The sequence below is a fragment of the Rhodoferax sp. genome (genome assembly GCF_028689295.1).
GTDB lineage: Bacteria > Pseudomonadota > Gammaproteobacteria > Burkholderiales > Burkholderiaceae_C > Rhodoferax.
Window position 1 is genome coordinate 110,992 of the sequence record NZ_JAQTWL010000006.1, and the last position, 55,349, is coordinate 166,340.

Here is a 55,349-nt window from a genome sequence, read left to right on the forward strand (position 1 = left end):
CTCACCAAAATGCCGGGACGATCCTTGCCAGTGATCGCCAGCGCATTCACCGGGTGGGCCTCCGAGTACGCCTGCAGTGCAGTTTGCTTGTCGATCAGCTTGCCATAAGCGCGCCGGGCGTTGGCGGGCAGCAGGATGAAACGACTTGGGTCGGTTACAAAGTTGGCCACATTTTGCTCGCGCGGCGCGGCCAGCCTGACCCTGGCGCGGCTGTGAGCCAGGCGGGTGACCAAGCGCAGCAGCACGGGCACCTGCAGGGCTTCAGACAACTCGAACGCCTCACGGGTAAAGTCGTAACACTGCTGCTGGTCTGCCGGTTCCAGGCAGGGCACCATGGCAAAGTCGGCAAAGTAGCGCGAATCCTGCTCGTTTTGCGAGCTGTGCATGCCAGGATCGTCAGCCACCACCACCACCAGGCCGCCGTGCGCGCCTGACACCGCCACGTTCATGAACGGATCGGCAGCCACATTGAGCCCGACGTGTTTCATCGACACCAGCACACGCCGCCCGGCATAGGACACACCCACCGCTTCTTCAAGCGCTACTTTTTCGTTGGTGGACCACATGCCGCGCACGCTCAAGCTGTGCTTTTTGGCGTGCTCCTCAATGGTCTGGTAGATCTCGGTGGAAGGGGTTCCGGGGTAGGCAAAGGCCGCGCTGATGCCGGCATCGATGGCCCCGCGCGCCACCGCCTCGACGCCCAGCAAAATGACTTCAGACATAACTTCTCCTGTGGGACATCGGGCCGCTTATTGCACCAGCGACCAGTCGCCGTTCTTGATTTCAAGCAGGTTAAAGGCAGACAGATCAAGGCCCATGTGGTCGGTGGCCGACATGTTGACCACGCCGCCGGTCCCAATGAAGCCCTTGGTGGCCTCGATGGCGTCACGGACCTTGGCTTTGTCAGTGCCACCAGCGCGCTGGATGGCATCCACGGCCATCATCAGACCGTCATAAGCGTGGCCACCAAAAGTGGACACATCGGTTTTCCACTTTTCGTTGAATGCTTTTTTGTAGCCTGTGACCACCGGTTTTTGTGGGTCTTTGGCAGCCAATTTATCAGCAATCAACAGCGATGCGGCGGGCAGGCGGACACCTTCGGCGGCAACGCCGGCGAGTTTGATGAATTCTTCAGAAGCGACACCGTGCGACTGGTACAGCGGCAGCGTCATGCCAAGCTGCTTGTAGTTTTTTGTGACAATGGCTGGCCCCTGGCCCAGGCCAAAAACAAATACCGCCTGCACGCCGGCGGTGTTGCGGATTTTGGTCAATTGCGGGCTGGTGTCGGTGTCTTTGGGGCCGTAGGTTTCACTGGCCACCAGGGTAATGCCGTACTTTGCAGCCACGGCTTCGGTTTCCTTTTTGCCGGATTGGCCAAATCCGCTGGTCTCTGACAACAGGGCGACCTTGGTCAGGCCACGTTTCTTGAGGTCATCAAACACCTTTTCGGCCGCCATGCGGTCGGTATGCGGCGTCTTGAACACCCACTTTTTGACAGGCTCGATGATCACCACGGCACCGGCCAGCGAGATAAAGGGAATGTTGGCTTTTTCGACCAGCGACACCATCGACATGGTGGCACCGGTGGTGGTGCCACCCACAATCAGATCCACCTTGTCGTCGTCGATCAGGCGCTTGGCAAAGCCGTTGGCTTTGCCGGCGTCACTGCCGTCATCGTAGTGAATCAACTGCAATGGGCGGCCCAGAACGCCGCCTTTCTTGTTAATGTCTTCGACGTACATCTGCAGGGTCTTGATCTCCGGATCGCCCAGAAAGGCGGCCGGGCCGGTGATCGACAGGACCGAGCCAATCTTGATGGGCTCAGCGGCAAAAGAAGTCAGCGTGCCAAGCGCCAAAGCGGCACCAGCGAGCAGTTTTTTCATCGGGAATTTCATGGTTGCGTCTCCTTAGTAGTTAAAAAAATCAGTTCCATCTTCAAATCAGTTTGGGTCGCTCATCAAACAGGCGCCGCGCCTTGCCCGCCAGGGTGCGCGGTATCGAATCGAATTTCAGCACCGTGATCCGGGTGGATATGCCAATGTTGGTCTTGATGTGATGCTGCAACTCCTTGCCAATGGCAAGCTGCTCGGACGCTGTGAGTTTGTCCGATACGTCGCGCTGCAACTCGCAGCGCACTTCCACCTGGTCCAGGTGCCCGTCGCGGCTGAGCACAATCTGGTAATTGCCTGAGAGCCGCTTGTCGCGCATGATCTGCTCTTCAATTTGCGTCGGGAATACATTGACCCCGCGAATGATCAGCATGTCATCAGAGCGCCCGGTCAAGCGGTCGATGCGCCTGAAGCTGCGCGACGTGGGGGGCAGCAAGCGGGTCAGGTCGCGCGTGCGGTAGCGAATCACCGGCATGGCTTGTTTGGTCAGCGAGGTAAACACCAGCTCGCCCGGCTCGCCCTCGGGAACCACTTCACCGGTTTCCGGGTTGATGATTTCCGGGTAAAAGTGGTCTTCCCAGATGACCGGGCCGTCTTTTGACTCGATGCACTCGCAGGCCACACCCGGGCCGATCACTTCGGTCAGACCGTAAATGTCGATGGCATCGAGGCCGAGCTTTTTCTCGATCTCGGCGCGCATGCCCTCACCCCAAGGCTCGGCGCCAAAAAAGCCAAGGCGCAGGGAAATGTCCTGGGGCGCAATGCCAAGACGCTCAAACTCTTCGGCCAGCACCAGCGAATAGGACGGCGTGGCCATCAGGATGTCGGGTTTGAAATCCTGAATCAGCTGCACCTGCTTCTCGGTCTGCCCGCCCGACATGGGCACCACCATGCAGCCCATTTTTTCAGCGCCATAGTGGGCACCCAGCCCGCCGGTAAACAAACCGTAGCCATAGGCAATATGGCAAATGTCACCTGCGCGGCCGCCGCCGGCACGCATTGATCGCACCATCAGTTGCGCCCAGGTGTCAATGTCTTGCTGGGTGTAGCCGACCACAATGGGCTTGCCCGTGGTGCCGGAAGACGCATGCACCCGCACCACCTGGTTGCGCGGCACGGCAAACAGGCCAAACGGATAGTTGTCTCGCAAATCGAGTTTGGTTGTGAACGGAAATCTGGCCAGATCGGCCAGTGTTTTCAGGTCGTCCGGGTGCACGCCCTTGGCATCGCATTTGGCTTTGAAATGCGCCACATGGTCATAGGTGTGTCTGAGCGACCATTGGAGACGCTGCAGCTGCAATGCTGAAATTTCGTCGCGACTGGCGATCTCGATCGGATCAATATCGCTGGACATTGGCTGCTTGTCTGTCATATTGCGCTTTCCGCCTTATTGTGATGGGACCTGCGCGGCCTGCTCCAACTCAGCCATCACTTCCCCGTTGATACGGTAACTCTTGCCTCGAAACAAGGCCACGATTTTGCCACCACGCACCCGCACGGTCACGTCATAGACCCCGGTGCGACCAGATCTTGATCGCTCCACAGCCTCGGCTTCAAGCATATCGCCTTCTTTGGCGGGTGCCAAAAAGTCGATGTGGCACGCCGATGCCACGGTGTTGTGGTTGTAGCTGTTGCAGGCATAGGCAAAGGCCGTGTCAGCCAGCGTAAACATCAGGCCGCCATGGCAAATGTGATGGCCATTGACCATGTCTGCGCGCACCGGCATCGACACCAGCGCACTGCCTGCCGAGATGCTCTGCAGCGTCATGCCCAACGCCTGCACGGTCTGGTCGCGCTGCCACATGGCGGCAGCCACCGCTTCGGCAAGCTTCTGCGCATGGGGGTGTTGTTGTTTCATTAGATTTCTCGCTGTCAATCACATGCCCAGATAGGCCGCTCGCACCTGGTCATTGCGCACCAGCTCGTTGCCGCTACCGGTCAGGATCACACAGCCGGTCTCGAGCACATAGCCACGGTCGGAAATGTCAAGGGCGGCCAGGGCGTTTTGTTCAACCAGCAGAATCGTGATGCCCTGGCTTTTCAGCGTCTTGATCACAGCGAACACCTCTTGCACCAGCAGCGGAGCCAGGCCCATCGATGGTTCGTCGAGCAGCAGCAGGCGCGGGCGGCCCATCAAGGCACGGCCGATGGCCAGCATTTGCTGTTGCCCGCCCGACAAGGTGCCCGCCGGTTGGTGGCGTTTTTCCTTGAGGATCGGGAACATGGTGAATATCTTTTCCATGTCGCCCGCCACCTGGTGTCGGGGTTGCGTATAGGCGCCCAGACGCAGGTTGTCCTCGATCGACAAGGGGCCAAACACCTGGCGCCCTTCGGGGCTTTGGCAAATGCCGCGACGCATTCGCTTGTCCGGGCGCAGCCTGCTGATGTCTTCACCATCAAAAAAAATGCTGCCGGCACTCATGGGCTGTACACCCGAGAGCGTTCGCAATAAAGTGGTTTTACCAGCCCCGTTGGCGCCCACCAGCGCCACGGTTTCGCCGCGGCGCACTTCGATGCTGATGCCTTTGAGCGCCTTGATGCGGCCGTAGCAGGATTCCAGGCCCTGCACCCGAAGCAAAACTTCGGCCTGTGCCGGGCTTGCGCCGCCTGGCAAATGGCCTACACTTTTGCCGCCCAGTCCGAGAGATTCGGGTGCCACGCTGACGATGCGGTGGTACAGCTCACGAAACCCGGCCTGCGCGGCATCGCCAAATAGCGGGTGAACGGGATCATGAAAGGCGCGGTTGATTTCAACCCAATCCTCTTTCAGCAGGGTCTTGTGCGCCAGTGGCAGCAACTGTTTTTCTTCAGTCAGAATGTGCGACTTCAAATCGGCCGTGAAGTGGCGCAGTTGTGTGGCCAGTGCTGGCCCTGACATCTCCCCTGCCGCCACCGCTGCCATGGCGGCTCGCAAGGCCCGATGCCTGCTGCCGCTGTCCCGGTGATCCTGCTCCAGACGATCGAGCGTGGTGGCAACTTCAGGGCTGCGCAAGCGCAGATAGTGAAACAAAAAGCCATCTTCTTTCGGATAGTGCAAGCGCTCCTCGAACTGCACGATGTAGTCCAGCGCCGCGCTCAAAAAATTTGGGTCGAGCGCGACACCGGCTTCAAGTTCAACAGCCAATTGGTCCACCGTGGTGGCCATGCGCCACAGGCTGTTGTGGTCTTCGCTGATGATGCGCAGTGCGTCCATGGTGCTTGTCGTTCAGGCGTGCGCACCCAGATAGGCGGCAATCACGTCCGGGTTGTTGCGCACCTCGATGCAACTGCCCTCGGCCAGCTTTTTGCCATAGTCCAGCACCAATATGCGGTCTGATAGATTCATCACCATCTTCATGTCATGCTCCACCAGCACTACCGTGATACCCGAATCGGCCACCCTGCGCACCAGAGCATCCACGTCCTGGGTTTCCCTGGTATTGAGCCCGGCGGCGGGTTCGTCGAGAAAAATCAGGCGCGGCTTCATGGCCAGGGCGCGGGCAATTTCCAGGCGCTTGAGTGCGCCATAGGGCATGCTGTCGGCACGGGCTTGCAAGTAGTCCTGCAGGCCAACAAAGCGCATCAGTTCTGTCGCCTCTTGCCGCAGTTCATGGTCGCGCGTCCGGATGGATGGCCAGCGCAAGGCTGCCTTGAACAAATTGCGATCGAGCCGCAGATGCGCACCCACCATCACGTTCTCGATGGCGCTCATGTTCATGCAGATTTGCAGGTTTTGAAAGGTCCGGGCCACACCGCGCTGCGCCAGTTCGTTGGGCGTTTTTCCGCCGATGGATTCACCGTCGAGTTTGATCGTGCCGCTGGTCGGGGTGTAGATGCCGGTGATCAGGTTAAACAAGGTGGTTTTGCCTGCGCCATTGGGGCCAATGACGGCATAAACGATGCCTGCGTCAATGGCGAAACTCACATTTTGTACCGCCTTGACACCGCCAAAATGAATCGATAGCTGGTTCACTTCAAGCAGCGCCATGCCTATTCACCCCTCACGAACTTGGCCGCCAGGGTCGGCACCAAGCCTTTGGGCAGAAAGATCATGCACAGCATCAGGATGGTGCCAAACGCCACCGTTTCCCAACCCTCAAAAGACGTGAGTGTCTGCGGCAGGGCGGTCAGCAAAACGGCGCCCACCACCGAGCCATAGACTGACGCCATACCGCCAATCACCACCATGGTGACCAGTTCAAGGGAGTGAAAAAAATCTGCCAGATTAGGTGTCACAAAACCCACGTAATGGGCGGTGACGCTGCCCATGATGCTGGCAATCACAGCCGAGACCACAAAAATGGCGACTTTGTAGCGCACCACATCGACCCCAACCACCTGCGAGGCCACTTCAGAGCCATGCAAGGCCCGCAAGGCACGTCCAAACGGCGAATCGATCAGGTTCAGCGAAGCCCAGATGGCCAGCGACAACAACAAGGCAGTCAGCCAATACCAGAGCTTGTCGCCTGACAATTCATAACCCAGCAGCGCCATGGCTGGCACCGGCATACCGTCAGGGCCACCGGTCAGGCCCGCCTCATTGCGCACCACAATATTGATGATGATGCCCAATCCCAGCGTGGCCATGGCCAGGTAATGTCCCCTGAGCTTGAAAATGGGCCGCGCCAGCACGGCGGCCAGCAGCCCTGCGCCCACTGCGCCTGCCACCATGGCCAGCAGCGGATGCCAGCCAAAGTGCGTCGGCAACACTGCAGAAGCATAAGCGCCAATGCCCAAAAACCCTGCGTGCCCCAAACTGATCTGCCCGGCAAAACCGATCAGAAGATTCAGGCTCAGCACAATCACCGCGTTGATCGCCATGCGAATTGCCAGGTCCATGTAGAAACTGTTGGGCAGCACAAAAGGCAACACCAGCAGAACCGCCATGATGAGGTACAGACCGATAAAAGCTGGGTTGCGCATAGTCAGACCCGGTCGGTCAATTTGCCGCCAAACAAGCCACGTGGTTTGAAAAACAGCATCAACAAAATCAACACAAACGGAATCGCATCCTTGTAGGATGACGAGATGTAGCCAGCGCCCATGGCTTCCAGAATACCCACCAGCAATCCGCCCAGTACGGCGCCCAGTCCATTGCCCAAACCACCCACCACGGCTGCCACAAAACCCTTGAGCCCCAGCATCACACCCACATCGTACGAGGTCAGCGTGATCGGTGCGACCAGAATGCCACCCAAGGCTCCGAGCGCAGCAGAAAGCGCAAAGCTCATGAAGAGAACCCAGTTGGTGTTGATGCCCACCAACTCGGCTGCAAGGCGGTTATGCGATGTGGCCAGCATCGCCTTGCCATGCAGGGTTCGATTGAAAAAATACCATAAGCCAAGCACGACCAGCGCTGTCACCCCCAGCACCCAAAGGCTTTGCGGCATCAGCGTGGCACCCAGAATCTGCAGCGGTTCATCACCCGAAAACGCCGGCAGGCTGTGTGTCGCCTTGCCCAACCAGACCTGGATCAACCCCCGGATCACCAGGGAGGCGCCAATCGTGATGATGATCAGCGTCACCGACTCTGCGCCCTTGACGGGTTCAATCGCCAACTTTTCAAGCACCACGCCCACCAGGGCAGGCAATACTATCGCCAATAGCAAGGCGAATGGCAGTGGCAGTCCGGACTGGGAAAAATACACCGCCAACATGCCGCCCAGCATGATGAATTCTCCCTGAGCAAAGTTAATGACATTGCTGGCGTTGTAGATCAGCGTGAAACCCAATGCGGCCAGAGCATAAGTCGCCCCAACCGTGATGCCGGAGAACAGGAACTGTAGAAACTGGGCCAGCATGAGACGCCCAGCTATCCGGGAAATAATGAATGATTGATTGATTCCACGCTAAAACTTTGGCTTTAAGCGCTCGCATGATAAGCGTTTTAAGCTACAAATTCAGTACTGAAATCGGGGTTGTTTGATCTGGGTCATTCAAAACTGCCCATGGAACTTTCCCGGTTCAGCGCGCGTCTGGCAACTCGATCTTGACTTCCAGCACTTCCAGATTGTCCTGTCGCTCCAGGTTGACTTTGATATCGTCAGGATTGATCTTGATGTACTTGCTGATGACCGCAATCAATTCGCGTTGCAGGTCAGGCAGGTAATCCGGGGTGGCAGGACTGCGGCCATTGCGCTCATGCGCCAGGATGATCTGCAGGCGTTCCTTGGCAAGGCTGGCGGTTTTCTTTTTCTCGCCCAGAAAAAATGAGAAAAAAGACATGACGTCATTTCCCCCCGAACAGACGTTTCAACAAGCTTTGTTTGGGCGGCTCGGTAAAGCGCATGGGCTTGTCTTCACCCAGAAAACGGTCGATCACATCCTTGTAGGCTTCAGAGACGTCGCTGCCTTCCATGTGCACCGCCGGCACCCCCTGGTTGGAGGCCTGGAGCACCGCTTCGCTTTCGGGGATCACGCCAATGAGCTTGATGCGCAAAATGTCCTTGATGTCCTGCAAGGAGAGCATTTGACCTTGGTTCACCCGCGACGGGTTGTAGCGGGTGATCAGTAAATGCTCCTTGATGGGCTCCAGCCCTTCCATGGCGCGTTTAGTCTTGCTCGACAGCATGCCCAGAATGCGGTCAGAGTCGCGCACCGAGGAAACCTCGGGGTTGGTCACCACCAGGGCCTCGTCGGCAAAGTGCATGGCCATCAGTGCACCGGTCTCGATCCCGGCGGGCGAGTCACAGACGATGAACTCAAAATCCATGGCGGCCAGGTCAGCCAACACCTTTTCAACGCCAACCTGGGTCAGGGCATCTTTGTCGCGCGTTTGCGAGGCTGCCAGCACATAAAGGTTGTCGCACTGTTTGTCCTTGATAAGCGCCTGGTTCAGGTTGGCTTCGCCATGGATCACATTGATCAGGTCATACACCACGCGGCGTTCGCAGCCCATGATCAAGTCCAGGTTGCGCAGGCCAACATCGAAGTCGATGACGGCGGTCTTGTGGCCGCGCATGGCCAAGCCGGTCGAAAAACTGGCGCTGGTGGTGGTTTTACCCACCCCACCCTTGCCGGAAGTCACCACAATTATTTTTGCCATGTTGATGGGGTCTTTCAAAGAGAAAATTTAAGGGTTCAAGGCTTCGAAGATCAGCTTGTCCTGGCCGTCGAGACTCAGGCGCACCTGTGCCGGCCTGCCGTGGATATCTTTTGGGAGTGGATTTTCGCTGGTACGGTACACACCCGCAATGGAAATCAGTTCTGGCTCCAGACAGAGTGAAAAGATTCGCGCCTGGGTGTTGCCACTGGCGCCGGCCATGGCTTTGCCACGCAAGGGCGCATAGACGTGAATGTTGCCGTCTGCCACCACTTCTGCACCCATATTGACCATCGCCAACACCACCAGATCAGCGCCCCGCGCGTATATTTTCTGGCCAGAACGCAAAGGCTTGTCAATCACCAGGGTCGCAGGGCCAGGTACCTCGCGCACCACTTCCCGAACCACTTCGCGCACGGTTTCTGGGCCGGGCTTATCTGAGGTCTTTTTTGGATTGGCAGTCTTGCTGCGCGGCATTTCAGCTGGAGCTTCGATCAAACCGCAAGCCATGGCTGCAGTCGCTGTTGACGGCATGGCATTGCGAAAGGCAATCGGCTTGAGACAACAGTGATGCAAGGTTGACAGCAATGCCGGCAGCGACTGATCGATCCCCTGGAATTCACAATTCAAAAAGTCTATTACCAAAGCATCATCATCAAAAAAGTCCGGGCTCTGACTCGCCGGCCCAAACTGCGCGTAAAGGTCTTCAATGATATGTGCCAGGTCAGGTGTTTTGAGCAGCAATGCCACCAATGGCAACTGAGCGCTTTTGATTTCAAAGGTATGTGCCACGTGACATGAATAAAAAATGAAAAAAGCTAATGGTCTGAAATAAAGTTGATTGATGCTGCATAGTGGCAACGGGTAAATGTTACTTGATCAAGCTGCCAAAAACCATCGATGGATCAATTTTATTGACTCTATGCACAGGATTTTTACATTGATGCTGGAACTCTTGAAAACGGTTTGATTTTTGTCAGCTGTCATTAATTATCTTTATTCTTTTAAAGTAGTGGTAGTAGATAAGGACTTGCCAATGTCGTGGATAAGTCACTTTTGTTAATATAAATCAATGATTTGAACTATCTTCGTTAATGTGCACCGCCGCGCTTTTTATCTGTACCAGATTCTTGGGTAAGTATCCTGAAATTATATTTCTGTGGATAACTTGCTATTTAAAGTTTTATTATCCACAAACTTATACACTGATTGATGAGTAAAAAAAAGCCCGGAATTAACCGGGCTATATGGCTATGAGCCTTCTATCAGGGTTTGCCGGAAGCGCTCATTTTGAACTTGGCATCGGCAATTTCCGCCTTGATGGGGTCAATATCAGGAGAATTGACCGGCAAAACCGTCAAGGCAGTCTGCCAGTGACCAATCGCCTTGGCATAGTTGCCGCTCTGAAAAGCCGCTTGCCCCGCCATCATCAGCGCCATCGGGTGTTTGGGATCAATCGTCAGGGCTTTGTTGACCAGTTCAGCTGGCTTGCCTTGCAGATTCTTGGCGCGCATGGCCAAGGTGTCGGCGTATTGGGTCAATAAATCAGGGTCAGAGTCCAGCAGTGTGCCAGTCTTGGCATAGGCGTTGGCAGCTTCATCCAGACGCCCCTGCACCTTGTATGCCCGTGCCAGCCGTGCCCAGCCAGCCAGGTCATCCGGATTGTCTTTCAAGCGGGCAGCCAGCCGATCGACCATCTGGTTGATCATCTCTGGCGTCATGCCTGCAGCGGCATTTTCAGGTACCGGTGGCAACACGTTGCTCGCGCCCGCAGGCATTCCGGCTTTGCCACGGGCGTCGGCGATGTTGGCTTGAATTTGTTGTGTATCCGGCGAATCGGGCGGCAACAGGCCAAGCAATTTTTCCCAGCGCGTCACGGCATTGGGGAAATCGCCGCTTTGATAGGCGGCCACCCCCGCTATCATCAAGCCCATGGGATGTTCCGGGTTCAGCCGCAGCGCTTCCTCGACGATTTGCTGAGGCTTGCCGACGAAGGTGTTGCCCGCCATGATGCCCAGCAATTCGGCGTAATCGACCAGCATGTCCGGATTGGTCTTGATAAAGTCACCCGCTCGTTCAAACGCCTGTTTGGATTCTTCGAAACGCCCCACAACCTTATAAGAGCGCGCCATCATGGCCCAGCCTTGCGGATTGTCGGGATTGGCTTTCAGTTTGGCCGCCAGCGTGTCGATCATTTGCGTGACTTGCTGATCTTCCGCGTTGACGCTGGCCACCGGTGGGTTGATGGCTGCTGGTGCGCCCAATTGCAGGTAAATGCCCAATGCCAGCACCGGCAGACTCACGCCAATTGCCGCCGCCATGCGTGGTGGGGTCCAAAATCCAGGGGTTTGATCACCTGCTGCTGCTTCAAAGCTCTCGGTGTCGTCAAGCAGGCGAAGTTGCAACTCCTCGCGGGTGGTCTCGAAGTCCTGCTGGCTGATGACGCCGCGTGCCAAATCACCTTCAAGGGTCTGCAGTTGGTCGCGGTGGATGGCAGCGTTGAGTTTTTCGCTGGACGTACCGCTACCCTTTGGTTTGACAAGCAGCGGGCGAATCACCCAAGCTACAACCAGCAGCGTCAACAGCGCTGAAATACCTATAAAGACGTTCATTTGGAAGAATCAGTTTCTTGAAGAAGGGCTTGCGCTTTGGCGCGCTGGGCGGCGTTTAGCACCGGGGTGTCTTTTTGACTTTGATTGCGCCTGATGGCAGTCACCAGTAACCAGATGGCACCGATCAACAGCAGCAATGGCCCGAACCAGAGCAGCCAGGTCGTGGGTTTGACGGGCGGACGGTACAGCACGAAGTCACCATAACGGTTGACCAGATACTCCTTGATTTCGGCATCCGACTTGCCGGATTTGATCAGGGTTCGCACCTCACGGCGCAGATCGTTGGCAAGATCGGCGCGGGAGCCGGCCAGTGATTCGTTCTGGCAAACCAGGCAGCGCAACTCTTCGGCAATGGTAATCAGGCGCTGTTCCACCACCGGGTCTTCAGCCAATGGTGCCGCCTCTTCGGCGTGCGCACCGATGGCGCATTGCAGCGCCATAAAAAGAACGATCAGGAATTTCATGATTGCAGTTCCTTGATCAGCGGCACCAGTTTGTCGCGCAAGGCTTCTTCGGTGAACGGGCCAATCTGTTTGTAGCGGATGATGCCTGCCTTGTCGATCAGGAAGCTCTCTGGCACGCCATAGACACCGAAATCAATCCCGATACGCGCGTCCGCATCCACGATGGTGTGGGTGTACGGGTTGCCGAAGCGGGCCAGCCATTGCAGGCCATCAGCTTCCTTGTCTTTGTAGTCCAAGCCGACGATGACCAGCGGATTGGTTTTGACAAATTCAACCAGCAACGGGTGCTCCTGCCGACAGGCCACGCACCAGGAGGCCCAGGTGTTGAGCAGCCACACTTGGCCCAGCATGTCTTTGTTGGAGAATGTTTCTCCCGGCTTGCCAAGTACCGGCGCGGTGAATGCTGGTGCGGGTTTACCAATCAGGGGCGACGGAATTTCATGCGGGTCGCGCGTCAGTCCGATGGCCAAAAAGATCAGCAAGACAACAAAGATGCCTAACGGTATCAAACCCTTTTTCATGCGGCAGCGCCCTTCATGTCTGTCATATTCAATTTGGCAGCCACTTTTTTGCGGTAGCGTTTGTCCAAGGCCGCCATGGCGCCGCCGATGGCCATGAACAAGCAACCAAACCAGATCCAGGCGATGAATGGCTTGTAATAGACGCGCATGGCCCAGGCCGGCTTGCCCTCGCCTTCGAGCTTTTCTCCCAGTGACACATACACGTCACGCGTGAAAGTGGTGTCGATGGCGGCTTCGGTCATCGGCATGGTGGACGAAAAATAGGCGCGCTTTTCAGGGTAAAGCGTGCGCAGGACCTTGCCATCTTTGATCAATTCCACGTTGCCGCGATCGGCCTTGTAATTGGGGCCAGGTACTTCATTGATGCCCGTCAGCCGGAAGGTGTAACCGCCTACTTCGACGGTGTCGCCAATGGTCATGCGTACGTCCTTTTCGGTTTCGTAACCTTTGACCATGGTGATGCCGACCACGCACACCGCAATACCGATGTGCGCCACATGCATGCCCCAATAAGAAACAGGAGTGGACTTCCAGTTGACCGTGTCTTTGAGCTGGCGGTAAATCTGCACGGCCGAGGCCAGCACGATCCAGATCGCCAAGGTCAGGCCCATGGCGACCAGGGCCGACCATTCGCCAGCCAGCAGAGGCGCGGTACAACCCAGCAGCACTGAAACGATCGCAATGGGACGCAGTTTTCTGGTCAGATCAGCCACTGTGTCATTTTTCCAGCGGGCATAACTGCCAATCACCATGAACAGCAGCACCGGTGTCATGATGGGTGCAAAGACGGCGTTGAAGTAGGGCGGGCCCACCGACAGTTTGCCCAAATTCAGCGCATCAATGATCAGGGGGTAAAGCGTGCCCAGCAGAACCGCCGCCGCTGCTGTGGTTAGCAGCACGTTGTTGATCAGCAAAAAGGTTTCGCGTGAAATAAGCGAAAACGATCCACCGGAACGCACTTTGCCGGCACGGGCGGCAAACAAGATCAGCGAGCTGCCTACAACCACGGCCAGAAACAACAAAATGAAGACGCCGCGCTTGGGGTCGGTGGCAAAAGCATGGACCGACGTCAACACCCCCGAGCGCACCAGGAAGGTGCCGAGCAGGCTGAGCGAGAACGCAATCAGCGACAGCATGATGGTCCAACTTCTGAACAGGCCACGTTTTTCAGTGACCGCCAGCGAGTGCATCAGCGCGGTGCCGACCAGCCAGGGCAGGAAAGAAGCGTTTTCCACCGGATCCCAGAACCACCAGCCGCCCCAGCCCAATTCGTAGTAGGCCCACCAGGATCCCATGGCAATGCCGATGGTCAGGCAAATCCAGGCGGCTGTGGCCCAAGGGCGTGTCCAGCGTGCCCATGCCGCATCAAGCCGGCCGTTGAGCAGGGCTGCGATCGAGAAAGCAAACGGAATCGACATACCGACATAGCCCATGTAGAGCATCGGCGGGTGAAACACCAGGCCGGGATCTTGCAGCAGCGGGTTCAGGTCACGGCCGTCAACCGGGATTTCGACCAGGCGTGAAAAAGGGCTTGACGTGATCAGCATGAAAAGCAGAAAACCAACGGCGATCAGCGCCAGCACCCCCAGCACACGCGACACCATGGCATCGGGCAACTGGCGCGAAAAGAGCGATACCGCCATCATCCAGGTGCACAGCATCAGCAACCACAGCAAGAGCGAGCCTTCATGGCCGCCCCACACCGCGGCGATGCGGTAAATGTCCGGCAACTGGGTGTTGGAGTGCTGGGCCACGTACAGCACGGAGAAGTCATTGGTGTAAAAAGAGTAGGTCAGACACAGAAACGAAAAGCCAACCAATAGCCATAGCACCTGGGCACCAGGGCGCGCCAGCGCCATCCAGTCGGCTCTCCCCTGCTGACCGCCTGCCAGGCTGAGGGTACCGAATGCTGCAGCAACCAGCAAGGCAAGAATCAGTGCGAAATGTCCAAGTTCTGGAATCATGTTGGGTCTCGGTGCGTTAAAGGACGGGTGACTTGCTGGTGAAATGGAGCAGCATGAAGCGTTATTTCAGGGATTTGCCGGCTTTTTCGATTTCAGCCTGGTCCAGCGCATGCTGGGCTTCGGGTGGCATGTAGTTTTCATCATGTTTGGCCAGCACCTCGGAGGCGGTGAATTTTCCGTCAGCGTTGAGTTGACCTTGGGCGACAACGCCCTTGCCTTCGCGAAACAGATCCGGCAGGATGCCGGTGTAGGTTACGGGCACTTCCTTGATCGTGTCAGTGACGACGAAAGACACAGTCAGGTTGCTGCGCTGCACCGAGCCTTCTTTAACCATGCCGCCGATGCGAAAGGCGCGGTTGTGAGGCGCCTCACCGGCACCCACCTGGCTGGGGGTGAAGAAAAAGACCAGATTGCTTTGAAAGGCATTCAGGACAAAGTATGAGGCGATGCCGATGGCGGCCAGTGCGCCCACAATCATGGCGGTGCGTTTGTGACGAGGTTTCATGGTCATTGTGCGGTTGAATCGTTTTGAGAGTCGTTATCGTTCAAAAGGTTTCGCAAGATTTCGCGCCGGTGAGCGCGCACCTGCCAGATTTCGGCAATCACCACCAGGGCTGAAATGCCAAAACTGCCCCATACATAGAAGGCGTAACCTCCCATGTCCAGAAATTCTCCAACGCTATGCCACTGCATGTTTCACCCACTCCGTATGACGTTCCCGATCCAGAATAATGCTGCGCACCCGCACCAGCGCAATGGCGATGGTGTACATCCAAAAAGCAAAAACCATGATCAGCATCCCGGCCAGCATGGGCGTGGCCATGCTGGCCCCTTTCATGGACACCGACGCGCCTTGATGCAGGGTGTTCCACCATTTCACCGAAAAATAAATGATAGGCACATTGACCGCCCCCACCAGCGCCAGGATGGCGCAGGCCTTGTCGGCCCGGCGCGGATCGTCGATGGAGGCTTGCAGGGCCAGAAAGCCCAGATACAAAAACAGCAGGATCAATTCAGAGGTCAGCCGCGCATCCCAGACCCACCAGGCGCCCCACATCGGCTTGCCCCACAGCGCGCCGGTGACCAGCGACAAAAAAGCGAATAACGCGCCGGTTGGCGCCAGTGCCGAGGCCATCATGCCCGACAGGCGGGTGTTGAAGGCCAAGCCGAAGCCAGCCCAGCCCGCCATCACCAGGTAGATGAACATGGACATTTGCGAGGCCGGCACATGGACAAAAATAATGCGATACCCCTGACCCTGCTGGGCATCGACGGGCGCCACAAAAAACGAAATCCACAAGCCGACCAGCGTCAGCAGCGCGGCCAGAGTGGCAAACCAAGGCCACATTTTTCCGGCCAAATAATAAAAGTTCTGCGGAGAAGAGAACTTGAACCAATGAATCACACGTGTTTTCATTCCAGGGAAATCCTCAAAGCGGCTGCCGTAGCCAGGGGAGAGAAAAAGAGCGAGAGTACCAACAGGGCCGCCATCAGTGACAAATGGCCACCAATGCCCATGCCGGCTGCATCAGCTTCAACCGCACCCGCACCAAAAATAAGAACCGGAATATACAGCGGCAAGATCAATAGCGACAGCAAAACCCCTGCACCCCGTACGCCCAAGGTCAAGGCGGCGCCAATACTGCCAATCAGGCTCAGGGTGGGCGTGCCCAGCAGCAGCGACAGCATCAAGATACCCAGAGCCCGGGTGTCCAGGCCAAACTGCAATCCCAACACCGGCGCCATCAGCACCAGGGGCAGCCCCGCCAACAAGAAATGGGCCAGCGCTTTGGCCAGCACCAGCAAGGCCAGCGGGGTGGTGGACAGCGCCATCTGTTCCAGCGAGCCGTCGGCGTAGTCGGTGGCGAACATGCGCTGTAGCGACAGCATCGCGGCCAGCAGCGCGCTGACCCACAAGACGCCCGGCGCCATGCGCAACAGCAAGGCAGTTTCCGGTCCGACGCCGAGCGGAAACAGGCTGGCAATCACCACAAAAAACACCAGCGGCGTCAGCACCTCGCCCTTTTGGCGAAACCCCAAGGCAATTTCGCGCCTGAGCACGGCCAGCAGCACCCGGCCCAATCCAACAGGTTTGACGAGCGTACTCATTGCGCCTGCAACTCCAGCATTTGTGGCGGCAGGTTGCCAATGTTCACACGCTGGTGGCTGGTCAGCACCGCCAGTCCACCAGTTGCCAGGTGATCGGCAATCAGATCGGCCAGCAGGTTGATGCCGCCTTCGTCCATGGCCACATAAGGCTCATCCAGCACCCACAGCCTGGCCGGGCTCAACACCAGCCGTGACAAGGCCACGCGCCGCTTTTGCCCTTGTGACAAATGGCGCACCAGTTGCCTGCCTCGACCGCGCAGGCCGAAACGCGACAGGACCTCCTGGGTTTGCGCCCGGTCAGGGGCAATGCCTCCCAGGGCCGTGATAAAAGCCAGGTTCTCATCGACCGTCATGGATTCCTGCAGGGCATTCAAGTGGCCCAGGTAACACAGGTCCTGGCGGTAGGCTTCGCGCTGTGCATGAATGGGCGTGCCATTCCACAAAATGTCACCGGCTTCAATAGGGGCCAGGCCGCACACCATGCGCAACAGGCTGGTTTTGCCGACGCCGTTGGCGCCGGCCACATACAGCCAGTGCCCAGGGGTCAGCTCGCAGTCCACGTTCTTGAATAGCTGGCGCCCGCCCTTGATGCAGCCAAGTTTGGTGAAAGACAGTGATGGGATGATATTCAAAGGCAGAGCTGTCGCAGAAACAAAACCGGCTGATTTTACGGTACGCCGCGTTGACTAGAGTGATGCGGGATCAGCGCGTCATCACGACTTTTTGGTACAGCCCGCCGAAATAGGTCTGCTTTTCAAGCGCCAGGCTCTTGCAGTCTGACGGCAGCCAATCGGCAATTTGACCGTTCCACAAGTCCATGGCAAAGGGTTCCAGGGTGGTCAGGATCGGCACCATGACATATCGAAACGGGTTGCTGGCTTTGGGCTTGTGGTAATCCACAAACACAATCTTGCCACCGGGTTTGGTCACGCGCAAGGCCTCGGCAATCGTTTTGCGCCGCACCTCGGCGGGTTGTTCATGGAGCAGGAAAAACACCACCACGGTGTCATGGCTGGCATCGGCAAAATGCAGGGCTGATGAATCCTGCTGCAACACCGTGACCTGTTTTTGCTGGCCCAGTTTGGCGTGCAGGTTGGTGATTTGCACCGGCGCCACGTCAATCACATTCAAGTGCCCCTGCGGCCCCAGTCGGCGCACCAGGTGTTCGGTGAAATTGCCATAGACGCAAGCCACTTGCAGCACGTCGCCGTTGATGACATCGCCCATTTCCTGTAGCGCCAGATCGCGCAACCGGGAAAAGTTGCCCCACAAAATCAGATTGACCAGCCATTGGCGCTCAAACACGCGCACTGCATTCGGGTGCGTGTAGGCCCACCAGTAGGTGGATTCCAGATAGTGCGGCACGGTCACGGGTGTGATGGCGCAAGGCGCTGACGCGGCAAGGATGGCTTTGCCGTGTTCGGTGCTGGCTTTGTTCAAAATCATATGCATTCAAGAAGATGACGGGCACCCATGGAAGACCATGCGTGCCGGGGAAGTGATGAAATGACGGGCCTGATGCTAACTGAAATGAAAAGACTGTTCACGAGACAGTTTGTACATGCATTTGGGGTAAACCCCGATTCACTAACTGCCCACCTGTTGACATATATCAAAAAAAGGGGCGTGAAGGGTATTTCGATGGGAGTAGCATCGGGACTTGGTACATTAGCTCTTCTTTAACCATTTAACTTTCATAGAGGATTCACATGAGCAACACTAAAATTTCCTATCTTTTGCACGCTTTGATGGCCGCTGGTTTGGCTTGCGGCGCAATGGCTGCACAAGCTGCTCCTGACGCGGCGGCCGCCGAAGCTGCGATCAAGGACAACAAGTGCTCCAAGTGCCATTCGGTTGACAAAGATAAAACCGGCCCTTCCTATAAAAAGGTCGCGGAAAAATACAAAGGCAAGGCTGATGCCGAAGCCAAGCTGGTCACCCACCTGACCACCGGTCCCAAGGTCAAGGTGGACGGTGAAGAAGAAAATCACGTCAAAACCAAAGGTGATGACGCCGCCATCAAGAATCTGGCGCAATACATTTTGTCGCGTTAAGCGAGCAGGACAGGCCCATCAAGATGTCTGAAGTCGTCAAAAAAATGCGCCAGCACTGGAAGCTGGTACTGGGTTCATTGGTCGCACTTTTCCTCTTCTCAGTTTCCGTGGGAATCGCGGGCGCTTATGTTTTGGCATTCACCAGTACAGAAGAGTTTTGCGTGGGCTGTCATGAAATGTCCTATAACCTGGACGAGTACAAGGGCACCATCCATGACACCAACCGCACCGGTGTGCGGGCGATTTGTACCAACTGTCATGTGCCCCATGAGCCGGGGCCTTTGGTGTTTGCCAAGATCAAGGCCACCAAGGACGTTTTCTACACCTACATCGCGCCTTCCATTGATACCAAGGAAAAGTTCGAGGCCAAACGTGCGCATATGGCACAAAAGGTGTGGCTGGAAATGAAAGCCAATGACTCTCATAACTGCCGTAGTTGCCATCGGGCGGACAAGATGAGTGTGGACTTGCAGTCTGCCAGTGCCCAGAAGCGTCATGCCAAAGGCAAGGCTGAAGGAAAAACCTGTATTGAATGCCATTTTGGTATTGCCCACAACGAACCAGAGGGTCCAAGCCCGACGGAGTTGTTCAATACGATGGCTGTCAAGTAAGATGAATTCTTTTAACCCGAGGAGCAGACGATGATGAAATTGAAATTATTGGCCATTCTGGCTGGTGCGGTGGTGGCTTTGCCCGCCGTGGCTGCCGATGTGACCTATCGCAATGACATTGCGCCTATGTTCAAGAAATTGTGCGCAGACTGTCACTTTGCTGAAAACAATGCTCCCTCGATGGCAGAGTTCAAACTGGACGAAGACAAGTACAAAAAGCAACTCAAGGTGGGTCCGCGTGTCGATACCTATGAACATCTTTTGCAACTGGTGGACGGCAAGTCCACAGGTGCGTTGATGCGTCGTCTGGATGATGGCACGAACCCCTACGCCAAGGGTAAGGCTGGCAACATGTACAAGTACTTGGGTGAGACCGATGCTGAACGCGCTGCCAACCTGAAGCTTGTCAAGGCTTGGGTTGTGGGTGAAGGCAAGGCATGGAATCTGAATGGTGTTGGCCAACGTGGCGATATGCCTCCGGTTACGCTGGAGCAATTGCGCCAAGTTCAAACCAAGTATTGATTCAAGCGTTCCTTTGAATGCAAAAGCCGCTGTGACCCAGCGGCTTTTTTTATTAACGGAATTTAGCAAGATTCAAGCATGGATCTTGCCGTGGTCTGGCTACTTGAGCAAACCTTCAGCGCGCAAGGCATCCTGCACGGCAGGCCGCGCAGCGACACGGGCCACCAAGGCGCTCAGATTGTCCAGACCGCTGACGTCCACCCCCACAAATTTACCCCAGCCCGCCACCACGAACAGGTAGGCGTCGGCCACGGTGAAGGTGTCACCCATCAGGTAATCCTTGCCTGCCAGTTCGCCATCGACCCAGTTCAGCCGTGAGATCAGACGTGTCTTGGCGATCTCCTTGGCCTCGGCCGGCATCCCGGGCGTGAACAGCGGTGAGAAGCCTTTGTGCAGCTCGGTTCCGATGGTGTTGAGCCATTCCTGCAGCTTGTAGCGCTCCCAGGTGCCGTTGGCGGGGGCTAGTTGCTTGGTCGGCACCTGGTCGGCAATGTATTGCGAAATGGCAGGCACTTCATGCAGGGTACGGCCATCATCGAGCACCAGGAAAGGCACATAACCCAGTGGGTTGATACTGTAGTAGTCGGTGCCATCGGCAAGCTTGTGGGTTTTGGTGGGTGCGGCAATGGCTTCGAAGGGCAGACCGGATTCTTTCAGGACGATGTGGGGTGCCAATGAGCAGGCGCCGTGAGAGTAGTAAAGCTTCATGAATATCCAGGTAATGGTTGCTTGGGATCGACCTGATCGGTCAACACCATCATGCTAACGCGACGCTGCCAGGCTTGCCGAAACAGGCTTATTTCTCACTTTGGTTCGTCGGTGTCAGGCGCTCCGCCGCCCACAGCACCTGCTTGACGACCGATGCGACACCTTCGCGTTGTTTGTCAAGCTGCAGTTGACCGGCGGCATCGAAGGCACTGGCCGCCTCGCCCAGGGCAAATTGTTGCGGCGCCACCCAGCACTGCAGGTTGCTCAGCAATGGCGCAAGGTGTTGCAGCGAGCGCAGACCGCCCAAAGCGCCTGGCGAAGCGGACAGCAGCCCCACGACCTTGCCGGTAAAAGCTCTGCTGCCCTGGCTCCAGTCGGGGTCGCCCTTGACCGGGCTGGAGGCCCAGTCCAGCGTGTTTTTCAGCAGCGCGGTATAGCTGCCGTTGTATTCAGGCGAGCAGATGATCCAGCCCGGATGATCGAGCAGGACTTGTTTCAGGCGAATCACATCGGGCGGCGTGCCACGGGCTTCCAGGTCGGCGTTGTAGAGCGGTATGTCGAAGCTGGAGAGCTCCAGCAGTGTGACCTCTGCTCCGGATTGCCGCGCCAGGTCGGCAGCGACCCTGGCCAGCTGGCGGTTGTACGACTGGGCGCGCGTGCTGCCCGCAAAAATCAGGAGGTCCATGGTTGATTGCTTATTTTTTAAGCACACGTTCCACCGGGTGGTGGCGCAGCCTGAAGGCGTCGGGCATGCCCGAGCCCAGCAGCGGGCGCAGGTACATGCGAAAGGCGTCGGTCACATCGGTGCCGCTGGGGGCGATGAACTCGTCTTCCATCACGCGGGTCTTGCCGGCCACGGCTTCCAGCGGCAGCAATTCGTAATCGACCGAGTAAAAACCGGTGCGCTTGATGGCGACCGAGCCATCATGTTGCCCCCACATGGCAAACTGCACGGCTTTCTCGCCCACTTCACGGGCTTCGCGCTGATCGACATCGGACACGCAGCCGATGAACGAGCGCTGCAGATAACCAAAGGTGTCGCCGCGCACGCGTTTGATCTTGAGCTTGGACTTGATCTCTTCGCACAGCAAATCGGCCAGCGCGCCGTTGCCCGAGAGTTGCACATTGCCGTGCGCGTCATGCTCCATCTCCTTGGCCAACAGCGCCGTGATGGGCGTGCCGGAGGCATCGTGAATGCCCTCGGAGACGGCAATCACGCAGCGGCCATAACGCTCGTAGGTGGCCTTGACATCGGCCAGAAACTGCGCGATGACAAAGGTGCGCTCCGGCAGGTAGATCAGGTGCGGGCCGTCATCGGGAAATTTTTTGCCTAATGCCGATGCTGCGGTCAAAAACCCCGCATGGCGCCCCATCACCACGCCCACGTAAACACCGGGCAGGGCCGCGTTGTCCAGGTTGGCGCCGGCAAAAGCCTGCGCGACAAAACGCGCCGCCGACGGAAAGCCCGGCGTGTGGTCGTTGCCCACAAGGTCGTTGTCGATGGTTTTGGGAATGTGGATGCTGCGCAGCGGGTAGTTGGCCGCGCGCGCCTGCTGGCTCACGATACGCACCGTGTCCGACGAGTCGTTGCCGCCAATGTAGAAAAAGTGGCCGATCTGGTGCGCTTGCAGCACCTTGAAAATTTCGCGGCAATAGGCCTCATCGGGCTTGTCGCGGGTGGAGCCCAGGGCGCTCGACGGCGTGTTGGCCACCAGTTCCAGGTTGTGGCTGGTCTCCTGCGTCAGGTCGGCAAAGTCTTCGTCGATGATGCCGCGCACGCCGTGGTGGGCGCCGTAAATGTGGCCAATGTGGGCAAAGCGGCGCGCTTCGAGCGCCACGCCCACCAGCGACTGGTTGATGACGGCAGTGGGGCCGCCGCCCTGGGCGACGAGTATTTTTCCGGAGGCCATGTGGAATTCCTGTGCGTAGGGAGTAAATGGATGATGTCTGAATTGTGCCTCCGATGCGGCTTGAATTTTGCCCATGCCTGTCGCTGCCGTGCGCTTTTCGCAGGCATCGGTAAAATCCAGCCTTTGCTTGCGCGCGCAGGCCCGGCAGACTGCCTGATTTGCCGCCATTCCGATTGACCACCATGCTCTATCCACAACATTTCGATGTCATCGTCGTCGGCGGCGGCCACGCCGGGACCGAGGCTGCGCTGGCCGCGGCCCGCATGGGCTGCAAAACGCTGCTGCTGAGCCACAACATCGAGACACTGGGGCAGATGAGCTGCAACCCGTCGATCGGCGGCATTGGCAAGGGGCATCTGGTGAAGGAAGTCGATGCACTTGGCGGTGCCATGGCCTCAGCCACCGACGAAGCCGGCATTCAGTTCCGCATTCTCAACTCCAGCAAGGGGCCTGCGGTGCGCGCCACCCGGGCCCAGGCCGACCGCATTCTGTACAAGGCCGCCATTCGCCAACGTCTGGAAAACCAGCCCAACCTGTGGCTGTTCCAGCAGGCGGTGGACGACCTGATGGTGGAAGGCGACCGGGTGGTCGGGGCGGTGACGCAGGTGGGCATTCGCTTCAGGTCGAGCACCGTGGTGCTCACGGCCGGCACCTTTCTGGATGGCAAGATCCATGTCGGGCTCAACAACTTTGCCGCCGGACGTGCCGGCGACCCGCCCGCGGTAAGCTTGAGCGCACGTTTGAAAGAACTCAAGTTGCCGCAGGGCCGCCTGAAAACCGGCACGCCACCGCGCCTGGATGGCCGCACGATTGATTTCAGCCAGTGCACCGAGCAGCCTGGCGACGGCATGCCCGGTGGCATGAGCCCGCAGATGCCGGTGTTCAGCTTCATGGGACGGCCCGGGCAGCACCCGCAGCAGATGTCGTGCTGGATCACGCACACCAACGCGCTTACCCACGACATCATCCGCAGCGGCTTTGACCGCAGCCCCATGTTCACCGGCAGGATCGAAGGCGTCGGACCGCGCTATTGCCCCAGCGTCGAAGACAAGATCAACCGCTTTGCCGACAAGGACAGCCACCAGATTTTTCTGGAGCCCGAAGGCCTGACGACCCACGAGTTTTACCCCAACGGCATCAGCACCAGCCTGCCGTTCGACATCCAGTACGCGATGGTGCGTTCCATGCCGGGGCTGGAAAACGCGCATATTTTGCGGCCTGGCTACGCCATTGAATACGACTACTTCGATCCGACCCAGCTCAAGAGCAGTTTTGAGACCAGGGCCATCGGCGGCCTGTTTTTTGCCGGGCAAATCAACGGCACCACGGGCTACGAAGAAGCGGCGGCGCAAGGCTTGTTTGCCGGCATCAACGCCGCGCTGCAGGCGCGCGCCATGGGTGGCGGCAATGCGCAGGCCAGTGCGGCGGGTGCCATTTCATTTGCTGGCGACAACTGGTTGCCGGGGCGTGATGAGGCCTATCTTGGCGTGCTGGTCGATGACCTGATCACCCAGGGTGTCACCGAGCCTTACCGCATGTTCACCAGTCGCGCCGAGTTCCGGCTGCAGCTGCGCGAAGACAATGCCGACGCCCGTTTGACCGAGGTGGGACGCCAACTCGGCTTGGTCGATGATGCCCGCTGGCAGGCCTTCAACCAGAAGCGGGACGCTGTTTCACGTGAAACAGAGCGCCTGCGTTTGATCTGGGTCAGCCCCAAAAACCTGGACTTTGCCGAGTCTGAACGCGTGCTGGGCAAAGCCATTGAGCACGAATACAACCTGGCTGAGCTGCTGCGCCGCCCAGGTGTGAGCTACTCCGGGCTGATGTCGCTGGTCGGCGGCAAATATACGGCGCCGGAGTTTATGCCCGATGTTTCACGTGAAACATCGGGCATTTCCGGTCCCATGGACCACCACGACTTACCTTCTGGTGATAACGGTAGTGCCGTCACTGCGAGCGCCTCGACTGGCACAGGACAGGCTGAAGCGCGGCAACTCATGAGTCCCGAATTGGCGGCGACCGTCATCGAGCAGGTGGAAATTATGGCGAAATACTCGGGCTACATCGACCGCCAGAAAGACGAGGTGGTGCGCGCCGCCCACTATGAGAACCTCAAGCTGCCGCAAGACCTGGACTACATGCAGGTGTCGGCGCTGAGCATCGAGGCTCGGCAAAAGCTCAACCGCCTCAAGCCTGAAACGCTGGGGCAGGCTTCGCGCATCTCGGGCATCACGCCGGCGAGCATCTCCTTGCTGACGATCCACTTGAAAAAGACCAGGTTCGCGGGTTTTGCCAGAAACCCGTCTGAAAGCGCAGCAGCCTGATGCAAGCCATCGAGGCTAATCTAAGGGCGGGTCTGACGGCGCTTGAGCTTGACTTGAGCGATGCGCAGGTTGCCAGTTTGCTGGCCTACCAGGGCCTGATCCAGAAGTGGAACAAGGTCTATAACCTGACGGCGGTGCGCGACCCCGGCGACATGCTGACGCACCATCTGCTCGACAGTCTGGCGGTGATCGGGCCGCTGTGCCGGCAACTGGCGCAGATGACAAAAACGGCGGCTAAAGATGTTGCCAACCCCGACGCGCTGCGTTTGCTCGATGTCGGTTCTGGTGCCGGCCTGCCCGGCGTTGTGGTTGCCATTTGTTGCCCTGACATTCAGGTGGATTGCGTTGATGCGGTCGCTAAAAAAGCGGCATTTATTCAACAGGCGGCCGTCACGCTGAAGCTGCCGAACCTGCGCGGCGTTCACGCCCGGGTTGAGAATCTGTCTGAGAAATACAAGGTGATCTGCTCGCGGGCCTTTGCTTCGCTGGCCGATTTCACCAATTGGTCAAGGCAAGCCTTGGCTGAAGAAGGCGTGTGGTTGGCCATGAAAGGCAAGTATCCCGTGGATGAACTGGCACTTTTGTCGCCAGATATTGATGTGTTTCACGTGGAACAAGTTGCCGTCCCTGGGCTAAATGCGGAGCGCTGCCTGATCTGGATGAAGCCGAAATAACAGCCGGGGTAATGATGGATGCAGCCTGGCGTTTCAAGAGCAGTCTGTGCGTTCCTTGATGGCAGAGGGCAGGGTATTGGGGCCCGCCTCAGACGCGCTTCGCTTTGCGACATCGGCGGGCCCCAATACCCAACCCACTGCTGCACGCGCTCTGCCTTGTTGAGTTTGACGGCCGGATTCAGGAGGCGCCCCAACCATCACTATCGGCCAGACCAAGTGGGTTTGGGCAGGGGGCCGATGTCGCAAAGCGAAGCGCGTCTGAGGCCGTCTGTCCAAACTCACTTGGTCCGTCACAAGCGCAAGCATATTACTGAATGAATCCTGCCACGAACCGGAATTTGCGCGCAGATGGATTTCATTATTTTGATTCAAGCCCAATTACACTAGCGTCCATGTTTCACGTGAAACACGCCTTCAACTTTTCTACCCGGTAAGCATCGCATGGCCAAAATCTTTTGTATTGCCAATCAAAAAGGTGGCGTGGGCAAGACCACCACCACGGTCAATCTGGCTGCGGGCCTGGCCAAGGTGGGGCAGCGGGTGCTGATGGTTGACCTGGACCCGCAAGGCAATGCCACCATGGGGTCGGGCGTGGACAAGCGCAAACTTGAGCTCTCGGTGTACGACGTCTTGCTGGAGTCCGCCTCGGTGGGGGAAGCGCGGGTGCAAAGCAGCAAGCTGCTTGACGCGGGTTGCAGTTATGACATTCTGGGTGCCAACCGCGAGCTGGCCGGGGCCGAGGTGGAGATGGTTGAACTGGAGCGCCGTGAAAAGCGCCTGCGCCAAGCCTTGAGCGCCGTGGCGCAAGACTACGACTTTATTCTGATCGACTGCCCGCCCAGCCTTTCGATGCTCACGCTCAACGGCCTGTGTTGTGCCCACGGCGTGATCGTGCCGATGCAGTGCGAGTACTTTGCCCTAGAAGGCTTGGCGGATTTGGTCAACACCATCAAGCAGGTGCACGCCAACCTCAACAAGGAGCTGGCCATCATCGGCTTGCTGCGCGTCATGTTCGACCCGCGCATCACCTTGCAGCAGCAGGTGAGCGAACAGCTCAAGGCGCGTTTTGCCGACAAGGTGTTCAACACCGTGATTCCGCGCAATGTGCGCCTGGCCGAGGCCCCAAGCTATGGTGTGCCAGGGGTGGTGTTCGATCCGTCGAGCAAGGGTGCACAGGCCTTTGTGGCCTTTGCGCAGGAGATGGTAGAACGCATTGAAAAAATGTAACCGGGCTGGCCCAAAGCCAATTCCATGCTGCCCAAGAAGCTATTAAATTCATAGTAATGAAGGCCAACAACGTCCTCATCCTGCCGGGTTGGCAAGGCTCCGGCCCGCAGCACTGGCAAAGCCTGTGGCAAGCCCAGCCTGGCTGCCAGCGGGTGGAGCAGCACGACTGGCTGCGACCGCTGCGCGGTGACTGGATTGCGCGTCTGGAAGACGTTGTGTTGTCCCTTGACGCGCCCGCAGTGCTGGTGGCGCACAGCCTTGGCTGCATGCTGGTGGCGGCTTGGGCGGCGCATAGCCGCAACACGCACCGCGTCAAAGCCGCGCTGCTGGTGGCCCCCGGTGATGTGGCGCAAGAGGCGCTGCGGCCGGTGCTTGCCAGTTGGTTGCCGATCCCGTTGCAGCCCTTGCCATTCAAAAACACGCTTGTGGCCAGCCGGGACGACCCCTATTGCAGCTTCGAGCGGGCGCAAACCTTTGCCCAGGCCTGGGGCTCCGGTCTGGTCGATGCCGGCGCGCTCGGCCATATCAACGCCGATTCCGGTCTGGGCGACTGGCCGCAGGGCCAGGTTTTGCTGAACGAACTCATACATACTTAACCGGGAGATTGTCATGGTCACAAAAAAACTCAAAGGCCTGGGCCGCGGTCTGGAAGCCCTGTTAGGCCCCACGGTCGATGAGTCGCTCACCCCTGAGGGCGGCCATGCCCTGCTGACCAACAGCGGCCTGCCATCCACCTTGATGCTCACCGACATGGTGCCTGGCCAGTACCAGCCGCGCACCCGCATGGACGAGGGCGCGCTCTATGAGCTGGCCGAATCCATCAAGGCGCAGGGCATCATGCAGCCGATTCTGGTGCGCCGCCTGAGCGATGCCGATGCCGAACTCAAACGCAGCCAGCAGCCGCCGGACTTCACCGGCGGCACCAGTGGCGGCGGCGTGGTGCGCCCGCTGTATGAAATCATTGCCGGCGAGCGGCGCTTCCGGGCCGCCAAGCTCGCCGGCCTGGACAGCGTGCCGGTGCTGGTGCGCGAGGTGCCCAACGAGGCGGCCGCGGCCATGGCGCTCATCGAGAACATCCAGCGCGAAGACCTCAATCCCCTCGAGGAAGCGCAGGGCGTGCAGCGCCTGATCAAGGAATTTGGCCTCACGCACGAGACCGCTGCGCAGGCCGTGGGTCGTTCTCGCAGTGCCACCAGCAACCTGCTGCGCCTGCTGAACCTGGCCGAGCCGGTGCAAACCATGCTGATGGCGGGTGATATCGACATGGGTCACGCCCGAGCCCTGCTGGCTCTGGACAAGGCCACCCAGATCACCGCAGCCAACCAGATCGCCGCCAAAAAAATGTCGGTGCGCGAGGCCGAGAGCCTGGTCAAAAAGATCAGCGCCGAATTTTCACTGGTGGCGGTCAAACCCAAAAAAGACAAGTCGCGCGATCTGAAGCGGGTCGAGGAAGAGCTGTCTGACCTGCTGATGGCGCAGGTTGACGTGCGTGTCAAAAAGCGCGTCAAGCGCGCTGGGCGACTCGAAGAAATGGGCGAGCTCGCCATCCAGTTCGGCTCGCTCGACGAGCTCAACGGCCTGATCGACAAGCTGCGCGGCAAACCGCAGCGCTGACAGCCCGCGCTGCCCTGGCCCAGGGCAAGCCGGATTTTCTGAAAACCGGCGCATTGTTTGATGATGATCAACAAATGCCGACAACGTCAAGTCCGGAAGTCCAATTTTTCAGTAAAAATGAATGCAACCATGAAATATTTTTTGTGGTGCGCTGAAATATATTGGAAGGAACAGGACGATGAAAAAAACGATGTTTGCCACGGTGGTGGCCTTGTTGGCAACTTTCACGACATCTTTGGCAAGTGCCGCTGACCCCGCATCGGTGGTCCGTGGAGGTCGCCTCTATGACAACCTGAGCCTGGAGTTAAAGGCGCGCACACCCAATCAACCCAACCCCGCGTTCAAAACCCAGCAGGTCCGCGTTGCCATGGCGGACACCTGGAACTGCTCGGAATGCCATGGCTGGGACTACAAGGGTAAACACGGCTTCGTCGGCATCAGCGGCAAGCAGAATGCCGCTCCCGCCGCCATTCTGGCGATCCTGAAAAATGCTAACCACAACTATGACGACCTTCTGGACGAAGGTGACCGCCTTGACCTGGCCAACTTTGTCAGCGCTGGCCAGGCAGACATGCGCAAGCTGGTGGATATGGCAGCAAAGGTCAAGCCGGGCCAAGGCTCATCAGACAAGGTATTTGCCACGGTTTGCGCCAACTGCCATGGTCTGGAAGGCGACCGGCTGCGTCAGATACCCCCGCTGGGAGACACGGCACGGCAACGTCCGATAGAGGTTTTGCACGTGGCCCTCAACGGGCATCCAGGTGGCAACATGCCAGCACTCAGGACTCTGGGCGATGAAACTGTGGCCAACATGCTGGCTTATCTGCAGACCCTGCGCAGTGTCAACCTGGCGAGCTCCATTGCCAATGGCGGCCGACTTTACGACGACTGGCAGGCTCAGGCGGGTGGCCAGCGCCAGGCCTTGCCGCATCCGTCTTACCCCGCGAAGGCCTATTACGCCAACGTGCCGGCTGAAACCTGGCGCTGCAAGGAATGCCATGGCTGGGATTACAAGGGTAATCAGGGCGTCTATGCCACTGGCAACCATGCGACCGGGATCAAGGGGATTCGCGCCATGGCGGGTGCTGACCCGGAAAAAGTCATGGCAATTTTGCGCAGCAGCGTCCACATGTTTGGTGCCGTCATGAAATACCGCGACCTGCTTGATCTGGCCAACTTTGTCAGTTATGGCCAAATTGACATGGACAAAGTGGTCGATCAGAAAACCGGACTGGCGCGCGGCGACGCGGCAAAGGGCTCGGCGCACTACCGCACCATGTGCGCGGCCTGCCATGGTCTGGAGGGCCGCTATGTTGCCAAACGCGCCATGGGCCGCGTGACCAAGGAAGATCCGTGGCACAGCGTGCACAACATGCTCAACGGCCACCCCGACGACACCATGCCTGCCTTGCGCGAAATCGACTCCAAAGTGATCAACGACGTCCTTGCGCACATGCAGACATTTCAAGCCAAACGCTAGACCACGTCCTGTGGCCGGGCAGAAGAAATTGAAAGAGTTTTTTTAACCAAGGAGTAGTGCATGAAAATCAAGACCCCCCTTTGGGCAGCTGGAACCCTGTTGTTCGCTCTGGCTGGCATGAGCCCAGCTCATGCTGCCATCGATGCAGCCCAGGCTCAAGCGCTGATGAAGAGCAACAAGTGCGAGAAATGCCATGCCGTCGATAAAGACAAGACGGGCCCTGCCCTGAAGAAGATTGCCGCCAAATACAAGGGCAAGGCGGAGGGTGAGGCAAATATCATCAAGAACATCACCACCGGTCCCAAAATCAAGAACGACGACGGCACCGAAGAAGAGCACAAAATCATCAAATCCAAGGATCAGGCCGAGCTCAAAAACCTGGCCCAATGGATTTTGTCTCAGTAATCCAGTCCAATGCCGCCGGCGCCAGTTCCTGGTGATCGGCAGCAGAGCCGGGCGCTTAGCCAAGTAGCCCGCTCACTTTCATCGGAACGCAGGAAACGCCAGCCAGGCTACGTGCTTGTGCTGGAGCAAGACGCACGCGCCCCGATCATCTAACCGGGTTCGGAGAACGTAAATCATGAGTGGCAGCAAGCTGACAGTTTGGTTCATGGCCGCGGCGTTTTGTATCGCCGCCAGCCTCTCGGGCGGTGCCATCGCTGCCGACGATGCATCGGGGCTTGGCAACAAGACCTGCCTTTCCTGCCACGATGGCAAAAGTGGCAAGCTCGAAGTGCCGGACGCAGACGGTGAAAAGCGTGCCTTGTACACGGTCGAGCCCACGGCATTCGCTAAGAGCGTGCATTCCGGCATGGAGTGTGTCAACTGCCACCTGGAAATCAACGACAGTAGCGCCAACCACAAGAAAACCCTCGGCGAGAAACGGCCTGATTGTGTGCAGTGCCACCAGAAACTCAACGATGAAGCAGCCCAGGTCAAGGTCGCCGGCGAGCGACGCTGGATGCGCGCCGTGGGCGCCAGCATCGAAACCTACAAGACCTCGCACCATGCAAAGCCCAGTGGCGATGACCCCAGCAAGCCCAACGCATCCTGCAACGATTGCCATAACGTTCACAGCTTCAATGTGCCGCCGCGCGGCACCGTTGAACGCACCGAGTGGCACCTCGGCATCTCGGACCTGTGCGGAAAATGCCATGAAGATCAGCTGGAGACCTGGGCCGGGTCGGTGCATGGCCGCGAAATCAAGCAAAAACACAACCCCAAGGCCGCCGATTGTGCCGATTGCCACACGTCGCACAACGTCAAGAAAACATCGTCCAGCCTGGTCAAGCTGGCGATCACCGCCAACTGCGGCAGCTGCCACGAGGAAAACTATGCCTCTTACCGGGCCACCTACCACGGACAAATCACCACGCTGGGCTATGCCCACACAGCCAAGTGCTTCGATTGCCACAGCAGCCACGACATCGAGCCTTCCTCCAATCCGGCATCCAAGATGCATTTGGACAACCGGCTTGAATCCTGCCAGGAGTGTCACAGTGGCAGGAAAGACATCCCGCTGGCGACCACCGGCTTTGTCAGCTTCAGTCCGCATGGCACCAGCACCGACTTTTCCACCTACCCGCAAATCTGGGTGGCCAACAAGATCATGATCCAGCTGTTGCTGGGCACCTTCGGTTTCTTCTGGCTGCACACGCTGCTGTGGTTCTACCGCGAATTCAAGGAGCGCCAGCAGCGCAAGTCGCAGCCCCACGTCAAACTTGAGGGACTGCCAGAGTTTCCAGCCAAGTTCCAGGGCAAGCACTTCCAGCGCTTTAGCCGCACATGGCGCATCGCCCACCTGCTGTTCGCCTTGAGTCTGATGACCCTGACGCTGACCGGCATCCCGCTGTTTTATCCGGAGTCGCCTTGGGCGCAACCGTTGATCAGCCTGCTCAACGGTCCGCATACGGCGGGGCTGGTTCACCGCGTGGCCGCAGTCGTCTTTGCCGGCGTATTTTTCTGGCACCTGTTCTACATGGGCATCAGAATCGGGCGCGACTGGAAGAACTTCAAGATCTTCGGCCCCAACTCCATGGTGCCAGGCCCGCAGGATCTCAAGGACATCATCGCCATGTTCAAGTGGTTCTTTGGCAAAGCACCGCGGCCGGTGTTCGACCGCTGGACCTATTGGGAAAAATTTGACTACTGGGCACCGTTCTGGGGTGTCACCATCATCGGTGTCAGCGGCATCCTGATGTGGTTCCCGCACATTGCGGCCAAATTTCTGCCTGGCTGGGTCTTCAACGTGGCGGCCATTTTCCACAGCGAGGAAGCCTTCCTGGCGGTGGTCTTCCTGTTCACGGTGCATTTCTTCAACAACCACTTCCGGCCCGACAAGTTCCCGCTCGACCGGGTGATGTTCACCGGCACCTTCACGCTCGACGAGCTGATGCACGAGCATCCACTGCAATACAAGCGACTGATGGAGTCTGGCGAGTTGGAGCAACACCTGGTCGATGCCCCGTCCTCCGCGATGGTGAAGGGTTCGACCGTGCTGGGCTTCACTTTGATCGTGATCGGCCTGACGCTGCTGACCTTGGTCGGGATCGGCTTCTTTACGAGCTAAGGGGCTTGATCAGAGCGTGGCCAGCTTGACCAGGATCGACGCCAGCTTGTCCTGATGGCCTGGCTCGATCCGAATCGCCTCATTGAAGGCGGCCAGTGAGAGCCCGTTTTGTCCGGTGTGCAGATAGGCAAATCCCAGGCCCAGCCAGGCCTTGTCGTTGTTGGCGTCGAGCCCGATGCTGCGCTGGTAGGTCGCAATGCAGGCCGCAAACTCCTGGCGGCTCAGCTGCAACCCCGCCAGCTTCATGTGCGCCTTGACCGAGCGTGGCTCGGCTTGCACGGCCTGCTCAAAAGTGCGTTGTGCCGCATCAAGTTGGCCGGCCGCCCACTGCGCGTCACCTTGTTTGATCAAGTCAAGCCGCATGGCTGCCTGGGCCGACCACAGGGTGAAGGCGCTGAGCACGGCGGAGCAGCCAAACAGCAAGGCTTTACGAATCGAAGCGTTCATCATGGTTTCCTTTGGGAAGCAGAAAATGCAAAAGTACCAACACCGTCATCGCGAGCGTAGCGTGGCGATCCATCTCCGCCCTGAACAGGCATGGATTGCCGCGCTACGCTCGCAATGACGGTATTTAGTCAGTTGGGGTCAGAGCACATCGCTTCGCGAGTGGTCTGACCCGCAAGGTATTCAGGTGGAGAGCAGCGTGCTTATTTCATCGAGCCCGCGCCATAGCGCTCTTCATAGCCCTTGCGCACTTTTTCGATCTGCTCCTTGCCCATGCCGTTGAAGAACCAGTCATGGCCGGCGATCGGCTTGAAGTACTTGTCGAGCATTTCATTGGCAAATTTTTCGTTGCCGTCTTTGGCGCGCACGACTTCCTTGAGCTCTGGAATCCACTTGAAGTAGGTATGCTGGCTGACCTCATAGATGCCGTGCCACCAGGTGTAGTCCGGGCCGTTCATCGAGGCACCGTGACGGGCGCGGCGGCCCTCGTGGTGCCAGATCTCGAACCAGGTCCACTTGATCTTGGCGTCCATGGGCTGACTCGTCAGGTAGCCCCTGGTTTCAAGTTCTTTCATGACCGCAGCAATCGGTTTGGCGTATTTGTCGTTATACAGGTCCACCACGTCGTCAAACTGCTTGTAGTGGCCGTTCACGGTGTTGCTGGTGTGGCAGGTGGCGCAAACGTTTTTCATCTTGTTGCGGCGTTGTTCCCAGGTCAGCACTTCGGTCACGGTCGAGCCCTTGACCGCGTCGCCCACCTTGGGCAGCGCTGCGCTGTCGGGCTGGTCGAACTCGTCGCCATTGGCCAGGCGAATCATGTTGAGCTTGGTGGAAATGGCCGGTCGCAGCGTCCAGGAGATGCGTTCACCCACGTCGTGCGTGCCCTTTTGGTCCTTGGTGGCGCCCATGTGGCAGGTGGCGCAAGTGGGCGCGGCGGTGTAGTCCACGCCAGCCACCCAGCTTTTGGACTTGAGGTTCATCTTGTCCACGTTGGCGTTGTACAGAATGCCGTGCTTGGACTCGTTATAGACCTCGATCTGCGGATGGTCCGGTCCCATGTGGCACTTGCCGCAGGTCTCAGGTGTGCGCGCCTGGGCCGATGAGAAGCTGTGGCGTGCGTGGCAGGCCGAGCACGAGCCCAGTGAGCCGTCCACATTCTTGCGGCCGATGCCGGTGTTGGGCCAGGTTTGTGGTGTCGGGATGCCCTTGGCGTCAAGCTCGACCGTGCTGCCGTGGCACTGCTTGCATCCGGCATTCACTGCGGCCGGGCCGCCGATCACCTCGCCCAGCAGGTTGTCCACCGAAGCCAGGATGTTGCCGGCCTTGGCGTGGTGCGAGCGTTGTTGTTGCGCGACCTCGGTCTGGTGGCAGGTGGCACAGTCTTTGGGCGTGACCACCACGTGGATCAGCGCACCTTTGTGCTCAAAAGCCCCCTTGTCGCCGGGCTTGGCCTTGTGGCAGTCATAACAATCGACGTTATTGGCCGCGTGCGAGCTGTTTTTCCACTCCGCGTAAATGCCGGGTTGGTCCTCCGGGCCGTGGCAGGTCAGGCATTTCTTGCCGATGGCCGCATCAGCCGCCGACTTGGTGACGGCGACGGCATCTGCTGCCCATGCCGGGCTGGCCAGCGACAGCGTCAGCAGACAGGCCAGGGCCCACACCGCATGCACTGCGCCTCGAACGATCTGCATCATGACATTCTCCTTGAGTTGATGATGCTTCACTTTAGGCGCGCCCTGTGATGGGGCCCTTGATATGGTTTAAGAACCGTTACAAATAGTGCGTGCCGCACCGGTCACTAGCGCGATCCGAAGCTGGCCAGCCGGGGCACGTCAAGAATGCGGATTTCGCGCCTGTCGATCTGGATCAGGCTCTGCGCTTCAAGTTCGTGCAGCACCCGTGAAAAGTATTCCGGCGTGAGCGACAGGCGCGAGGCAATGGTGGCCTTGCTGGCAGGCAGATTGACGATCAGGCTGGTGCGGTGGGTGCCGTCGTTTTGAATGCTTTCAACATCGCGCAGCAGGTAGCCGATGAGGCGCTGCATGCCGCTGTGCAGCGCGTAGCCCTCCACGTCCTGAATCAGGCCATGCAATCGGCGCGATATGCCGGCCAGCATGTGCAGTGCAAAGCATGGGTCGCGCATCACTTCGTCCAGCACGGCATGTTTGCACACGCACACCAGCAGGGTGTCCGTCAGCGCCTGCGCATTCACCACATGCGGGCTGCCCATAAACACCATGGCCTCGGCAAAACTGCGGCTGGGGCCGATCAGTTCGATCACCTTCTCCTGACCGGCGGGCGAGGCCACGTACAGCTTGACCTGTCCCGACACCACCACGTAAAACGCCTCACAGGGCTCGCCCGCCCGAAACAACACCTCCGCGCTGGCCAGCCGCTTGAGCTGGCAGCCTTGGGCAACGCGTTCGCGTTCGGGGATCGACAAGGCGCTGAAAAGCGGCAGTACCGAAAAAAGCCGATGAACGTCGATAGCTGCGCTGTTCATGCGCCGGTCAGTCAGTTGGTCTTGAAGTCGTTGCCCACCAGTGGTTTGGCATCCACCTGTGGCACATGGCAACTGTCGCATTGCCAGTGCTGCATGTCGAGCTTGGGCTCGGCCTTGGCATCCGTGCCTGGAACCAGATGGGCTTTTGACACCATTGGCATTTTCTTGCCCTTGAAGTCGTCGCTGTTGTGGCAATCCCAACAGGCGTTTTCAGTCTGGCTGATGTTGTAGCCATCGACGCTGTGCGGTACCAGCGGCGGCTGGCCGGCAAAGCTGCGCTCGATCAACGCGAACTGTCCGGGGCGCTTGCCGGCGTAGGCTTTGACGTCGGGCGCGCTGTCGGCGCTGCTCACGCTGGTGTCGCGCAGCGTGCTGACCTGCACCGCGCTGCTGGCGCAGGCCACCACCGTCACGGCCAGCATGGCCAGCAGGGAAACTTTGAGGGTCTTCTTCATGATGGGGTCTCCACGGGTGAAATGATCGAATGAAATCAGGGGTTTGACAGCACCTGGAGGCCGTTGTCAAGCTTGGGCTTGAACCGGGAGGTCCAGGTGAAAACATCTTTGGAGCACACGTCGATGCAGCGTCCGCAGTTGGTGCAATTGCCCGACAAAATGATCGGACTGGCCCCTTTTTTGGCGCCCTTCAGCGGCAGCCTGATGACCTGCTGCTCGGGGCACACGGTAAAGCAGTCCAGGCAGTCGTTGCAGACGGCGCGCTGGTTGGCCGTGACGCGCACAACACTGAATCGCCCCAACAAGCTGTAAAACGCGCCGACCGGGCACAGGTGGCCGCACCAGCCGTTTTTCATGACAAACAGGTCGAACAAAAAGATGCCGCCAATCATCAGCCAGCCCGCGCCCATGCCGAACATCAGTCCGCGCGGCAACATCGACACCGGGTTCACCAGTTCCCAGACGATGCCCCCGGTGCTGGCAGCCAGCAGCAGGATCAGCGCCAGAATCCAGTAGCGCGTGGCACGCGGCAGGTCGCCGCCACCGCGAATGTCCAGTTTGCGCCGCAACGCACTGGCAGCATCGGTAACGAGGTTGACCGGGCAAACCCAGGCGCAATAGGCGCGCCCGCCCACCAGCAGGTAAAACACGGTGATGATCAGCGCACCCAGGAGCGCGTTGCGCTCGGGCACATGGCGCGCCAGCAGCGACTGCAGCAGCACCAGCGGGTCGGCCAGCGGCAATATGCCCAATGTCAGGCTGTAATTCAGGTTGCCCTTGACCAGCCACCAGCCCAGCCACGGCCCCATCAAGAACAAAAACAATATGCTCAACTGCGACACGCGCCGCAAGATCAAAAAGCGGTGCGCGCCCCACCAGCCCTTGGCCTCGATGGCTTCCTGCGCCAGTTTTAATTGCGCGTGGCTCATCGCGGCGCCTCATCCTGCAAGGGCGCAGGCGTGGCCGGTGCGGCGCTGCCCGGATCCCAGTGGCCGGGCAATTGCACGCCCTCGGGCAGGCGATCGGGCAGATCCACCAAATTGCGGTTTTCCACCAGCGACTTGCCGCCGGCCTTGCGCTTTTCTTCCCAGCCCAATTGGTAATGCGCGCCCAGTTCGCCCTTGGCCAGCTTGACCGGGTACACCTTGATGGCGGCCACTTCGAGCACGCACGAGGCCTCGCACTTGCCGCAGCCGGTGCAGGCCTCGGAATGCACGGTGGGCAAAAAGCGTGCGTGCTTGTCGGTGCGCGTGTTGTGCTGCAGTTCCAGCGTGATGGCTTTGTCAATAGCCGGACAGACGCGGTAACACACGTCGCAGCGCAGGCCCAGAAAGTTCAGGCAGGTTTCATGGTCCACCAGCACCGCCAGGCCCATCTTGGCTTTTTTGATGTCGGTCAGACTGTGGTCCAGCGCCCCGGTGGGGCAGGCCTTGACGCAGGGGATGTCTTCGCACATCTCGCAGGGTTTGGCGCGCGCCACAAAAAACGGCGTGCCGGTCGCCACCGGCATGTTCGGCGTTGCCAGTTTGAGGATGTCATACGGGCAGTCGCGCACGCACAGGCCGCAGCGGATGCAGGCGCCCTGAAAGTCGTCCTCCAGCCCGGCGCCCGGCGGCCTGATGGCGCCCGCTGGCAGAGCTTTGGCCTGTTTGCTCACCAGCCCCAAACCGAGGCCGATCGCGCCCACGCCACAGGCCATCTTGGCCGTGTCGAGCAGAAACTGGCGGCGTTCGGCAGAGAGAGCCATGGTGCAGCTTTAAGCCTTCACCACCTTGCAGGCGCACTTCTTGAAATCGGTCTCTTTCGAGATCGGGCAGGTGGCGTCGAGCGTGAGCTTGTTGACCAGGCGGTGCTCGTCGAAGAACGGCATGAACACCATGCCGGGCGGCATTTTGTTGCGACCACGGGTTTCCACCTTGGTCGTGAGCTCGCCGCGGCGGGTGCTCACCTTGATGTTGTCGCCGCGCTGCAGACCGCGCTTTTTGGCATCGTCCGCATTCATGTACAACCAGGCATCGGGCATGGCGCGGTACAGCTCGGGCACGCGCCGGGTCATGCTGCCGGTGTGCCAGTGCTCCAGCACGCGGCCGGTGGAAAACCACAGGTCGAACTCGGCGTCGGGCGCTTCGGCAGCCGGTTGCCAGGGCAGGGCAAAAATCCAGGCCTTGCCGTCGGGCTTGCCGTAAAAGCGAATGCCTTCGCCTTTTTTCACATAGGGGTCATAACCCTCGCGGAAGCGCCACAGGGTTTCCTTCCGGTCCACCACCGGCCAGCGCAGGCCGCGCGCGTGGTGGTAACTCTCGAAGGGTGCCAGGTCATGCGCATGACCGCGGCCAAAGGCGGCGTACTCCTCGAACAGGCCCTTTTGCAGGTAGTAGCCCAGTTCCTTCGACTCGTCGTTGTCGAAGCCTTTCTGAATCTCTGCCAGCGGGAACTTGTTGACCTGGCCGTTGGCGTAGAGCACGTCGTACAGCGTCTTGCCCTTGAGCTCGGGCGCCTTCGCGATCAGGTCGGCGGGCCAGACCTCTTCGACCTTGAAGCGTTTGGAAAACTCCACGTATTGCCACAGGTCCGACTTGGCCTGGCCCGGCGCGCGCACCTGCTGGCGCCAGAACTGGGTGCGGCGCTCGGCGTTGCCAAAGGCGCCTTCTTTCTCGCTCCACATGGCCGAGGGCAAAATCAGATCGGCCGCCATGGCCGACACCGTGGGATAGGCGTCAGACACCACGATGAAGTTGGCCGGGTTGCGAAAGCCGGGCCAGATTTCTTCATTGATGTTCGGGCCCGCCTGCATGTTGTTGGTGGTGGTGGTCCAGTAGAAGTTGAGCTTGCCGTCCTTGAGCGCGCGGCTTTGCGCCACGGCGTGCAGGCCGACCCAGTCGGGCACCGTGCCGGCGGGCAGCTTCCAGAGCTTTTCGGCAATCTCACGGTGTATGGGGTTGGTCACCTCCATGTCGGCGGGCAGGCGATGGGCAAAGGTGCCCACTTCGCGCGCCGTGCCGCAGGCCGAGGGCTGGCCGGTGAGCGAGAACGGGCCATTGCCGGGCTCCGATATTTTGCCCACCAGCAAATGCACGTTGTAGATCATGTTGTTGACCCAGGTGCCGCGCGTGTGCTGGTTAAAGCCCATGGTCCAGGTCGATACCACCTTGATTTTCGGGTCGGCATAGGTCTTGGCCAGGGCTTCGAGCTTGTCCTTGGGCACGCCGGAAATCTGGTGCGCCTTGTCCAGCGTGTAGTCGCTCACAAACGCCTTGAACTCGTCAAACGTCATCGGCGCGGAGGCGCCCGGGTTGCCCTTGGGTTTGCCGTCGGCACCGGGGTAACCGTTTTGCGTGGCTTTTTGTTCCAGCGGGTGGTTGGGGCGCAGGCCATAACCGATGTCGGTCACGCCCTTGCGGAAGCTCACATTGGCTTTCACAAAGGCCTCGTTCACCGCGCCGTTCTGGATGATGTAGTTGCAGAGGTAATTCAAAATCGCCAGGTCGCTTTGCGGCTTGAAGATCAGCTCACTGTCGGCCAGCTCGCAGGAACGGTGGCTAAACGTGGACAGCACATTGAGCTTGACGTGCTTGGCCGTCAGGCGCCGGTCGGTGATGCGGCTCCACAAAATCGGGTGCATCTCGGCCATGTTGCTGCCCCACAGCACAAAGGCGTCGGCGTGCTCGAAGTCGTCGTAGCAGCCCATCGGCTCATCGATGCCGAAGGTGCGCATGAAGCCGGCCACCGCCGAGGCCATGCAGTGGCGCGCGTTGGGGTCGATGTTGTTGGAGCGAAAACCCGCCTTGAACAGCTTGGCTGCGGCATAGCCTTCCCAAATGGTCCACTGGCCCGAGCCGAACATGCCCACCGACCTGGGACCGCTGGCTTTGAGCGCACCCTTGCACTTTTCTTCCATGATGTCGAATGCCTGCTTCCAGCTGATGTGGGCAAACTCGCCGTTCTTGTCGAACTTGCCGTCTTTCATGCGCAACAGCGGCTGCGTCAGGCGGTCCTTGCCGTACATGATCTTGCTCAGGAAGTAACCCTTGATGCAGTTGAGCCCCTTGTTGACCGGCGCATCCGGGTCGCCCTGGGTGGCCACGATGCGGTTGTCCTTGGTGCCTATCAGCACGCCGCAACCGGTGCCACAAAAACGGCAGACGCCCTTGTCCCAGCGCACGCCGTCCATGCTGGCCGGCGCAGCCTGCGCCAGCGCCTGCGCGCCGGGCACGCTGATGCCGATCACGGTGGCGGCCGCGGTGACGGCGTTGGCTTTGATCAATTCACGACGGGTTACTTGCATGGCGATAACTCCTGCTCTGGGTTGGATTCGGTTTGTTGATAGACAAGCGCCATCGACAGCACGCCTTCGGCTCGCTCGATGGCTTCATAGGTTGCGGCGGCATTACGGTCGTCATCGGCCTCGATGCTGATGACCAGCTTGCCGTCTTCGGTGGCGGCATGCACCTCAACGCCGGCTTGTCTGGCCAGCCAGGCGCGCAACTCAGCCGCCTGCTCGGGGCGGCTATAGACGATGGCGCTGGAAATGTTCATGGAGTCCTTGCGATTCAATGCCAAGGGTTTTCCCTTGTTTGTGCGCAAGTCTAGGCTTTTCGGGCGGGCAGTAAATTGAACCAGTTCAAGATCTGAGGGCCTGATCAGCCAAATCCGGAGCTTGCTTGATTTTTGTCAATCAACGTGGTCGTTGTCATTGCGAACGCATCCCCGTCATTGCGAACGAAGTGAAGCAATCCACGACTTCCGGGCTACATGGACTGCCGCGCTGCGCTCGCAGTGACAGGGTCAGGTTCAATGCCCATGTGTGGGTATCTGGCCTGATTCCGGGGTCTCTCCAAGACAGACGGCGGCAATGCCTGAGACAATGCCACCCATGAAAACCATCATCCGAACCTTCTTCCGAACCCTGCGTATCGTGCTCGGCCCCTTCATGCAGCTGTGGGAATTTGTGACCCGTCCCAAAGGTGTGGTGCGCCCACCAGCGGTGCAGCAAGCCGTCAACCAGCAGTGCCAAAGCATGGTGCTGTACCAGTTCACCACCTGCCCGTTTTGCATCAAGGTGCGCCAGGAAATGCGGCGCCTCTCCTTGCCCATCGAGCGCCGCGATGCGCAACATCACCCGCAAAACCGGGACGATCTGCTCAAAGGCAGCGGAGAGGTCAAGGTGCCCTGCCTCAAGATCACCGACGCCAACGGTCAGAGCCAGTGGCTGTTCGAGTCGGGCGCCATCATCAGTTATCTCAACGGGCGCTTTGCTGCGGCTTGAGATTAATTTGTCATCGCCGGGTGGCACCTTTTGCAGTCGGCCATGGGAAAGGCGACCGTGGTGTGGCACACGCCGCAAAACTCGCCCTGCAAATTGGCCGTCATGGAAAAGTGCTGGGTGGTCTTTTTCTTGATGTTGAAAATGTCGGGGTGGCAATTGCTGCAGTCCAGCAGCCAGGTATGCGGCCGGTGTGGGAAAACTGCGGGCGGCGTGCCGGTCCACTCCGACTCCAGCACCAGGATGTCTTTGAAAGCCATCTCGTTCACCGGTTTGATGGTCAGGTGCCGGGCCGGCACCGACAGACCCTTGTTCAGCGCCTTGCCCCAGTCGATCCTGTTGCCAAAACCAGCGGTAGGCAGTTTGGCCAGTTCGGCAAAACGCTCCTTGCCGGCCGACAAATTGCCGTTATGGCATTTTTCGCAGGTGTCGATCTTGTGGCCAAACGCTGCCTTGCCGTCATGGCAACCGCTGGAGCCGCAAAACTGGCCGCTCTGGTTCGCCGCTTCGGTGATTTCGGTGGTGTTGACCTTCATGCCGAACTCCAGCTCGGAGTGGCAAATCCGGCAGGAGAACTTGCGCCGGTGAATCCAGTGTGAAAAAACCGCCGGCTTCACCGCGCTTTTGCCGGAGGTGCGATTGATCAGCAGGTTGCCGAACTCGTCGGGCGGTGGTGGTTTTGGCAGCTCCCAGAACTCGGCCGCCAGCAGGGGCAGCGAGACACACACCAACACGACCAGCAACAGCCTCTTGCCGTGCTGCAAAAACATTTGCCAAAACATCACAAGGCTCCATTCAGAGAAGTTTCCCTTATATCCTACCGCGTCAAACTTAACTGAATTTTGACGGCATGTTCCAGAGCTTTGGGATCAGGCCGCCTTTGATTTCAATGGCACTGCAAGGCAACGCGGACATCCGTCATGATGGTCCATGGCGCTGATCGGTACATTTGGAGTTCTTCGCCTGAGCTCGCGCTTACAAACACATGATTTAAAAACGGATTTGTAACGATTAAAGGGAAGCGCCCCCTTCAAGCTGCTTCCCAGTCCTCCAACTTCAATCCATCAATGCGACTGAATTCACGCGTGTTATGCGTCACGACCGTCAGCCGGTGGGTAAGCCCGATGGCTGCGATCAACATATCGTTGGCACCAATAGCAGCCCCCTTCGCGGCAAGCACCGCCCGCAACTGTCCATAAGCGTGCATACAGGCATCGTCAAACGGCAAACTGCGCAACGGCGCAAAAAATATCTCCAGCCGTTGAAGGTTAGCCGCAACACGTGCGCTACGGTAAGCACCATAGATCAACTCTGCCTTGACAACGCTGCACAGGGCCAAATCAGACGGAAGATGCTTGAAGAATTGCCGCCGAACACCGGCATGACTGTCATTGAGAAACTGAATGCAAGTATTGCTGTCAAGCAGGTACTTCATTGCAATTCGATCCGCTCTTGCGCCAATCCAGCCGACTCAACGGACAAGGGCGAACGCTCCACCTGCGGCCCAAACAAAGCCGCTTCAAAACCCTCTGGCCAACCCGCATTGGCATCCCGCTTGACCAGTTCAGCCAAATAGCCCGACACGCTTTGACCCAGCTGGGCTGCGTGCCGTTGCAATTGCTCGGCGACGACATCAGGAACATAGCAGTGAAGCTGTGGCATAAAAGACTCCATATGTATGTGGCAAATACATATTATGCCCATTTTTTGGGCCAATCACTGGCAACGTCCCCTCTACATCACCGGCTTCGAATGACAGTGCTCGCAATCGATCATCGGGAACGCCACCTTGCCGTGGCAGGCGCCGCAGTATTTGCCGTCAAAATTCTCGTTCATCGAATAGGCCTGTTTGGCCTCTTTTTTCACTGACGGAAACAGGTCGGGGTGGCACAGTTCGCAGCCGTTCCACACGCCGTGCTTGTCGTGTGAAAAGATGATGTCGGGCATGCCATAGGCGTGCGGCGAGATGGTGGCATCTGCCGGGCTCACAAAAGGCTTGCTTTTGCTCGAAATCCCGTCCAGCCGGTCGATCAATGTCACCTGGCCTGCCGCCTCGGTGGCGATCCAGTCGATGCCGTTGCCAAAGCGTTGTTTGGGGAATTTGCCGGTGAATTCGGCAAAGTCATTTTTCAGCTTCACCTCCTGGCCTGCGGCATGGCAGCGGCTGCAGCGCTGCGCCTCGGCCGGGTCTTTCACGCCCGCAGGAGCGGTCTTGGCCGGGCAGGCGGCAAAAATGCGCTCGCCAGCAAACGTCATCTTGCCGTTGTGGCAGGTGCCGCAGTAGTTGCCGCCGGCATTGTCAGCCGCGGTGATGCCGGTTTCGTTGGCTTTCATGGCAAAGCCAATGTCCACGTGGCACAGCCTGCAGGTGTATTTGGAGCGGTGCAGCCAATGGTTAAAAGTGACTGGCGCCAGCCTGGCCTGGGCCGAATGGTTGCTGATGACCACCTTGCCGTATTCCTGCGGCGGCGGCCGTTTCTTTTTGACGCCACCCTGCGCCAGGGCCAGGCCCGCGGCAAGCAACACGGTCAAACAAATCACCAGCAGCTTCTTCATGGCACATCACCTCATTTTTCGGGAATCACCTTGACCTCATTGACAAAAGACATGGTGGGGAAGCCCCGCAACAGGTCGTTGCTGTAAAAGTCCATCATCATGTAGCCCACATTGAAGCTGATGCGGTCGCCGGGCTTGACCTGGCCAACTACCTCCGAGGCCAGCCATTTGGTCTTGCCTTCGCCGGCGGCGGCGTCGGTGACTTCGATAAAGGTAAAGCTCAAGGTGGTGGCGGCGCTGACCACCTTGGCCTCGTCGGCCATCGCAGCCGACAGCAAGGCGGCAAACAGGGCGGCGCCACACAGCAGGCGCGAGGTCAATTTCATGGGGCTTCCAATCAGGCTGATTAATTCAGTAATGACGCAATGATACGACTGTCGGCTGGCGGCAGGGCAAACCGGCGGCGGTCAAGGCCTTTGCCCCGGCGGGTTGCGCCAGGCGCCGGCGCGCATGGATAAAATGCACCCTTTCACTCTTTCAACCCTTTGGAAGTCAACATGACCACCATGCCTCAATTCATTGAATCTGATTCTGTAACGCAAGCTTTGCAGTCGCAGTCCTGGCGTCCGCAGCGCCCGTCGGGTGCCCGCCGGCTGGTTCATGCCCTGGCCGCCGTGGCGGTGGCCGGACTGGCGGCCGTGCTCGGCGGTTGCGCCAGCGATGCGCCCATCAAGGAGGCGCCGCCTCTGGTCTGGCCGGCGCCGCCCGAGACGGCGCGCATCAAGTTCCTGCGCACTCTGGTGGATGACAGCGACCTGAACCAGGACACGACCGCCAGCCGCAAGGTGCTCAATTTTCTGGCTGGCGAGATGGCGGCCGCCAACCGCATCGTCGAGCCGATGGGCCTTGCGGTGTCTGACGACGGCCACCGCGTCTATGTGTCCGACTTTGCCCAGGGGGCGGTGTTCGTCTTTGACTTCGAGAAAAAAACCTCGCTCAAAATCGGCGCCCCGCGCGACCCGCTGGGCGGCCCCATGAGCGTGGCGCTGGACGGCGATGAAAACATTTACGTGGCGGAGGCGGCCGGCAAGGGCGTGCAGGTGTTCGACCGCACCGGCAAAAAGCTGCATTTCATCACCGACAAGTCGATCGAGCGGCCCATCGGCGTGGCGGTTGACAAGGCGCGCGGCAAGCTCTATGTGGCCGACACCGGGCGCGCCGAATCGTTCGAGCACACCATCAAGGTGTTTGACTTGCAGGGCAAGCTGCTGAGCAAGATCGGCAAGCAGATTGGCGACGTCGAAGGCTCCTTTTTGTTCCCCACCTGGATCACGCTGGATGCCCAGGGCAACCTGTATGTGTCTGACACGCTCAACTCGCGCATTCAAAAGTTCGACCCCGACGGCAAGTTCCTGCGGGTCTTTGGCAAACGCGGCAATTCCCCTGGCCAGTTCGACAAACCCAAGGGCCTGGGGGTGGACACTTTTGGCAACCTGTATGTGGTCGATGCCGGCTGGAGCAACGTGCAGATCTTCAATGCCAGGGGCGAGATGCTGATGTTTTTTGCCGGCCGCGGTGCCCTGCCGGGGTTTTTGCAAAACCCCACGTCGCTGGCCATCGACAAGCAGAACCGCATTTATGTGGGTGATTCGCTCAACCACCGGGTCAACGTTTATCAGCTGATCAACACCACCGCCGAAGACAGCGCCATCAAGGCCGCCGACGACGCCAAGGCGGCTGAAGCCGCCAAAACCGCAGAGCCGGCCAAGAAGTAAAACGCGCCAACGCCGCTCATCGGGGGCGCTGACTGCAAGGTCAGCGCCCTTTGTTTTGCAGGTTACCAAACCGTAACATCCACCTGTTTTCAGCCGTTAGCCGGTTACCAAAATGAAACCAATGCCACCCCATTTGCCCGCCCCAAAGGCTGCCAGGCCGTTCTTCCCCAGTGGCGGCGCAAGTTGGCCCGCCTTTTGCTTATACTGATCCGTCCGGGGTTGTTCCGGGACCTTCATTTCAAACCAAGGAGCATTTCGTCATGAAAGTTTTAAAGAGTGCATTAGCCGTCAGCATGGTGCTGGCAACCATGGGTACCGCCATGGCATCCACCGGCGGTACTGGTATCACCGGCACCCGTCACGATTACGCCACACGTACCAACTATCTGGGCTCGCAAACTGGCGGCCGTGCCGGCTTGGCCAATTCGGCTGGTCAGTGCATGTATTGCCACACACCGCACAGTGCCACCACCACCAATCTGCTGTGGAACAAGGAACTGGGCAACACCAGCTACACCTGGGACATCTCCCTGACAGACGGCGGCACCACATTCGCTACTTTGGCAGCTGGCTACAAAGGCCCGTCAGTCAAGTGCCTGGCCTGCCATGACGGCGCCGTTGCCATTGGTGACGTTGCCCTGGCCCGTGGCAGCTTGAATGCCACGCTGAACAGCTTCAAGGTCGGCGACATTCCCACCAGCTACAGCACGACGATCAGCACTGCCACCTTCACCTCGACGGCTCAACGTCCGCAGTTCATCATCGGCTCTGCCGGCAGCCTGGCTGGTACCCACCCCATCGGCATGCCTTACCCGCTGGCTAATGCTGTTGGCACCTACAACGGTGTGACCACCGGTGGCAGCGTGGTGCTCAACGAGTTCCAAGCCAACCCGCACCAGATCAGCTCCGGCAGCGCCGGCGGTGGTTTGGCTGTCAGCGCAAGCTACCCTGCTGCCAATGGCGCAGGCAACCAGGCCGCGCTGATCAAGCTGTACCAGGACAACGGCACCAACATCTCGGCCGGTACCTCGGCTGGCTTGACCGGCATGGAATGCTCCACTTGCCACGATCCGCACAACAAGCAAACCGTGGACGACTGGATGCTGCGCGGCACCAACAACGGCTCCACCCAGGCCAGCGGTTACATCTGCCTGCAGTGCCACATCAAATAAGCTAAGCCCAGCGCTTTCTTATCCCGCGCAAAGGGCGCTGACTTTCGGGTCAGCGCCCTTTTTTCAGTCACGCAGTGGAACTCCCGGCATGCAATAGACTCGTAACTTGTACGGTTAAAATTTGGTAATGTGCAGCAGCAATATTGGTTGATCTGATGGCTTTGAATGTCCCGAGATTTCGGCAGCACCTGGGCCGCATGCTGGCCTTGGCCCTGGTGCTGGTGCTGGTGCTGGCGGCCTGCAGCGCCTCCCCGCCGATGATGGCCATGCTGTTCGACATGCCCCCGCCAAGCGAGCAGGTCTCCAACGAGCCGCCGCCGCGCCAGCCACGCCGCACCGTGCCCAAGCCGCAAGTGCTCATCATTTCCGCAGAATATGTGGCCATGGTGGAGGGCCTGCTCAAGACCGGCGCACCGCCCAACTGGCCCGACATCTTCAAGAAACTGCCCAAGGACGACGACGACAACATCGACTGGTCTGCCGCGCTGGCGAGCAAGGCCATCAGCCCCAGCGGCATCATCAATGCCAGTGACACCGACGAGGGCAAAACCTCCGAAGACGACATCGAGCTGTCCACCTCGGGCAAACCGGCGCGCATGGTGATCTTCTCGCACAAGGTGCACACCCAGTGGCTCACCTGCACCAACTGCCACAACGCCATCTTCAAGCGCGAGGCCGGCGCCGCCACCATCACCATGGAGGCCATCGACGAGGGCAAGTACTGCGGTGTTTGCCACGACAAGGTGGCGCTGGCCCAGCCCTCGGGCTGCAAGGGCTGCCACAAGCCGATCAAAAAATCATGAAGGTCCTACTCTTGTGCAGACTCATGGCCGCTTGTCTGCTGCTGGCGCTGGCCGCGCCTGCGCTGGCGGCGCCGGTGCTGGGCGACATCACCTTCGAGCGCAAGACCAAGGGCGAGGAAGACTTTCCGCCGGCCATTTTTTCGCACTGGAATCACCGCGTCAAGTACAAGTGTTATGTGTGTCACAACAAGAAAGTCGGCTTCGAGATGAAGGCCGGCAGCGCCAAAATCACCATGGCGCTGATCGATGAAAAAAAGTTCTGCGGCGTCTGCCACAAGGGACAGCCCGCCTTTGGCGTGGGCTTTGAGAGCTGCTCGCGCTGCCATCGCAAATGAGGTCTTTGCCCCCCTGGTCCATGCCCTTGTTGCTCGCCCTGGTGGCAGGCGCGGTGCCTGCCACCAGCGGGGCCGCCATCGACTGGAAGTTTGGCCGTGGCAAGTGGACCGGGGGCGTCGGGCTGCGCTACGACCAGTCCAGCCAGTCCAGGGAATCTGACAGCAGCAGCCTGAGCACCTCGAGCCGGAACCTGCGCGAATGGTTTTACCTGCGGGGCAGCGGCCTTTATGTGCTGGACCCGCGCCTGGTCAACGCCAGCCTGGGGCTGCAACTGGGCCTTAACCAGAACTCCTACAGCGGCTCGTATTCAGACAGCAGCGCCGCCGACCAGGCGATCGGCTACAACCTGGATGCCAGCATTCTGGAGCAAAAGCCCTACCCCATGCAGCTTTATGCCAACCGCAGCCAGACCGAGGCCAACCAGGACTTCGGCGCGCGCACCGAGGGCACTTTTGAAAACGTCGGTTTCAGCCTGAGGCTCAAGGAAGACAGCTTTCTGCAAAACTGGGGCGGCCCGTGGCTGAGCGCCGACCTGCGCGTGCGCCAGGAGCGCCGCCACGACACCACCACCTATTTTGAGCGTGTCAGCCAGCGCGACCAGAGCCAGAGCACGGTCGAAGTGTCTGCCGACAAAGGCTTTACCACGGCCGACCTCAGGTTTCGCTACCTGGCCAACGAGCTGAGCAACGCGGAGCAGCCGAGCAACCGGTCGCAGAGCGCCAACCTGTTTTATACCCAGGACTTCGGCCCCGGACTGAACCGCAATTTTGGCTCCAGCCTGTCGTATTCAACGCACAGCGGGCTGCTGCCCAGCAACACGCTGGCGGCCACCGGGACCCTGCACATCGCGCATTTGACCAACCTGTCCACCGACTACAGCTACATCTTCAGCAATGAAGAGATCGAGGGCGTGAGCACGACGCAGCACAGCGGCAGCTTCTCCTTGTCGCATCGTCTGTATGAAAACCTCATGACGTCCGTGGCGCTGAGCGGCAACCAGATCACCCTGCCGGTTGGCACGCTGACCAATTACAGCGGCCAACTCAGCCAGAGCTACCAGCACAGCCTGCCCGGCGGCGGCGGCTTGAGCATGAACTGGTCGGGCGGCTACCAGCGCGACGTCAATGCGCTGAGTGTCGGCGTGGTCAATTTCTTTGAGCAGGTCGAGGCGACCGCGCTGGACCAGGTTTTTAAGCTGAGCAAGACTTTTGTGATCGAAAGCAGCATCAGGGTGTTCAACGTGCAGGACGCGCTGGATATTCGTGAGCTTGCGCTTGGCACCGATTACACCGTGGAGCGGGTCGGCAATGATGTTTACATCACGCTGATCCAGGACCCGCTGTCACCCGATCCGCCGGTTGCGCTCGGCGACAAGCTCCGGGTGACCTATGATTTCGAGCTGGACCCCAGCCTCGAGTACGAGACCCTGAACGCAGGTTATGGTGTGGCGGTGGACTACGGCTGGATCGGGGCGACCTACCAGCACCAGCAGTCGGAAAGAACCCCGCTGGTTGGTGAAGCCCGCTTTTTGAACAGCACCAGCAGCGACAGTTTTGGTCTCAGCTTGCGCGGCGGCTGGCGCGGTCTGCAGACAACGGCCAGGGCCAACCATGTGCGCAGCATCAGGACCGATGTTGCGGGCCAGACGCAAGAGGACACCACCCGCCTGTCGCTGCAAGGCAGCGGGCGCATGTATGAGATGGATGCGCTCGGCAACGCAAGTCTTGATCGCTACCGCGCGCCGCTGCAGGCTTATGACCGGGCCCAGGTCACGGCGTCACTGCGTTGGCGGCCTGCCAATAACTGGGACATGGCGTTCAGCGCCGATGCCATCAAGGTGCGCTACCAGATGCCCGACAGCCAGACCACAACGCTCACGGCCCGCAGCTCGATCAACTGGCGCACGTCTGGCGGCTGGAACAACACCGCCTTTGTGGGTGTCGCCAACAGCACCGGCAGCGGGGGCGGCAACACCTCGGTGTTGCAGGTGGGCGCGCGCACACGCTGGGGCTGGGGCCAACTGGCGCTTTCTTCGGGCGTGACTTTCGACTACCTGACCACCGGCGGCACGCAGTCCGCCAGCCAGCGCTTCGACATTGCCATCACGAGGTCATTTCGATGAGCCACGCTTTCAAGAGCTGGCTGGTGGCCTTGTCGTTGCTGCTGCTGGCCGGCGGCTGCAGCAGCCCGCCGCCAGCGCCCGCCCTGGACCCCGCCGCCCTGGCCGCCCTGGTCTGGCCCAAGCCGCCCGAGCCGCCGCGCATCAAATACCTGCAAAGCGTGGCCGGGCCGCAGGACTGGGGTGTCGAGCTGCCCTGGTGGCGGCGCCTGGCCGATGCCCTGACCGGCGCCGCCGCGCGGCAGTTTGTGCGGCCGTCTGCGGCGGCCGAGGCCGCTGGCGTGCTCTATGTGGCCGACCCCGGATCTCAGTCGCTGTGGCTGCTGGACCGGCCGCGCAAGCAGGCCAGCCAGATCACCACAATTGAAGGCGAGGCGCTGGTGTCGCCGGTGGCGCTGGCGCTGCGCGCGGATGGCGCCGTGTTTGTGGCCGACACCGCGCTCAACAAGGTGTTTTTGCTGGGCCGCGACGGCGCGCTGCTGCGCACCTTTGCCAGCCCGGAGCTGGAGCGCCCGGCGGGTGTGGCCTGGAGTGAGGCCGCACAACAGCTCTATGTGCTCGACTCCAGGCGCCACCGCATCACCGTGTTCGACGGCAATGGCACGGTGCTGCGCCATTTGGGCGACAGCGGCCGTGGCAACGGCCAGTTCAACTTTCCCACCCATATGGCGCTGGCGGCAGATGGCGCGCTGGTGGTCACCGACGCGCTGAACTTTCGCATTCAGGCGCTCGGCCCGAACGGCGATTTCTTGTGGAAGTTTGGCCACAATGGCAACGGCAGCGGCGACTTTGCCGCGCCCAAGGGCGTGGCGGTGGACGCCGGGGGCCACTACTATGTGGTCGATGCGCTGTTTGATGCGGTGCAGATCTTTGACCAGAGCGGCCAGTTGCTGCTCGCCTTTGGCGAACGCGGCGAGCAGCCGGGCCAGCTGACACTGCCGCGCGGCATATTTATTTCCAAAGAAGACAAGGTCTATGTGGCCGATGCCTACAACCAGCGGGTACAGGTGTTTCTGGGCGCCATTGCGACGCAAAAGGAGCAAGCAAAATGAACGCCAAATTTGACTGGAATCGCCTGCGGGCCGGGCTGCTGGGGCTGTTGCTGGCAGGGGTGGCCGGCTTGTACCCGGTCCAGGTCATGAGTGGCATTGCCAATACCAGGCACAACCTCACGCCATCGGGCCCGGGTACCGTCAAGGTGCCAGAGACCGAGCCCGCCGGCACCTGCGTGTTTTGCCACACGCCGCACAACGCCAGCCCGGCAAGGTCGCTGTGGAACCGGACGCTGTCAGCCGCCACCTACACCCTTTACACCAGCTCCACGCTCAAGGCCGTGCCGACGCAGCCCACCGGCAGTTCGCGCCTGTGCCTGTCGTGCCACGACGGCACGCTGGCCATGGGCACGCTGCTGCGTTCACCTGGCGGCGTGCAGTTCACGCTGGACAAGCTCACCGGTGCTGGCGTGCTTGGCACCGATTTGTCCAATGACCACCCGATATCCTTCACCTACAACAGCCAGTTGGCGACAGACCGCGGCGAACTGGTGGACCCCATCGGGGCGCCCAGCACCCTGCATCTGGACGTGAGCGGCCAAGTGCAGTGCACCAGTTGCCACGACGCGCATGTGGAGCGCGCCAAGTTCATGCGCTTTGACCCGGTCAAGGGCGCGCTGTGCACCACCTGCCACCGGCCCACGGGCTGGCCCAGCGTCACCCCTAACCCGCTCCAGGGCCACGCCAGTTCTACCGCTGAGTTTCGCGGCACCGAGACCGACACCAACCCCTGGCCCAGCGGCGGCTACACCACGGTGGAAGACAACGCCTGCCTGAACTGCCACCGCTCCCACGCGGCCGGCCATGGCAAGGGGCTGCTGGCGCAAACCGGCGAGGCGGCCAATTGCACCGTGTGCCATAGCGGCTTGGTGGCCAACACCAACTTCAATTTAAGCGCCGAATTCACCAAAACCTCGCGCCATACGATCGACATCGACCCCTGGACCCACGAGCCCAAGGAAGATGCGAGTCTGATGCCCCGCCATGTCAGTTGCGCCGACTGCCACAACCCCCACGCGGCCGATGCCAGCACCGCCACGGTGCCCAATGTCACCGGGCCATTAAAGGGCGTGCGCGGCATCAACCAGGCTGGCAGCCCGGTGGCGGCGGCCACTTTTCAGCAGGAGGTTTGCTACAAGTGCCACGGCCTGAGCCAGGCCACCACCACCAGCATCACGCGCCAGGACAACGAGCGCAATGTGCGGCTGGAGTTCGACCCGGCCAACGCGTCTTATCATCCGGTGGCGGCAGCGGGGAAAAACCTGACCATCCCCAATAACAGCTTCGTGGCGGGCTCGGGCCTGACGTACCTGAGCCGGATTGGCTGCGGCAGTTGCCATAACAACGATGGCTGGACGGCGGGTGGCACCAATCCAGCCGGTCCGCACGGCTCCAACTATGCGCCGCTGCTGGAGCGCAACTACAACAGCGCCAGTACCGTGATCGAGTCGGCCACTGAATTTGCGATGTGCTACAAATGCCACGACCAAAACGATTTGCTGACCACGACCGTGCCCGGCAAATTCCCGCATGCGAAACACCTGAGCACCAGCGTCAGCCCGACTTCATGCGCCACCTGCCACGATGCGCATGGCTCACGCACGCAGACCCGCCTGATCAATTTCGTGACGTTTGATGTCGGCGGCATTGCGGTGGTGACGCAGTCGGGCGGCAACCCCATTACCTTCAACCCGGCGGCCAAAAGCTGCACGCTGATGTGCCACGGCAACGATCACAACCCCAAGACCTATTGAAAACTCACGGATGGCGCGAGGAGTTGCTTGGTGGAGAAATGGTTGTCATTGCGAACGTAGCTCCGTCATTGCGCACGCCCCTTCGTCATTGCGAACGAAGTGAAGCAATCCATGCCTCCAATCTGCATGGGCTGCCGCGCTACGCTCGCAGTGACGGGGACGTCATTGCGAACGAAGTGAAGCAATCCATGAATTCCGGACTGCATGGATTGCCGCGCTACGCTCGCAATGACAGCATTTATACATGGACTGCCGCGTTACGCTCGCAATGACAGCCTTTGTGAATGGCCTGCGCTACAGCAAACCCGGATACAAATCGTCCCACAACGGATTCATCCCTTCGATCAACGCCATTTTTTTCGCGCGTGACCCGGCTTTGAGTTGTTTCTCTCGACTTATCGCATTCACCATGCTTGCATGCAATTCAAAATAGACCAGTGTGTGCACGGCATATTGCTTGGTAAATCCATCAACCAGATTGTTCTTGTGCTGCCAGACTCGCTTGATCAGGTCGGATGTCACGCCCACATAGAGCGTGCCCCGGAGTTGACTGGCCAGGATGTAGATGGCGGGCTGCATGGGCTTGGTGTGGTTGGTGATTTTCTGAAATGTAATGCACAAAACCAAAGTCATGGATTGCTTCACTTCGTTCGCAATGACGGGAGTGTGTTCGTAATGACGGGGCTGTGTTCGCAATGACGGGGCTGTGTTCGCAATGACGGGGCTGTTTTCGTAATGGCCACGCTGCGCTCGTGGTGAGGAGGTTGCGCTCGTAATGACGAGGCCGGTTGTCACTGCAATGACTACAGGATTGTCATTGCGAGCGTAGCGTGGCAATCCATGTATTCGGAATTCATGGATTGCTTCACTTTGTTCGCAATGACGGAGATGAGGTTCGCAATGACGGTAATGTTCTCAATGACGACACGCACCAGGCGCGCCACATGGTGCGGTAAGCGGCTTCGAGCTGGCGGGTGATGGCGGCGGGGTCGCATTCTGCGGCGGTCATGCGCTGGCGCAGTGACTGGCGCACCTCGTTGAGCTTGGGCAGGTCGTTGGCGAACTTCACCGCGCACTGCAAATACTCGTCTTCACTGTGCGTGATGAACTCGTCCAGATCGACGCGTGACAGGTGGGCGGCGCACAGGCGCGATACCGCATGGCTACCGGCCAGCGTGATGACCGGCACGCCCATCCACAGCGAATGCATGGTGGTGGTGCCGCCGTTGTAGGGGAACGGGTCGAGCGCCAGGTCGATTTTGTGGTGAAGTTCCAGATACTCGGCCATGGCCACGCGCGGCTGCAAGATGAGCCGCTCAGGGCCAATGCCCGCTGCGCCGAACAAATCTGTCAGGCGCTGGCGGATGCCGCTGTCAGTCACATTGCCCAGCAGCAGCCGGGCTTGCGGCAGGGCGAGCAGAATGCGCGCCCACAGGCTGACTACCGCCGGGTTGAGCTTGTTGAGCCCGTTCAGGCAAGCCAGCACCAGCTCACCAGAATGCAAGGCTGGCAGCGCATTCACATCGGGCGCATCGGGCTCGGGCGCAAAAGCCATGCCGCCAGGAATGCGCACCAGCGTTTCGCTGTGGTAGCGCTCGGTCAGGCCCACGGGGTCTTGCCAGGGGTCGCTGATGCGGTAATCCATGGCGCTCAAACCGGTGCTGCCGGGGTAGCCGATGTAACTGGCCTGCACCGGCGCGGGCTTGCGGGCAAAAACCGGCAGGCGGTTGAGCGCCGTGTGGCCCGACAGATCGACCAGGATGTCGATGGCATCAAGACGGATGCGCTGGGCCAATTCATCGTCGCTCAGGCCACTGCAAACCAGCCAGTGGTCCATGGCGCTGGCAATGCGCTGGGTATGCAGGTCGCTGAATCTGTTGTTGCTGTAGCCAAAAATCTCAACTTGCGACTTGTCATGGTGGGCCAGGATGGGTTCCAGGAAATAGGCCACCGGATGGCGGTGAAAATCCCCCGAGACATAGCCCACCTTGAGGCGGCGCTCGGGGTCGCGGCTGTTGGTGTGCGGCTGCCAGCCGGGCTTGAGCGGCGCCTCGATGCGCTCGGCATAACGCAGATGTTCCTGGAACAGCTCGGCGGGAGAACAGGTGCTGAGGTTTTGCAGGGCAAACAACAGGTTGCTGAAGGCGCGGGCGTTGTCCGGCAGGTGGTTCAGCACCTTGCGGTAAATGGCAACCGCCTCGTCCAACTGGCCCTGTTGCAGCAGCGCCCGCGCCAGGTCGAGGTAGGCGTCGGCGTAATTGGGCTTGAGCACCAGCGCCTGGCGGTAGTGGCTGATGGCCTCATCGAACAGGCCCTGGTCTTGCAGCGCCTTGCCCAGGTTGTAGCAGGCGCCGGCAAAATCAGGTTGCAGCGCAAGCGCCCGGCGGTAGTGCGCAATGGCCTGGTCCAGCCGGCCGTGGTGCTTGAGCGCATTGCCAAAATTAACGTGCACGCCGGCATCATCGGGGTCGCGCAGGAGCGCCTGCTCGAAGCACTCAACAGCCTGGTCCAAGTGCCCCAGCGCATCCAGCGCCGTGCCCAGGTTGCCGTAGGCGGCAGTTGAGTCCGGCTGGCGCACAAGCGCCTGGCGGTAGCAGGCAATGGCGTCATTCAACCGGCCTTGCAGCATCAGCGCATTGCCCTGGTCAATGAGGCTGGCGGCGGCATCAGGCTGGCGCACGGGCGGCCGGGGCAAATGGCTGGCTTGCGTTGGCCGGGTGCCGGTGCCGACTGTTTGAGGCGCGGCGGCGTTGCGCTCGCAACAGTGCTTGTACTTCTTGCCGCTGCCGCAGGGGCAGGGGTCGTTGCGGCCGGGTTTGGTCATTGCAGGTATCCTAAATCAGGCCCGATGCCGCGCACAGATTGCCGCGTCACGACGTTCCTCGCAAGGACGGTTTTATTGGC

At 59.4% G+C, this 55,349-nt stretch carries 58 protein-coding genes and 1 pseudogene (1 of these 59 running past the window's edge); 19 read left to right on the forward strand and 40 right to left on the reverse strand.

The annotated features are described in order from the left end of the window. From PHF15_RS07475 to rquA, 22 genes and pseudogenes are all read right to left on the reverse strand, one after another. Positions 1–722, reverse strand: partial view of a thiamine pyrophosphate-dependent enzyme gene (locus PHF15_RS07475; protein WP_300120081.1) — the 5' portion only. The gene continues 931 nt to the left of window position 1, outside the view; the window shows 722 of its 1,653 coding nt (coding positions 1–722); it begins with the start codon at positions 720–722; the stop codon falls past the left edge of the window. Between the two features lie 27 nt (positions 723–749). Next, positions 750–1,883: an ABC transporter substrate-binding protein gene (locus tag PHF15_RS07480; protein WP_366520589.1), complete on the reverse strand. Its 1,134-nt coding sequence runs from the start codon at positions 1,881–1,883 to the stop codon at positions 750–752. A gap of 52 nt (positions 1,884–1,935) precedes the next feature. Continuing rightward, on the reverse strand, positions 1,936–3,261 hold the full coding sequence (gene paaK, locus PHF15_RS07485; RefSeq protein ID WP_300120084.1) for a phenylacetate--CoA ligase PaaK: 1,326 nt from the start codon (positions 3,259–3,261) through the stop codon (positions 1,936–1,938). Positions 3,262–3,276: 15 nt separating this feature from the next. Next, entirely contained in the window at positions 3,277–3,747 is a 471-nt protein-coding gene (gene paaI, locus PHF15_RS07490) for a hydroxyphenylacetyl-CoA thioesterase PaaI (RefSeq protein ID WP_300120085.1), read from the reverse strand. A gap of 18 nt (positions 3,748–3,765) precedes the next feature. After that, positions 3,766–4,467 carry an ABC transporter ATP-binding protein gene (locus tag PHF15_RS07495; RefSeq protein ID WP_300120149.1) on the reverse strand — a complete coding sequence of 234 codons (702 nt, stop codon included), beginning with the start codon at positions 4,465–4,467 and terminating at the stop codon, positions 3,766–3,768. Positions 4,468–4,683: 216 nt separating this feature from the next. Further along, positions 4,684–5,082 (reverse strand): annotated as a pseudogene (locus PHF15_RS07500) (hemerythrin domain-containing protein); the annotation flags it as partial. A 12-nt stretch (positions 5,083–5,094) separates the two neighbouring features. Further along, positions 5,095–5,856 (reverse strand): ABC transporter ATP-binding protein, encoded by a 762-nt coding sequence (locus tag PHF15_RS07505; RefSeq protein WP_300120086.1) that lies wholly within the window; start codon positions 5,854–5,856, stop codon positions 5,095–5,097. A 2-nt stretch (positions 5,857–5,858) separates the two neighbouring features. Further along, complete coding sequence (locus tag PHF15_RS07510; RefSeq protein ID WP_300120087.1) at positions 5,859–6,791, reverse strand: branched-chain amino acid ABC transporter permease; 933 nt, start codon at positions 6,789–6,791, stop codon at positions 5,859–5,861. 2 nt (positions 6,792–6,793) lie between these two features. After that, on the reverse strand, positions 6,794–7,666 hold the full coding sequence (locus PHF15_RS07515; protein ID WP_366520590.1) for a branched-chain amino acid ABC transporter permease: 873 nt from the start codon (positions 7,664–7,666) through the stop codon (positions 6,794–6,796). A 166-nt stretch (positions 7,667–7,832) separates the two neighbouring features. Then, the gene (gene minE, locus PHF15_RS07520; RefSeq protein ID WP_296163054.1) at positions 7,833–8,093 is read right to left on the reverse strand and encodes a cell division topological specificity factor MinE; all 261 of its coding nucleotides are present in this window, start codon (positions 8,091–8,093) and stop codon (positions 7,833–7,835) included. A gap of 4 nt (positions 8,094–8,097) precedes the next feature. Continuing rightward, a complete protein-coding gene (gene minD / locus PHF15_RS07525) occupies positions 8,098–8,913 on the reverse strand; it encodes a septum site-determining protein MinD (RefSeq protein ID WP_300120090.1) in 816 nt (271 codons plus the stop codon). Between the two features lie 27 nt (positions 8,914–8,940). Then, on the reverse strand, positions 8,941–9,702 hold the full coding sequence (minC, locus tag PHF15_RS07530) for a septum site-determining protein MinC (protein ID WP_300120091.1): 762 nt from the start codon (positions 9,700–9,702) through the stop codon (positions 8,941–8,943). Between the two features lie 473 nt (positions 9,703–10,175). Beyond that, the gene (ccmI, locus tag PHF15_RS07535; RefSeq protein WP_300120092.1) at positions 10,176–11,522 is read right to left on the reverse strand and encodes a c-type cytochrome biogenesis protein CcmI; all 1,347 of its coding nucleotides are present in this window, start codon (positions 11,520–11,522) and stop codon (positions 10,176–10,178) included. Beyond that, the gene (locus PHF15_RS07540) at positions 11,519–11,986 is read right to left on the reverse strand and encodes a cytochrome c-type biogenesis protein (RefSeq protein WP_300120093.1); all 468 of its coding nucleotides are present in this window, start codon (positions 11,984–11,986) and stop codon (positions 11,519–11,521) included. The genes ccmI and PHF15_RS07540 overlap by 4 nt, the downstream gene beginning before the upstream one ends. After that, complete coding sequence (locus PHF15_RS07545) at positions 11,983–12,507, reverse strand: DsbE family thiol:disulfide interchange protein (RefSeq protein ID WP_300120094.1); 525 nt, start codon at positions 12,505–12,507, stop codon at positions 11,983–11,985. The genes PHF15_RS07540 and PHF15_RS07545 overlap by 4 nt, the downstream gene beginning before the upstream one ends. Next, entirely contained in the window at positions 12,504–14,471 is a 1,968-nt protein-coding gene (locus tag PHF15_RS07550) for a heme lyase CcmF/NrfE family subunit (protein WP_300120095.1), read from the reverse strand. Before PHF15_RS07550 ends, PHF15_RS07545 begins: the two co-directional genes overlap by 4 nt. 61 nt (positions 14,472–14,532) lie before the next feature. Next, on the reverse strand, positions 14,533–14,976 hold the full coding sequence (ccmE, locus tag PHF15_RS07555) for a cytochrome c maturation protein CcmE (RefSeq protein WP_300120096.1): 444 nt from the start codon (positions 14,974–14,976) through the stop codon (positions 14,533–14,535). A 2-nt stretch (positions 14,977–14,978) separates the two neighbouring features. Beyond that, the gene (gene ccmD / locus PHF15_RS07560; protein ID WP_300120097.1) at positions 14,979–15,164 is read right to left on the reverse strand and encodes a heme exporter protein CcmD; all 186 of its coding nucleotides are present in this window, start codon (positions 15,162–15,164) and stop codon (positions 14,979–14,981) included. Beyond that, entirely contained in the window at positions 15,151–15,888 is a 738-nt protein-coding gene (gene ccmC, locus PHF15_RS07565) for a heme ABC transporter permease CcmC (RefSeq protein WP_300120098.1), read from the reverse strand. The genes ccmD and ccmC overlap by 14 nt, the downstream gene beginning before the upstream one ends. Beyond that, positions 15,885–16,580 (reverse strand): heme exporter protein CcmB, encoded by a 696-nt coding sequence (gene ccmB / locus PHF15_RS07570; RefSeq protein ID WP_300120099.1) that lies wholly within the window; start codon positions 16,578–16,580, stop codon positions 15,885–15,887. Before ccmB ends, ccmC begins: the two co-directional genes overlap by 4 nt. After that, positions 16,577–17,212, reverse strand: a complete 636-nt coding sequence (ccmA, locus tag PHF15_RS07575) for a cytochrome c biogenesis heme-transporting ATPase CcmA (RefSeq protein ID WP_300120101.1) — start codon at positions 17,210–17,212, stop codon at positions 16,577–16,579. Before ccmA ends, ccmB begins: the two co-directional genes overlap by 4 nt. A 70-nt stretch (positions 17,213–17,282) precedes the next feature. Beyond that, positions 17,283–18,026 carry a rhodoquinone biosynthesis methyltransferase RquA gene (rquA, locus tag PHF15_RS07580; RefSeq protein WP_300120102.1) on the reverse strand — a complete coding sequence of 248 codons (744 nt, stop codon included), beginning with the start codon at positions 18,024–18,026 and terminating at the stop codon, positions 17,283–17,285. Between the two features lie 263 nt (positions 18,027–18,289). Between rquA and PHF15_RS07585 the strand changes: the two genes are divergently transcribed. From PHF15_RS07585 to PHF15_RS07595, 3 genes are read left to right on the forward strand one after another with little or no spacing between them, the layout of a single operon-like run. Next, on the forward strand, positions 18,290–18,634 hold the full coding sequence (locus PHF15_RS07585; RefSeq protein ID WP_300120103.1) for a c-type cytochrome: 345 nt from the start codon (positions 18,290–18,292) through the stop codon (positions 18,632–18,634). 23 nt (positions 18,635–18,657) lie between these two features. After that, on the forward strand, positions 18,658–19,245 hold the full coding sequence (locus PHF15_RS07590) for a NapC/NirT family cytochrome c (RefSeq protein WP_300120105.1): 588 nt from the start codon (positions 18,658–18,660) through the stop codon (positions 19,243–19,245). Between the two features lie 48 nt (positions 19,246–19,293). Further along, the gene (locus PHF15_RS07595; RefSeq protein ID WP_300120106.1) at positions 19,294–19,767 is read left to right on the forward strand and encodes a cytochrome C; all 474 of its coding nucleotides are present in this window, start codon (positions 19,294–19,296) and stop codon (positions 19,765–19,767) included. A gap of 99 nt (positions 19,768–19,866) precedes the next feature. On the opposite strand, the gene gstA is transcribed toward PHF15_RS07595, so the two are convergent. From gstA to PHF15_RS07610, 3 genes are all read right to left on the reverse strand, one after another. After that, a complete protein-coding gene (gene gstA / locus PHF15_RS07600) occupies positions 19,867–20,475 on the reverse strand; it encodes a glutathione transferase GstA (RefSeq protein ID WP_300120107.1) in 609 nt (202 codons plus the stop codon). Between the two features lie 88 nt (positions 20,476–20,563). Further along, on the reverse strand, positions 20,564–21,160 hold the full coding sequence (locus tag PHF15_RS07605; protein WP_300120108.1) for an NAD(P)H-dependent oxidoreductase: 597 nt from the start codon (positions 21,158–21,160) through the stop codon (positions 20,564–20,566). Positions 21,161–21,170: 10 nt separating this feature from the next. Next, positions 21,171–22,385, reverse strand: a complete 1,215-nt coding sequence (locus PHF15_RS07610; protein WP_300120109.1) for a 6-phosphofructokinase — start codon at positions 22,383–22,385, stop codon at positions 21,171–21,173. A 182-nt stretch (positions 22,386–22,567) separates the two neighbouring features. Between PHF15_RS07610 and mnmG the strand changes: the two genes are divergently transcribed. The 8 genes from mnmG to PHF15_RS07650 all read left to right on the forward strand — a co-directional run bounded on the left by mnmG (position 22,568) and on the right by PHF15_RS07650 (position 32,273). Then, positions 22,568–24,709 (forward strand): tRNA uridine-5-carboxymethylaminomethyl(34) synthesis enzyme MnmG, encoded by a 2,142-nt coding sequence (gene mnmG / locus PHF15_RS07615; RefSeq protein ID WP_300120110.1) that lies wholly within the window; start codon positions 22,568–22,570, stop codon positions 24,707–24,709. Continuing rightward, positions 24,709–25,383, forward strand: coding sequence for a 16S rRNA (guanine(527)-N(7))-methyltransferase RsmG (gene rsmG, locus PHF15_RS07620; RefSeq protein ID WP_300120112.1), 675 nt, complete (start codon positions 24,709–24,711; stop codon positions 25,381–25,383). The genes mnmG and rsmG overlap by 1 nt, the downstream gene beginning before the upstream one ends. Positions 25,384–25,824: 441 nt before the next feature. Further along, positions 25,825–26,610 carry a ParA family protein gene (locus tag PHF15_RS07625; protein WP_300120113.1) on the forward strand — a complete coding sequence of 262 codons (786 nt, stop codon included), beginning with the start codon at positions 25,825–25,827 and terminating at the stop codon, positions 26,608–26,610. A gap of 56 nt (positions 26,611–26,666) precedes the next feature. After that, the gene (locus tag PHF15_RS07630; protein ID WP_300120114.1) at positions 26,667–27,206 is read left to right on the forward strand and encodes an alpha/beta fold hydrolase; all 540 of its coding nucleotides are present in this window, start codon (positions 26,667–26,669) and stop codon (positions 27,204–27,206) included. A 13-nt stretch (positions 27,207–27,219) separates the two neighbouring features. Beyond that, positions 27,220–28,224 carry a ParB/RepB/Spo0J family partition protein gene (locus tag PHF15_RS07635; protein ID WP_300120115.1) on the forward strand — a complete coding sequence of 335 codons (1,005 nt, stop codon included), beginning with the start codon at positions 27,220–27,222 and terminating at the stop codon, positions 28,222–28,224. A gap of 178 nt (positions 28,225–28,402) precedes the next feature. After that, positions 28,403–29,704, forward strand: a complete 1,302-nt coding sequence (locus PHF15_RS07640; protein WP_300120117.1) for a c-type cytochrome — start codon at positions 28,403–28,405, stop codon at positions 29,702–29,704. A gap of 60 nt (positions 29,705–29,764) precedes the next feature. Further along, complete coding sequence (locus tag PHF15_RS07645; protein WP_300120118.1) at positions 29,765–30,109, forward strand: c-type cytochrome; 345 nt, start codon at positions 29,765–29,767, stop codon at positions 30,107–30,109. Between the two features lie 175 nt (positions 30,110–30,284). Beyond that, a complete protein-coding gene (locus tag PHF15_RS07650; RefSeq protein ID WP_300120120.1) occupies positions 30,285–32,273 on the forward strand; it encodes a cytochrome b/b6 domain-containing protein in 1,989 nt (662 codons plus the stop codon). Between the two features lie 9 nt (positions 32,274–32,282). Here PHF15_RS07650 and PHF15_RS07655 read toward each other — a convergent pair whose 3' ends face one another. The 8 genes from PHF15_RS07655 to PHF15_RS07690 all read right to left on the reverse strand — a co-directional run bounded on the left by PHF15_RS07655 (position 32,283) and on the right by PHF15_RS07690 (position 40,235). After that, on the reverse strand, positions 32,283–32,720 hold the full coding sequence (locus PHF15_RS07655; protein ID WP_300120122.1) for a tetratricopeptide repeat protein: 438 nt from the start codon (positions 32,718–32,720) through the stop codon (positions 32,283–32,285). Positions 32,721–32,920: 200 nt separating this feature from the next. Next, positions 32,921–34,411, reverse strand: a complete 1,491-nt coding sequence (locus PHF15_RS07660; RefSeq protein WP_300120124.1) for a multiheme c-type cytochrome — start codon at positions 34,409–34,411, stop codon at positions 32,921–32,923. Positions 34,412–34,515: 104 nt separating this feature from the next. Beyond that, positions 34,516–35,220: a Crp/Fnr family transcriptional regulator gene (locus PHF15_RS07665; protein ID WP_300120126.1), complete on the reverse strand. Its 705-nt coding sequence runs from the start codon at positions 35,218–35,220 to the stop codon at positions 34,516–34,518. Positions 35,221–35,231: 11 nt separating this feature from the next. After that, positions 35,232–35,675: a nitrate reductase cytochrome c-type subunit gene (locus PHF15_RS07670; RefSeq protein ID WP_300120128.1), complete on the reverse strand. Its 444-nt coding sequence runs from the start codon at positions 35,673–35,675 to the stop codon at positions 35,232–35,234. A 35-nt stretch (positions 35,676–35,710) separates the two neighbouring features. Continuing rightward, positions 35,711–36,604 carry a quinol dehydrogenase ferredoxin subunit NapH gene (gene napH, locus PHF15_RS07675; RefSeq protein WP_300120129.1) on the reverse strand — a complete coding sequence of 298 codons (894 nt, stop codon included), beginning with the start codon at positions 36,602–36,604 and terminating at the stop codon, positions 35,711–35,713. Next, a complete protein-coding gene (napG, locus tag PHF15_RS07680; RefSeq protein WP_300120130.1) occupies positions 36,601–37,422 on the reverse strand; it encodes a ferredoxin-type protein NapG in 822 nt (273 codons plus the stop codon). The genes napH and napG overlap by 4 nt, the downstream gene beginning before the upstream one ends. A gap of 9 nt (positions 37,423–37,431) precedes the next feature. Then, positions 37,432–39,960, reverse strand: coding sequence for a nitrate reductase catalytic subunit NapA (gene napA, locus PHF15_RS07685; protein WP_300120131.1), 2,529 nt, complete (start codon positions 39,958–39,960; stop codon positions 37,432–37,434). Beyond that, a complete protein-coding gene (locus PHF15_RS07690; protein ID WP_300120132.1) occupies positions 39,951–40,235 on the reverse strand; it encodes a chaperone NapD in 285 nt (94 codons plus the stop codon). The genes napA and PHF15_RS07690 overlap by 10 nt, the downstream gene beginning before the upstream one ends. Before the next feature lie 313 nt (positions 40,236–40,548). On the opposite strand from PHF15_RS07690, the gene PHF15_RS07695 reads away from it, so the two are divergent. Beyond that, on the forward strand, positions 40,549–40,941 hold the full coding sequence (locus PHF15_RS07695) for a glutathione S-transferase N-terminal domain-containing protein (RefSeq protein WP_300120133.1): 393 nt from the start codon (positions 40,549–40,551) through the stop codon (positions 40,939–40,941). Positions 40,942–40,943: 2 nt separating this feature from the next. Here the strand turns inward: PHF15_RS07695 and PHF15_RS07700 are convergent, their stop codons facing one another. From PHF15_RS07700 to PHF15_RS07720, 5 genes are all read right to left on the reverse strand, one after another. Then, positions 40,944–41,720: a c(7)-type cytochrome triheme domain-containing protein gene (locus PHF15_RS07700; RefSeq protein WP_300120134.1), complete on the reverse strand. Its 777-nt coding sequence runs from the start codon at positions 41,718–41,720 to the stop codon at positions 40,944–40,946. A gap of 248 nt (positions 41,721–41,968) precedes the next feature. After that, on the reverse strand, positions 41,969–42,373 hold the full coding sequence (locus PHF15_RS07705) for a type II toxin-antitoxin system VapC family toxin (RefSeq protein ID WP_300120135.1): 405 nt from the start codon (positions 42,371–42,373) through the stop codon (positions 41,969–41,971). Then, positions 42,370–42,600, reverse strand: coding sequence for a hypothetical protein (locus PHF15_RS07710; protein WP_300120136.1), 231 nt, complete (start codon positions 42,598–42,600; stop codon positions 42,370–42,372). The genes PHF15_RS07705 and PHF15_RS07710 overlap by 4 nt, the downstream gene beginning before the upstream one ends. Positions 42,601–42,672: 72 nt before the next feature. Then, a complete protein-coding gene (locus PHF15_RS07715; RefSeq protein ID WP_300120137.1) occupies positions 42,673–43,494 on the reverse strand; it encodes a c(7)-type cytochrome triheme domain-containing protein in 822 nt (273 codons plus the stop codon). Between the two features lie 11 nt (positions 43,495–43,505). Continuing rightward, positions 43,506–43,820, reverse strand: coding sequence for a hypothetical protein (locus tag PHF15_RS07720; RefSeq protein WP_300120138.1), 315 nt, complete (start codon positions 43,818–43,820; stop codon positions 43,506–43,508). A 171-nt stretch (positions 43,821–43,991) separates the two neighbouring features. Between PHF15_RS07720 and PHF15_RS07725 the strand changes: the two genes are divergently transcribed. The 7 genes from PHF15_RS07725 (at position 43,992) to PHF15_RS07755 (ending at position 52,445) form a co-directional block, all read left to right on the forward strand. Further along, complete coding sequence (locus tag PHF15_RS07725; protein WP_300120139.1) at positions 43,992–45,209, forward strand: SMP-30/gluconolactonase/LRE family protein; 1,218 nt, start codon at positions 43,992–43,994, stop codon at positions 45,207–45,209. Between the two features lie 260 nt (positions 45,210–45,469). Continuing rightward, on the forward strand, positions 45,470–46,381 hold the full coding sequence (locus PHF15_RS07730; RefSeq protein ID WP_300120140.1) for a cytochrome c3 family protein: 912 nt from the start codon (positions 45,470–45,472) through the stop codon (positions 46,379–46,381). A 197-nt stretch (positions 46,382–46,578) separates the two neighbouring features. Next, a complete protein-coding gene (locus tag PHF15_RS07735) occupies positions 46,579–47,184 on the forward strand; it encodes a cytochrome c3 family protein (protein ID WP_300120141.1) in 606 nt (201 codons plus the stop codon). After that, complete coding sequence (locus tag PHF15_RS07740; RefSeq protein WP_300120142.1) at positions 47,181–47,519, forward strand: c(7)-type cytochrome triheme domain-containing protein; 339 nt, start codon at positions 47,181–47,183, stop codon at positions 47,517–47,519. Before PHF15_RS07735 ends, PHF15_RS07740 begins: the two co-directional genes overlap by 4 nt. 20 nt (positions 47,520–47,539) lie before the next feature. Then, complete coding sequence (locus PHF15_RS07745) at positions 47,540–49,642, forward strand: hypothetical protein (RefSeq protein WP_300120143.1); 2,103 nt, start codon at positions 47,540–47,542, stop codon at positions 49,640–49,642. Further along, positions 49,639–50,691, forward strand: coding sequence for a hypothetical protein (locus PHF15_RS07750; protein ID WP_300120144.1), 1,053 nt, complete (start codon positions 49,639–49,641; stop codon positions 50,689–50,691). Before PHF15_RS07745 ends, PHF15_RS07750 begins: the two co-directional genes overlap by 4 nt. Further along, entirely contained in the window at positions 50,688–52,445 is a 1,758-nt protein-coding gene (locus PHF15_RS07755) for a cytochrome c3 family protein (protein ID WP_300120145.1), read from the forward strand. The genes PHF15_RS07750 and PHF15_RS07755 overlap by 4 nt, the downstream gene beginning before the upstream one ends. A 294-nt stretch (positions 52,446–52,739) precedes the next feature. Here the strand turns inward: PHF15_RS07755 and PHF15_RS07760 are convergent, their stop codons facing one another. Together PHF15_RS07760 and PHF15_RS07765 are read right to left on the reverse strand one after the other, a co-directional pair. Then, positions 52,740–53,078: a GIY-YIG nuclease family protein gene (locus PHF15_RS07760; protein WP_300120146.1), complete on the reverse strand. Its 339-nt coding sequence runs from the start codon at positions 53,076–53,078 to the stop codon at positions 52,740–52,742. A 232-nt stretch (positions 53,079–53,310) separates the two neighbouring features. Continuing rightward, positions 53,311–55,269, reverse strand: a complete 1,959-nt coding sequence (locus PHF15_RS07765; protein WP_300120147.1) for a tetratricopeptide repeat protein — start codon at positions 55,267–55,269, stop codon at positions 53,311–53,313. Positions 55,270–55,349 lie beyond the last annotated feature (80 nt).

Coding starts and splice junctions, on each gene's coding strand:
- PHF15_RS07480 (WP_366520589.1), bottom strand. CDS start 1,883: ATGAAAAAACTGCTCGCTGGTGCCGCTTTGGCGCTTGGCACGCTGACT.
- paaK (WP_300120084.1), bottom strand. CDS start 3,261: ATGACAGACAAGCAGCCAATGTCCAGCGATATTGATCCGATCGAGATC.
- paaI (WP_300120085.1), bottom strand. CDS start 3,747: ATGAAACAACAACACCCCCATGCGCAGAAGCTTGCCGAAGCGGTGGCT.
- PHF15_RS07505 (WP_300120086.1), bottom strand. CDS start 5,856: ATGGCGCTGCTTGAAGTGAACCAGCTATCGATTCATTTTGGCGGTGTC.
- PHF15_RS07510 (WP_300120087.1), bottom strand. CDS start 6,791: ATGCGCAACCCAGCTTTTATCGGTCTGTACCTCATCATGGCGGTTCTG.
- minE (WP_296163054.1), bottom strand. CDS start 8,093: ATGTCTTTTTTCTCATTTTTTCTGGGCGAGAAAAAGAAAACCGCCAGC.
- minD (WP_300120090.1), bottom strand. CDS start 8,913: ATGGCAAAAATAATTGTGGTGACTTCCGGCAAGGGTGGGGTGGGTAAA.
- ccmI (WP_300120092.1), bottom strand. CDS start 11,522: ATGAACGTCTTTATAGGTATTTCAGCGCTGTTGACGCTGCTGGTTGTA.
- PHF15_RS07540 (WP_300120093.1), bottom strand. CDS start 11,986: ATGAAATTCCTGATCGTTCTTTTTATGGCGCTGCAATGCGCCATCGGT.
- PHF15_RS07545 (WP_300120094.1), bottom strand. CDS start 12,507: ATGAAAAAGGGTTTGATACCGTTAGGCATCTTTGTTGTCTTGCTGATC.
- PHF15_RS07550 (WP_300120095.1), bottom strand. CDS start 14,471: ATGATTCCAGAACTTGGACATTTCGCACTGATTCTTGCCTTGCTGGTT.
- ccmE (WP_300120096.1), bottom strand. CDS start 14,976: ATGAAACCTCGTCACAAACGCACCGCCATGATTGTGGGCGCACTGGCC.
- ccmD (WP_300120097.1), bottom strand. CDS start 15,164: ATGCAGTGGCATAGCGTTGGAGAATTTCTGGACATGGGAGGTTACGCC.
- ccmC (WP_300120098.1), bottom strand. CDS start 15,888: ATGAAAACACGTGTGATTCATTGGTTCAAGTTCTCTTCTCCGCAGAAC.
- ccmB (WP_300120099.1), bottom strand. CDS start 16,580: ATGAGTACGCTCGTCAAACCTGTTGGATTGGGCCGGGTGCTGCTGGCC.
- rquA (WP_300120102.1), bottom strand. CDS start 18,026: ATGATTTTGAACAAAGCCAGCACCGAACACGGCAAAGCCATCCTTGCC.
- PHF15_RS07585 (WP_300120103.1), top strand. CDS start 18,290: ATGAGCAACACTAAAATTTCCTATCTTTTGCACGCTTTGATGGCCGCT.
- PHF15_RS07590 (WP_300120105.1), top strand. CDS start 18,658: ATGTCTGAAGTCGTCAAAAAAATGCGCCAGCACTGGAAGCTGGTACTG.
- gstA (WP_300120107.1), bottom strand. CDS start 20,475: ATGAAGCTTTACTACTCTCACGGCGCCTGCTCATTGGCACCCCACATC.
- PHF15_RS07605 (WP_300120108.1), bottom strand. CDS start 21,160: ATGGACCTCCTGATTTTTGCGGGCAGCACGCGCGCCCAGTCGTACAAC.
- PHF15_RS07610 (WP_300120109.1), bottom strand. CDS start 22,385: ATGGCCTCCGGAAAAATACTCGTCGCCCAGGGCGGCGGCCCCACTGCC.
- mnmG (WP_300120110.1), top strand. CDS start 22,568: ATGCTCTATCCACAACATTTCGATGTCATCGTCGTCGGCGGCGGCCAC.
- rsmG (WP_300120112.1), top strand. CDS start 24,709: ATGCAAGCCATCGAGGCTAATCTAAGGGCGGGTCTGACGGCGCTTGAG.
- PHF15_RS07625 (WP_300120113.1), top strand. CDS start 25,825: ATGGCCAAAATCTTTTGTATTGCCAATCAAAAAGGTGGCGTGGGCAAG.
- PHF15_RS07630 (WP_300120114.1), top strand. CDS start 26,667: ATGAAGGCCAACAACGTCCTCATCCTGCCGGGTTGGCAAGGCTCCGGC.
- PHF15_RS07635 (WP_300120115.1), top strand. CDS start 27,220: ATGGTCACAAAAAAACTCAAAGGCCTGGGCCGCGGTCTGGAAGCCCTG.
- PHF15_RS07640 (WP_300120117.1), top strand. CDS start 28,403: ATGAAAAAAACGATGTTTGCCACGGTGGTGGCCTTGTTGGCAACTTTC.
- PHF15_RS07645 (WP_300120118.1), top strand. CDS start 29,765: ATGAAAATCAAGACCCCCCTTTGGGCAGCTGGAACCCTGTTGTTCGCT.
- PHF15_RS07650 (WP_300120120.1), top strand. CDS start 30,285: ATGAGTGGCAGCAAGCTGACAGTTTGGTTCATGGCCGCGGCGTTTTGT.
- PHF15_RS07655 (WP_300120122.1), bottom strand. CDS start 32,720: ATGAACGCTTCGATTCGTAAAGCCTTGCTGTTTGGCTGCTCCGCCGTG.
- PHF15_RS07660 (WP_300120124.1), bottom strand. CDS start 34,411: ATGATGCAGATCGTTCGAGGCGCAGTGCATGCGGTGTGGGCCCTGGCC.
- PHF15_RS07665 (WP_300120126.1), bottom strand. CDS start 35,220: ATGAACAGCGCAGCTATCGACGTTCATCGGCTTTTTTCGGTACTGCCG.
- PHF15_RS07670 (WP_300120128.1), bottom strand. CDS start 35,675: ATGAAGAAGACCCTCAAAGTTTCCCTGCTGGCCATGCTGGCCGTGACG.
- napH (WP_300120129.1), bottom strand. CDS start 36,604: ATGAGCCACGCGCAATTAAAACTGGCGCAGGAAGCCATCGAGGCCAAG.
- napG (WP_300120130.1), bottom strand. CDS start 37,422: ATGGCTCTCTCTGCCGAACGCCGCCAGTTTCTGCTCGACACGGCCAAG.
- napA (WP_300120131.1), bottom strand. CDS start 39,960: ATGCAAGTAACCCGTCGTGAATTGATCAAAGCCAACGCCGTCACCGCG.
- PHF15_RS07695 (WP_300120133.1), top strand. CDS start 40,549: ATGAAAACCATCATCCGAACCTTCTTCCGAACCCTGCGTATCGTGCTC.
- PHF15_RS07700 (WP_300120134.1), bottom strand. CDS start 41,720: ATGTTTTGGCAAATGTTTTTGCAGCACGGCAAGAGGCTGTTGCTGGTC.
- PHF15_RS07705 (WP_300120135.1), bottom strand. CDS start 42,373: ATGAAGTACCTGCTTGACAGCAATACTTGCATTCAGTTTCTCAATGAC.
- PHF15_RS07710 (WP_300120136.1), bottom strand. CDS start 42,600: ATGCCACAGCTTCACTGCTATGTTCCTGATGTCGTCGCCGAGCAATTG.
- PHF15_RS07715 (WP_300120137.1), bottom strand. CDS start 43,494: ATGAAGAAGCTGCTGGTGATTTGTTTGACCGTGTTGCTTGCCGCGGGC.
- PHF15_RS07720 (WP_300120138.1), bottom strand. CDS start 43,820: ATGAAATTGACCTCGCGCCTGCTGTGTGGCGCCGCCCTGTTTGCCGCC.
- PHF15_RS07725 (WP_300120139.1), top strand. CDS start 43,992: ATGACCACCATGCCTCAATTCATTGAATCTGATTCTGTAACGCAAGCT.
- PHF15_RS07730 (WP_300120140.1), top strand. CDS start 45,470: ATGAAAGTTTTAAAGAGTGCATTAGCCGTCAGCATGGTGCTGGCAACC.
- PHF15_RS07735 (WP_300120141.1), top strand. CDS start 46,579: ATGCTGGCCTTGGCCCTGGTGCTGGTGCTGGTGCTGGCGGCCTGCAGC.
- PHF15_RS07740 (WP_300120142.1), top strand. CDS start 47,181: ATGAAGGTCCTACTCTTGTGCAGACTCATGGCCGCTTGTCTGCTGCTG.
- PHF15_RS07745 (WP_300120143.1), top strand. CDS start 47,540: ATGCCCTTGTTGCTCGCCCTGGTGGCAGGCGCGGTGCCTGCCACCAGC.
- PHF15_RS07750 (WP_300120144.1), top strand. CDS start 49,639: ATGAGCCACGCTTTCAAGAGCTGGCTGGTGGCCTTGTCGTTGCTGCTG.
- PHF15_RS07755 (WP_300120145.1), top strand. CDS start 50,688: ATGAACGCCAAATTTGACTGGAATCGCCTGCGGGCCGGGCTGCTGGGG.
- PHF15_RS07760 (WP_300120146.1), bottom strand. CDS start 53,078: ATGACTTTGGTTTTGTGCATTACATTTCAGAAAATCACCAACCACACC.
- PHF15_RS07765 (WP_300120147.1), bottom strand. CDS start 55,269: ATGACCAAACCCGGCCGCAACGACCCCTGCCCCTGCGGCAGCGGCAAG.